General features: G+C 42.5%; 55 protein-coding genes (2 of these 55 running past the window's edge). 24 read left to right on the forward strand and 31 right to left on the reverse strand.

What is annotated here, in order from left to right:
* Positions 1-1,044, reverse strand: partial view of an AarF/UbiB family protein gene (locus ABDW02_RS02795; protein WP_343631883.1) — the 5' portion only. 645 nt of this gene lie to the left of the window's left edge; the window shows 1,044 of its 1,689 coding nt (coding positions 1-1,044); the start codon lies at positions 1,042-1,044; the stop codon falls past the left edge of the window.
* 143 nt (positions 1,045-1,187) lie between these two features.
* Here ABDW02_RS02795 and ABDW02_RS02800 point away from each other — a divergent pair, with 143 nt between their 5' ends.
* The 3 genes from ABDW02_RS02800 (at position 1,188) to dnaK (ending at position 6,361) form a co-directional block, all read left to right on the forward strand.
* Complete coding sequence (locus tag ABDW02_RS02800) at positions 1,188-2,699, forward strand: amino acid permease (protein ID WP_343631885.1); 1,512 nt, start codon at positions 1,188-1,190, stop codon at positions 2,697-2,699.
* 58 nt (positions 2,700-2,757) lie between these two features.
* Positions 2,758-4,227, forward strand: a complete 1,470-nt coding sequence (locus tag ABDW02_RS02805) for an amino acid permease (RefSeq protein WP_343631887.1) — start codon at positions 2,758-2,760, stop codon at positions 4,225-4,227.
* Between the two features lie 229 nt (positions 4,228-4,456).
* Positions 4,457-6,361 (forward strand): molecular chaperone DnaK, encoded by a 1,905-nt coding sequence (gene dnaK, locus ABDW02_RS02810; protein WP_343631889.1) that lies wholly within the window; start codon positions 4,457-4,459, stop codon positions 6,359-6,361.
* 133 nt (positions 6,362-6,494) lie between these two features.
* On the opposite strand, the gene ABDW02_RS02815 is transcribed toward dnaK, so the two are convergent.
* Both ABDW02_RS02815 and menA read right to left on the reverse strand, forming a co-directional pair.
* Positions 6,495-7,529, reverse strand: a complete 1,035-nt coding sequence (locus tag ABDW02_RS02815; protein WP_343631891.1) for an o-succinylbenzoate synthase — start codon at positions 7,527-7,529, stop codon at positions 6,495-6,497.
* Complete coding sequence (menA, locus tag ABDW02_RS02820; RefSeq protein WP_343631893.1) at positions 7,517-8,431, reverse strand: 1,4-dihydroxy-2-naphthoate octaprenyltransferase; 915 nt, start codon at positions 8,429-8,431, stop codon at positions 7,517-7,519. The genes ABDW02_RS02815 and menA overlap by 13 nt, the downstream gene beginning before the upstream one ends.
* Before the next feature lie 102 nt (positions 8,432-8,533).
* On the opposite strand from menA, the gene ABDW02_RS02825 reads away from it, so the two are divergent.
* The 7 genes from ABDW02_RS02825 to ABDW02_RS02855 all read left to right on the forward strand — a co-directional run bounded on the left by ABDW02_RS02825 (position 8,534) and on the right by ABDW02_RS02855 (position 13,346).
* Entirely contained in the window at positions 8,534-9,214 is a 681-nt protein-coding gene (locus tag ABDW02_RS02825; protein WP_343631895.1) for a hypothetical protein, read from the forward strand.
* Positions 9,215-9,428: 214 nt separating this feature from the next.
* Complete coding sequence (locus tag ABDW02_RS02830) at positions 9,429-10,376, forward strand: nitronate monooxygenase (protein WP_343631897.1); 948 nt, start codon at positions 9,429-9,431, stop codon at positions 10,374-10,376.
* A 23-nt stretch (positions 10,377-10,399) separates the two neighbouring features.
* Positions 10,400-10,837, forward strand: a complete 438-nt coding sequence (locus ABDW02_RS02835) for a DUF4442 domain-containing protein (protein ID WP_343631899.1) — start codon at positions 10,400-10,402, stop codon at positions 10,835-10,837.
* A 105-nt stretch (positions 10,838-10,942) separates the two neighbouring features.
* Positions 10,943-11,257 (forward strand): rhodanese-like domain-containing protein, encoded by a 315-nt coding sequence (locus ABDW02_RS02840; RefSeq protein WP_343631901.1) that lies wholly within the window; start codon positions 10,943-10,945, stop codon positions 11,255-11,257.
* 3 nt (positions 11,258-11,260) lie between these two features.
* The gene (locus tag ABDW02_RS02845) at positions 11,261-11,899 is read left to right on the forward strand and encodes a VTT domain-containing protein (protein WP_343631903.1); all 639 of its coding nucleotides are present in this window, start codon (positions 11,261-11,263) and stop codon (positions 11,897-11,899) included.
* Positions 11,892-12,623, forward strand: a complete 732-nt coding sequence (locus ABDW02_RS02850) for a shikimate dehydrogenase (protein WP_343631905.1) — start codon at positions 11,892-11,894, stop codon at positions 12,621-12,623. The genes ABDW02_RS02845 and ABDW02_RS02850 overlap by 8 nt, the downstream gene beginning before the upstream one ends.
* Positions 12,624-12,716: 93 nt before the next feature.
* Positions 12,717-13,346 (forward strand): RNA-binding domain-containing protein, encoded by a 630-nt coding sequence (locus tag ABDW02_RS02855; protein WP_343631907.1) that lies wholly within the window; start codon positions 12,717-12,719, stop codon positions 13,344-13,346.
* A gap of 211 nt (positions 13,347-13,557) precedes the next feature.
* On the opposite strand, the gene ABDW02_RS02860 is transcribed toward ABDW02_RS02855, so the two are convergent.
* Positions 13,558-13,818, reverse strand: a complete 261-nt coding sequence (locus tag ABDW02_RS02860; protein ID WP_343631909.1) for a hypothetical protein — start codon at positions 13,816-13,818, stop codon at positions 13,558-13,560.
* A gap of 150 nt (positions 13,819-13,968) precedes the next feature.
* Here ABDW02_RS02860 and ABDW02_RS02865 point away from each other — a divergent pair, with 150 nt between their 5' ends.
* Complete coding sequence (locus ABDW02_RS02865; protein ID WP_124745017.1) at positions 13,969-14,163, forward strand: hypothetical protein; 195 nt, start codon at positions 13,969-13,971, stop codon at positions 14,161-14,163.
* Positions 14,164-14,339: 176 nt separating this feature from the next.
* Here the strand turns inward: ABDW02_RS02865 and ABDW02_RS02870 are convergent, their stop codons facing one another.
* The 5 genes from ABDW02_RS02870 to mutY form a co-directional block, all read right to left on the reverse strand.
* The gene (locus ABDW02_RS02870; RefSeq protein WP_343631911.1) at positions 14,340-16,703 is read right to left on the reverse strand and encodes a M14 family zinc carboxypeptidase; all 2,364 of its coding nucleotides are present in this window, start codon (positions 16,701-16,703) and stop codon (positions 14,340-14,342) included.
* Between the two features lie 96 nt (positions 16,704-16,799).
* A complete protein-coding gene (locus ABDW02_RS02875; RefSeq protein WP_343631913.1) occupies positions 16,800-17,387 on the reverse strand; it encodes a hypothetical protein in 588 nt (195 codons plus the stop codon).
* Positions 17,380-18,714 (reverse strand): gliding motility-associated protein GldE, encoded by a 1,335-nt coding sequence (gldE, locus tag ABDW02_RS02880; protein WP_343631914.1) that lies wholly within the window; start codon positions 18,712-18,714, stop codon positions 17,380-17,382. Before gldE ends, ABDW02_RS02875 begins: the two co-directional genes overlap by 8 nt.
* A 2-nt stretch (positions 18,715-18,716) precedes the next feature.
* The gene (ssb, locus tag ABDW02_RS02885) at positions 18,717-19,169 is read right to left on the reverse strand and encodes a single-stranded DNA-binding protein (RefSeq protein WP_343631916.1); all 453 of its coding nucleotides are present in this window, start codon (positions 19,167-19,169) and stop codon (positions 18,717-18,719) included.
* A gap of 118 nt (positions 19,170-19,287) precedes the next feature.
* Positions 19,288-20,292, reverse strand: a complete 1,005-nt coding sequence (mutY, locus tag ABDW02_RS02890; protein WP_343631917.1) for an A/G-specific adenine glycosylase — start codon at positions 20,290-20,292, stop codon at positions 19,288-19,290.
* A 108-nt stretch (positions 20,293-20,400) separates the two neighbouring features.
* Between mutY and ABDW02_RS02895 the strand changes: the two genes are divergently transcribed.
* From ABDW02_RS02895 to ABDW02_RS02905, 3 genes are all read left to right on the forward strand, one after another.
* Positions 20,401-20,691, forward strand: coding sequence for an HU family DNA-binding protein (locus ABDW02_RS02895; protein WP_124745023.1), 291 nt, complete (start codon positions 20,401-20,403; stop codon positions 20,689-20,691).
* A gap of 323 nt (positions 20,692-21,014) precedes the next feature.
* Entirely contained in the window at positions 21,015-22,562 is a 1,548-nt protein-coding gene (locus tag ABDW02_RS02900; protein WP_343631919.1) for an Rne/Rng family ribonuclease, read from the forward strand.
* A complete protein-coding gene (locus ABDW02_RS02905; RefSeq protein WP_343631921.1) occupies positions 22,562-23,035 on the forward strand; it encodes a regulatory protein RecX in 474 nt (157 codons plus the stop codon). Before ABDW02_RS02900 ends, ABDW02_RS02905 begins: the two co-directional genes overlap by 1 nt.
* A gap of 152 nt (positions 23,036-23,187) precedes the next feature.
* Here the strand turns inward: ABDW02_RS02905 and ABDW02_RS02910 are convergent, their stop codons facing one another.
* Together ABDW02_RS02910 and ABDW02_RS02915 are read right to left on the reverse strand one after the other, a co-directional pair.
* Positions 23,188-23,808, reverse strand: coding sequence for a hypothetical protein (locus ABDW02_RS02910; protein WP_343631923.1), 621 nt, complete (start codon positions 23,806-23,808; stop codon positions 23,188-23,190).
* Between the two features lie 21 nt (positions 23,809-23,829).
* On the reverse strand, positions 23,830-25,140 hold the full coding sequence (locus ABDW02_RS02915; protein ID WP_343631924.1) for a choice-of-anchor B family protein: 1,311 nt from the start codon (positions 25,138-25,140) through the stop codon (positions 23,830-23,832).
* Positions 25,141-25,429: 289 nt separating this feature from the next.
* Here ABDW02_RS02915 and ABDW02_RS02920 point away from each other — a divergent pair, with 289 nt between their 5' ends.
* From ABDW02_RS02920 to ABDW02_RS02930, 3 genes are read left to right on the forward strand one after another with little or no spacing between them, the layout of a single operon-like run.
* Positions 25,430-26,143, forward strand: coding sequence for a polyprenol monophosphomannose synthase (locus tag ABDW02_RS02920; RefSeq protein ID WP_343631925.1), 714 nt, complete (start codon positions 25,430-25,432; stop codon positions 26,141-26,143).
* On the forward strand, positions 26,143-27,480 hold the full coding sequence (locus ABDW02_RS02925; RefSeq protein ID WP_343631926.1) for a dihydroorotase: 1,338 nt from the start codon (positions 26,143-26,145) through the stop codon (positions 27,478-27,480). The genes ABDW02_RS02920 and ABDW02_RS02925 overlap by 1 nt, the downstream gene beginning before the upstream one ends.
* A complete protein-coding gene (locus ABDW02_RS02930) occupies positions 27,477-27,827 on the forward strand; it encodes a DUF4296 domain-containing protein (RefSeq protein WP_343631927.1) in 351 nt (116 codons plus the stop codon). Before ABDW02_RS02925 ends, ABDW02_RS02930 begins: the two co-directional genes overlap by 4 nt.
* 3 nt (positions 27,828-27,830) lie before the next feature.
* Here ABDW02_RS02930 and ABDW02_RS02935 read toward each other — a convergent pair whose 3' ends face one another.
* Together ABDW02_RS02935 and ruvC are read right to left on the reverse strand one after the other, a co-directional pair.
* Positions 27,831-28,541 (reverse strand): hypothetical protein, encoded by a 711-nt coding sequence (locus ABDW02_RS02935; protein WP_343631928.1) that lies wholly within the window; start codon positions 28,539-28,541, stop codon positions 27,831-27,833.
* Positions 28,538-29,095 carry a crossover junction endodeoxyribonuclease RuvC gene (ruvC, locus tag ABDW02_RS02940; RefSeq protein WP_343631929.1) on the reverse strand — a complete coding sequence of 186 codons (558 nt, stop codon included), beginning with the start codon at positions 29,093-29,095 and terminating at the stop codon, positions 28,538-28,540. Before ruvC ends, ABDW02_RS02935 begins: the two co-directional genes overlap by 4 nt.
* Before the next feature lie 46 nt (positions 29,096-29,141).
* Here ruvC and ABDW02_RS02945 point away from each other — a divergent pair, with 46 nt between their 5' ends.
* The 4 genes from ABDW02_RS02945 to rhuM all read left to right on the forward strand — a co-directional run bounded on the left by ABDW02_RS02945 (position 29,142) and on the right by rhuM (position 34,438).
* The gene (locus ABDW02_RS02945; RefSeq protein WP_343631930.1) at positions 29,142-30,017 is read left to right on the forward strand and encodes a hypothetical protein; all 876 of its coding nucleotides are present in this window, start codon (positions 29,142-29,144) and stop codon (positions 30,015-30,017) included.
* Between the two features lie 3 nt (positions 30,018-30,020).
* Positions 30,021-31,094 carry a glycosyltransferase gene (locus ABDW02_RS02950; protein ID WP_343631931.1) on the forward strand — a complete coding sequence of 358 codons (1,074 nt, stop codon included), beginning with the start codon at positions 30,021-30,023 and terminating at the stop codon, positions 31,092-31,094.
* Between the two features lie 162 nt (positions 31,095-31,256).
* On the forward strand, positions 31,257-33,710 hold the full coding sequence (locus ABDW02_RS02955; RefSeq protein WP_343631933.1) for an ATP-binding protein: 2,454 nt from the start codon (positions 31,257-31,259) through the stop codon (positions 33,708-33,710).
* A gap of 80 nt (positions 33,711-33,790) precedes the next feature.
* On the forward strand, positions 33,791-34,438 hold the full coding sequence (rhuM, locus tag ABDW02_RS02960) for a RhuM family protein (RefSeq protein WP_343631934.1): 648 nt from the start codon (positions 33,791-33,793) through the stop codon (positions 34,436-34,438).
* Positions 34,439-34,594: 156 nt separating this feature from the next.
* On the opposite strand, the gene ABDW02_RS02965 is transcribed toward rhuM, so the two are convergent.
* The 12 genes from ABDW02_RS02965 to ABDW02_RS03020 all read right to left on the reverse strand — a co-directional run bounded on the left by ABDW02_RS02965 (position 34,595) and on the right by ABDW02_RS03020 (position 44,705).
* On the reverse strand, positions 34,595-35,929 hold the full coding sequence (locus ABDW02_RS02965) for a sigma-54 dependent transcriptional regulator (protein WP_343631935.1): 1,335 nt from the start codon (positions 35,927-35,929) through the stop codon (positions 34,595-34,597).
* Positions 35,930-36,008: 79 nt separating this feature from the next.
* Entirely contained in the window at positions 36,009-36,335 is a 327-nt protein-coding gene (locus ABDW02_RS02970; RefSeq protein ID WP_343631937.1) for a hypothetical protein, read from the reverse strand.
* Between the two features lie 230 nt (positions 36,336-36,565).
* Complete coding sequence (locus ABDW02_RS02975; RefSeq protein WP_343631939.1) at positions 36,566-37,027, reverse strand: hypothetical protein; 462 nt, start codon at positions 37,025-37,027, stop codon at positions 36,566-36,568.
* A 48-nt stretch (positions 37,028-37,075) separates the two neighbouring features.
* Positions 37,076-37,471 (reverse strand): DUF3127 domain-containing protein, encoded by a 396-nt coding sequence (locus ABDW02_RS02980; protein WP_343631941.1) that lies wholly within the window; start codon positions 37,469-37,471, stop codon positions 37,076-37,078.
* A gap of 22 nt (positions 37,472-37,493) precedes the next feature.
* Positions 37,494-38,387 (reverse strand): flavin reductase family protein, encoded by an 894-nt coding sequence (locus ABDW02_RS02985; protein WP_343631943.1) that lies wholly within the window; start codon positions 38,385-38,387, stop codon positions 37,494-37,496.
* Between the two features lie 104 nt (positions 38,388-38,491).
* A complete protein-coding gene (locus ABDW02_RS02990; protein ID WP_343631944.1) occupies positions 38,492-39,556 on the reverse strand; it encodes a choice-of-anchor L domain-containing protein in 1,065 nt (354 codons plus the stop codon).
* Positions 39,557-39,573: 17 nt separating this feature from the next.
* Entirely contained in the window at positions 39,574-40,596 is a 1,023-nt protein-coding gene (locus ABDW02_RS02995; RefSeq protein WP_343631946.1) for a choice-of-anchor L domain-containing protein, read from the reverse strand.
* Between the two features lie 40 nt (positions 40,597-40,636).
* Entirely contained in the window at positions 40,637-42,283 is a 1,647-nt protein-coding gene (locus tag ABDW02_RS03000) for a M1 family metallopeptidase (protein ID WP_343631948.1), read from the reverse strand.
* A 95-nt stretch (positions 42,284-42,378) separates the two neighbouring features.
* Positions 42,379-42,747 carry a DUF1801 domain-containing protein gene (locus ABDW02_RS03005; RefSeq protein ID WP_343631949.1) on the reverse strand — a complete coding sequence of 123 codons (369 nt, stop codon included), beginning with the start codon at positions 42,745-42,747 and terminating at the stop codon, positions 42,379-42,381.
* Between the two features lie 155 nt (positions 42,748-42,902).
* Positions 42,903-43,508, reverse strand: a complete 606-nt coding sequence (locus ABDW02_RS03010) for an HPP family protein (RefSeq protein WP_343631950.1) — start codon at positions 43,506-43,508, stop codon at positions 42,903-42,905.
* Positions 43,505-43,975 carry an OsmC family protein gene (locus ABDW02_RS03015; RefSeq protein WP_343631951.1) on the reverse strand — a complete coding sequence of 157 codons (471 nt, stop codon included), beginning with the start codon at positions 43,973-43,975 and terminating at the stop codon, positions 43,505-43,507. The genes ABDW02_RS03010 and ABDW02_RS03015 overlap by 4 nt, the downstream gene beginning before the upstream one ends.
* Positions 43,976-44,045: 70 nt before the next feature.
* Complete coding sequence (locus tag ABDW02_RS03020; protein WP_343631952.1) at positions 44,046-44,705, reverse strand: class I SAM-dependent methyltransferase; 660 nt, start codon at positions 44,703-44,705, stop codon at positions 44,046-44,048.
* Between the two features lie 221 nt (positions 44,706-44,926).
* Here ABDW02_RS03020 and ABDW02_RS03025 point away from each other — a divergent pair, with 221 nt between their 5' ends.
* The gene (locus ABDW02_RS03025) at positions 44,927-45,553 is read left to right on the forward strand and encodes a MarC family NAAT transporter (RefSeq protein WP_343631953.1); all 627 of its coding nucleotides are present in this window, start codon (positions 44,927-44,929) and stop codon (positions 45,551-45,553) included.
* A 48-nt stretch (positions 45,554-45,601) separates the two neighbouring features.
* Here ABDW02_RS03025 and ABDW02_RS03030 read toward each other — a convergent pair whose 3' ends face one another.
* The 4 genes from ABDW02_RS03030 to ABDW02_RS03045 form a co-directional block, all read right to left on the reverse strand.
* Positions 45,602-46,840, reverse strand: a complete 1,239-nt coding sequence (locus ABDW02_RS03030; protein WP_343631954.1) for a sensor histidine kinase — start codon at positions 46,838-46,840, stop codon at positions 45,602-45,604.
* Positions 46,841-47,507: 667 nt separating this feature from the next.
* Entirely contained in the window at positions 47,508-48,776 is a 1,269-nt protein-coding gene (locus ABDW02_RS03035; protein WP_343631955.1) for an aminotransferase class I/II-fold pyridoxal phosphate-dependent enzyme, read from the reverse strand.
* Positions 48,777-48,972: 196 nt separating this feature from the next.
* Positions 48,973-49,515, reverse strand: coding sequence for a DinB family protein (locus tag ABDW02_RS03040; RefSeq protein ID WP_343631956.1), 543 nt, complete (start codon positions 49,513-49,515; stop codon positions 48,973-48,975).
* Between the two features lie 68 nt (positions 49,516-49,583).
* Positions 49,584-50,417 (reverse strand): hypothetical protein, encoded by an 834-nt coding sequence (locus ABDW02_RS03045; protein WP_343631958.1) that lies wholly within the window; start codon positions 50,415-50,417, stop codon positions 49,584-49,586.
* Positions 50,418-50,605: 188 nt separating this feature from the next.
* On the opposite strand from ABDW02_RS03045, the gene ABDW02_RS03050 reads away from it, so the two are divergent.
* Positions 50,606-52,174 (forward strand): hypothetical protein, encoded by a 1,569-nt coding sequence (locus ABDW02_RS03050; protein ID WP_343631959.1) that lies wholly within the window; start codon positions 50,606-50,608, stop codon positions 52,172-52,174.
* Positions 52,175-52,177: 3 nt separating this feature from the next.
* Here the strand turns inward: ABDW02_RS03050 and ABDW02_RS03055 are convergent, their stop codons facing one another.
* Together ABDW02_RS03055 and ABDW02_RS03060 are read right to left on the reverse strand one after the other, a co-directional pair.
* Positions 52,178-53,545 (reverse strand): M20/M25/M40 family metallo-hydrolase, encoded by a 1,368-nt coding sequence (locus tag ABDW02_RS03055; RefSeq protein WP_343631961.1) that lies wholly within the window; start codon positions 53,543-53,545, stop codon positions 52,178-52,180.
* A 175-nt stretch (positions 53,546-53,720) separates the two neighbouring features.
* Positions 53,721-56,675: a T9SS type A sorting domain-containing protein gene (locus tag ABDW02_RS03060; RefSeq protein WP_343631963.1), complete on the reverse strand. Its 2,955-nt coding sequence runs from the start codon at positions 56,673-56,675 to the stop codon at positions 53,721-53,723.
* Positions 56,676-56,781: 106 nt separating this feature from the next.
* Between ABDW02_RS03060 and ychF the strand changes: the two genes are divergently transcribed.
* Positions 56,782-57,671: the 5' portion of a redox-regulated ATPase YchF gene (gene ychF, locus ABDW02_RS03065; protein ID WP_343634248.1), read on the forward strand. It continues 202 nt past the right edge of the window; 890 of the gene's 1,092 nt are visible here — the first part of the coding sequence; the start codon lies at positions 56,782-56,784; its stop codon lies off the right edge, out of view.

Below are 57,671 nucleotides of genomic sequence, written 5' to 3' on the forward strand. Positions count from 1 at the left end.
GATATCCCGGAAGTTTTCCACCTCGGTTAACTTCAAAAGTGCTTTGGCAATTTTATGCGGACTGTTGTCTGCAAAGCCGATCAGGAAGTCAATCAGTCCGTCAATCTGCTTCGGTTTCAGGCTGGCACACATCCCGAAATCGATCAGGACAATCTGGTTATTCCCGCGGATAAACATATTTCCGGAATGCGGGTCAGCATGGAAGAAACCATGTTTAAGGATCATCGTCAGGATCACGTTCATTCCATTTTCTGCAATGACTTTCGGATTGTATCCTTTGTCAATGAGGTTCATGAGATTGTCGGGCGGTTCGCCTTCCACATACTCCATGATCAATAATTTCGACGTAGAATACTTGCTGTAAACTTTAGGCACATACACACGGTCGTCTCCTTTGAACATGTGTTTGAAGCGCATCATGTTTGAAAGCTCATTCATGAAATCGAGCTCTTTGAGCATGATATCCCCAAAATCCTCGATAAAACGGATCAGGTTAAAATTGCTGATCTCCGGGTATTGATTCTGGATTTTTTGGGCAAAGATCTGGAGGAGTTTGATATCCAATCGGATTTTGTTGCGGATATTCGGGCGCTGTACTTTCAGGACCACTTTCTCCCCGGTATGTAGTCTAGCAGTGTAAACCTGTGCAATAGATGCAGATGCAATATGTCTTTCATCGAATTCTGCAAAAACAGTATCAATAGAAGCTCCGATCTCGTTTTCAATGATCTGGATGGCAATATCATCGGGCATTGGCCTTGCGGAAGATTGTAATTTTTTCAGCTCCATCCGCAAACCTTCCGAAGCAATATCGGGTCTGTCTGCAACGATTTGACCGAACTTGATAAATGTCGGCCCAAGGTCTTCAATGATTAAACGCAGTCTTTCGGAACGTGTCTTGCGATTTTTTCCTCTCGGGTCGAAGATTACACGCAACGGACCGGTTGTCAGCCAATTGGCAACGTAATGACCTGCAATGATCCGAATGATCGATAATAGCCTGAAGAAATTTTTGAGGTTTGAACTAAAGCGAAAAATCCACATAAAAGGTCATTATTTATATCAAATGTAATCGAAAGTTTAGTTTAGAGAATAAGGTAAGTTAAATCTCGGGACAAATTTTTAGATTTTAGCATTCATTCACATTTTTTCTATCTTTAGCGACTTGAAAACTAAAAAATCTTAATATGGCAAGTAGTGTATGGCGTAAAAAGCCAATGAGCGCTTTTGAAGCGGACATGAAGAAAAGTCAATTGAAGCGTGTTCTTGGAAAATGGAGCTTAACTGCAATTGGTGTCGGTGCAATTATCGGAGGAGGGATCTTCGTTCTTACGGGAACGGGAGCTTATTATCATGCCGGCCCTGCATTGGCTCTTTCATTTGTAATTGCAGGTATTGCATGTGTTTTTGCTGCTTTATGTTATTCGGAATTTGCTGCAATTTTGCCGGTTGAAGGATCCGCTTATGCATATGCTTACGGAACTATCGGGGAACTTTTGGCGTGGATTATCGGTTGGGGACTCGTCCTGGAGTATGCCATGGGATCGATGACGGTCGCTGTTTCTTGGTCGGGGTACTTTAACAAATTGCTGAAAATGTTCCACATCGTTCTGCCTGAGTGGCTGACGTCCGATCCTGCAAGTTATACGGGAACAGGTTTTTCCATGAATTTACCGGCGTTTCTGATTGTTTTATTGGTAGTAAGTCTTTTGGTAAGAGGAACGAAAGGTGCGGCCAAAGCGAACAATTTCATTGTAGTTCTGAAAGTATCAGCAGTACTTTTCGTAATTATTGCCGGTTTATTCTTTATCAATACAGCCAACTGGTCTCCGTTTATTCCGGAAGTAAAACAAGTGGCGCATGAAGGTGTGAAACACAGTGCTTATGGAATTACCGGGATTATTTCCGGTGCAGCGGCAATCTTCTTTGCTTACGTGGGGTTTGATGCCGTTTCGACCCAGGCAGGGGAAGCTATTAATCCGAAGAAAGACGTACCGTTTGCAATTGTTGCTTCGCTATTGATCTGTACCATTTTATACATCCTTGTTTCTTTGGTATTGACCGGAATGATGAACTACCAGGATTTCGACCCGAAAGGTGCTTACCCGGATGCAATTAAAGCTCCTGTTGCTTACGCCTTTGATATTGCCGGTCAAAAATGGGCAGGCTATATCATTACGATTGCTGCAACGGTTGGTTTGATTTCCGTATTGATGGTAATGATTATGGGGCAATCACGTATTTTCCTTGGAATGGCAAAAGACGGATTGATCCCGAAGGTATTCGCAGAAATCAACCCGGTTTCCGGAACTCCGAAACGCAATTTGTACATTCTTGGAGTTGTTATTGCAACTGTGGCGGCATTTACACCGATCAACAAATTGGCGGATATGACCAGCTTCGGGACGTTATTTGCCTTCTTAATGGTTTGTATCGCGGTTTGGGTACTTCGTGTGAAACAACCGGATTTGCCTCGTACGTTCAAAGTGCCTGCTCTTCCTGTAATCGCGGTTTTAGGTATTCTGATCAATATCTATTTGATGTGGAACCTGAGTATCGACGCTCAGTTGCTGTCTCTTAGCTGGCTTGCGTTAGGGATTATCATTTACTTCCTTTACAGCCGCAGAAAAAGTAATCTGAACCATTACAACCTGGATGCTTCGATTACTCATCACGATGAAGAATTGAACGAAGAATAATTGAACAAACACTTTTAAAGTCCTGCTTCAAAAAGGCAGGACTTTTTTATGACTGCTTATGGAAGAAAACACGACCAAAAAATCGCTGGGATTATTAGATGCTACGTTCCTCGTTGCGGGAAGTATGATCGGTTCCGGGATATTCATCGTTTCATCGGAAATGTCGCGCGATCTGGGAAGTTCAGGCTGGTTGCTTGTGACCTGGCTGCTTACCGGGATCATTACTTTGTTCGGGGCATTGAGTTACGGAGAATTGGCCGCGATGTTCCCGAAAGCCGGCGGACAATTTGTTTACATCCGTGAGGCCTGGGGAAAATTACCTTCGTTTTTATACGGATGGACCACTTTTGCGGTGATTCAAACCGGGGTTATTGCCGCTGTTGGCGTGGCATTCGGGAAATTTGCCGGCGTGTTTTTTCCGGTGCTGGTCGATAAAACATTGCTTGAGTATGGATCCGTTAAGATCAACGGGGCAAACTTTGTCGGAGTAGGAACGATTCTAATATTGACGCTCATCAACGTACGCGGAATCAATTACGGGAAAATCATCCAGGCAATTTTCACCAGTTCCAAGTTGATCGCACTCGCAGTTTTGATTGTAGCGGGAATTATCGTCGGGTTTTATTCCGGATTTTTTGATGAGAACTTCCACGACATGTGGGAAGCAACTTCCACAAAAAAGGAAGATGGCGGTTGGATAACCACCGATCTAACAGCGGTCGGGTTAATGATCGTACTTTCTACCACGATCATCAATTCCCTGTTTTCTTCGGATGCCTGGAATAACGTGACGTTCATTGCCGGAGATATCCGGAACCCCGAACGGAATTTGCCCCGCGCCCTGTTTCTTGGAACGTTTATCGTTACGATCCTCTATATTCTGGCAAACGTGGCTTATCTGGGCTTGCTGCCGCTTCACGGAACTCCTTTTGAGGGTGATTTTGTGTATACGAAAGAAGCAGTTGAATCCACCGGAATCCAGTTTGCCAGTTCGGATAGGGTAGGAACGTCGGCCGCGTTTATGCTGTTCGGGAATATTGCGAACATCCTGATGGCAATCCTGATCATGATCTCAACCTTCGGGTGTAACAACGGACTGATCATGGCCGGTTCGCGCTTGTTCTATGCCATGTCGAAAGACGGATTATTTTTCAATAAAGCCGGTAAATTAAATCGTTTCGGAGTGCCGGCGTGGGCCATGTGGATACAAAACTTATGGGCAATTGCCCTGTGTTTCTCCGGATCCTATGGAATCCTGATCAAGTTCGCCACTTTCGGTTCGATGGTTTTTTACATTGTAACGATTTTAGGATTGTTCAAACTGAGAAGAACAATGCCGGATGCAGACCGTCCTTACAAAGCGGTCGGTTATCCGGTGATTCCCTTTTTGTATCTGGTTTTCGCGGTGATAATCTGTGTTTCACTGACTGTATTTACTTTCTGGGATACATTCGGAAGTATTGTATTGATCCTGGCTGGGATCCCAATTTATTACCTGGCATTTAAGCGAAAAGAACCGATCAGCTAGTCGGTTTAGGGTTCGTTAGTTGACAAACAAGCAAATTCGGAATTTGGCAAAATTGCCGGAAAAGTGACAAAATGACACGGGTTGATGTGTCGATTTACCAGGTTCGTCAGTTGTTTTTCTTATTTCCTCTTCAAAACTGACAAATTTGTCAGTAATTGGTTGCCGATTCCCAATGGCACAACCTTTGACTAAGAGAAGGAAATTTTGATTAAAAACAAAAAACAATAAAATGGGAAAAATAATTGGAATCGATTTAGGAACAACGAACTCATGTGTTTCCGTAATGGAAGGAAATGAGCCGGTTGTAATCGCAAATTCTGAAGGTAAACGTACAACACCCTCTGTGGTAGCATTCGTGGATGGTGGCGAACTGAAAGTTGGTGACCCTGCGAAGCGTCAGGCGATTACCAACCCAACAAAGACAATTTACTCCATCAAGCGTTTCATGGGATCATCTTTTGACGATGTGAAAAATGAGGCTGGACGTGTACCTTATAAAGTTGTAAAAGGCGATAACAACACTCCGCGTGTGGATATTGACGGTCGTTTGTATACACCGCAGGAAATCTCTGCAATGATTCTTCAGAAAATGAAGAAAACTGCTGAAGATTATTTAGGTCAGGAAGTAACTGAAGCAGTTGTAACTGTTCCGGCTTACTTTAATGACTCACAGCGCCAAGCTACAAAAGAAGCCGGTGAAATTGCAGGTTTGACAATCAAACGTATTATCAACGAACCTACAGCTGCAGCGTTGGCTTACGGTTTGGATAAAAAAGGAGTGGATCAAAAAATTGTTGTATTCGACTTCGGTGGTGGTACACATGACGTTTCCGTATTGGAATTGGGAGACGGAGTATTTGAAGTATTGGCAACAGACGGAGATACACACTTAGGTGGTGACGATGTGGATGAGGCAATCATCAACTGGTTGGCTGATGAGTTCAAGGCTGAAGAAGGTTTGGATTTACGTCAGGACCCGATGGCTTTGCAACGTTTGAAAGAAGCTGCTGAAAAAGCGAAGATCGAATTGTCTTCAACAACTTCAACAGAAATCAACTTGCCATACATCATGCCGGTGAACGGAATTCCGAAACACTTGGTAAGAACATTGCAACGTTCAAAATTCGAGCAATTGATCGCTTCTATCGTTGAAAGAACAATCGCTCCTTGTCGTTCTGCCCTTCAAAATGCAGGATTATCTACAAGCGATATCGATGAAGTAATTTTGGTTGGTGGATCAACACGTATTCCTGTAATCCAGGATGCAGTTCAGCGTTTCTTCGGAAAAGCTCCGTCAAAAGGAGTAAACCCGGATGAAGTAGTAGCAGTTGGTGCGGCAATTCAAGGTGGTGTATTGACAGGTGAAGTGAAAGATGTATTGCTTTTGGACGTTATTCCATTGTCTTTGGGAATCGAAACAATGGGAGGTGTATTCACGAAATTGATCGAAGCAAATACAACTATTCCGACTAAAAAATCGGAGACTTTCTCAACAGCGGCAGACAACCAGCCGGCAGTGGATATTCACGTATTGCAGGGTGAGCGTCCGATGGCAGGCGACAACAAAACATTGGGTCGTTTCTCATTGACAGACATTCCACCGGCTCGTCGCGGAGAACCACAAATTGAAGTAACTTTCGATGTGGATGCTAACGGAATCATGCACATTTCTGCAAAAGACAAAGGAACCGGAAAAGAGCAGTCTATCAAGATTGAAGCATCTTCAGGTTTGTCTGATGAAGAAATCAAGCGTATGAAAGCAGAAGCGGAAGCAAATGCAGATGCTGATAAAAAACGCATGCAGGAAGCTGAAACGCTAAATAAAGCGGATTCATTGATCTTCCAGACTGAGCGTCAGTTGAAAGAGTACGGAGATAAAATTCCTGCAGATAAAAAACAACCGATCGAAGATGCTTTAGCAGCATTGAAAACTGAGTTTGAAGCGAAAAACATGGCAAACCTGGATGCGGCAATGGAACGTTTGAATACAGCTTTCCAGGCAGCTTCACAGGAAATGTATAACGCTGCAAATGCAGGTGGTGCAGATCAGGGAGCTCAGGGTGGAAACACCGGAGGAAATCCTGGTGATGAAGTAACAGATGTTGATTTCGAAGAAGTTAACGATAAAAAGTAACGAAGTTACTGAATTATAAATACGAAAGGGTTCTTGCTTGCAAGAGCCCTTTTTTGTTGTGACCTTTTGTAGGCACGCGACGCATCGCGTGCCTACAAAAGGTCACCGCGTGCTTGCAAGATATTTATTTAAATTATCGGGTATAAATCAGGTTTCCCTGTTCAATCTTCAATGGAGCCTCAAAATTCGTTTCATACAATCCGCCCGTTCCCAAACCCTGTGGCAAAACAGGATCGTAACCGGCCGTAAATTGTGCAATCGCATTCAATCCGATATTGCTTTCCAGTGCTGAAGTAATCCACCAGGGAATTTGGCGTTCTTCCGCCAGGTTAATCCATTCGACAGAACCGCTGAATCCGCCGTGTAAGCTTGGTTTCAGGATAATGTATTGTGGTTTGATGGTTTCCAGCAATTCGACCTTTCTATTGGTGTCATTAATGCCGATCAGTTCTTCGTCCAATGCAATAGGCAATGGTGTTTGTTCGCAAAGCGCTTTCATGTCGTTCCACGATCCTGCTTTGATAGGTTGTTCGATGCTGTGTAAGTCCAGTTGGGCCAATTCATCCAGCTTCCAAAGAGCATCCTGCATATTAAATGCGCCGTTCGCGTCTACGCGCAGAACGATTTTCGAAGCGTCAAACCTGGAACGGATTCCTTCCAGTAACCTCAATTCCTGTTTGAAATCAATAGCTCCGACTTTTAATTTAATACAGCTGAAACCGGCAGCGAGTTTTTCTTCGATCTGATCCTGCATGTAAAACGGATCGCCCATCCAGATCAGGCCGTTAATAGGAATACTGAATCCGCCGGGTCTTTTTGCTGCTTCAAAATAGATTTGCTTTCCGCCGTTTAACAGGTCGAAATAAGCGCTTTCCAAACCAAACAGGATGGAAGGATAATCCATTAAAAGCGCTTTGTTCTGAGTGAATAGAAATGGGTTTTCACAAACTTCTCTTAGCTTTTGCTCATAAACATCATCCGAACTGTAATCCGGTGACAAGCCGGGAATGACCGAGCATTCGCCCAATCCGGTAATTCCTTCCCGATTTGTCAATATAAGCTTCCAGCCCTTCTTTTGGGTTAAAACACCGCGACTTGTACCGCTTGGACGTTTAAAATCCAGTGTAAATGCCTCAAAAGAAGCTTTGAGGTGTTTTAAAGAATCCATGCGTTGATTGAAACACTGATAACGTACAACAAACTGATGAAAAACGTACCGAGAGCAACGATCTTTAATTGAGAATCCAATTCCCTTGGAACGGTGTTTTTGGAAACAAATACGAGGTGTTTAATAAACAGGATTGCCGGAAGAAAGGAGATGAATCCAAGCCAGTTTTTAGTCAATACCTGGAAAATTCCCCAGCTTACGAAAGCAGTGATAATTAAAAAGAAGTGATACTTTTTGGCATTTGCAGCTCCCAGTTTGACCACCAAAGTGCGTTTTCCGACCTTTTCATCATTCTCGCGATCACGCATATTGTTCAGGTTCAATACAGCCGTGCTTAAAAAACCGATGGTGATTGCAGGAAAAATAAGGATCCAGGATAAGGTATCCGAAAATAACGGATAAACACCAATTACGCTGACCAATCCGAAAAAGATAAAAACGAATAAATCACCCAAACCATTGTAGCCGTAAGCTTTTTTCCCGATCGTGTAGGTAATTGCCGCGAAAACAGACGCAATTGCCAAAACAATGTAGATGTAAACGCTTGTTGCCGAAAGGTTCTTCGTTCCGAAGTAAATCAATAACCCGGCGCTGATGAAAGACAGGAGTGAAGTGAAAATCACTGCATTTTTCATGGCGTTTTTGGAAATCGATCCGGACTGAACGGCGCGCATCGGTCCGACTCTTCCCGCATTGTCGGCACCCTTGAGAGAATCTCCCAGGTCATTTGCCAGGTTCGACAGGATTTGAAAAAGAAGCGTGGTAGATAAGGCCAAAGTGAAAATAACCGGGTTCCAGTAGCCTTGAAAAACAGCAATGAATGAACCTACGAGTATTCCTGAAATAGATAGTGGAAGTGTTCTTAATCTAAGCGCACTGATCCAGTCTGATGAATTTGCCATGTCCAAATTTCGGTATTTTATCTGTTCATTGTTCCGTCAGGCATTTAAACTTTCGGAATCATTGAAAAAAAATCCCTAATTTGGTGTATCTAAATTAAGTATATGAAAAAACTTCTTGGAATTATTATCCTTACAGCAGTTTCATTCGGAGCCTATTCACAGGAAGAAGAGACAGATCGATCAGAAGGTAAAAACTTCGTACTTAAATTCTGCCCGACCCAATTGGTTGCGGGTGAGTTTAATTTCAGCTATGAGCAGCGTATTGCACGGAAATTCAGTTTGGAACTGGAGGTTGGACCTACCATCTCCCAATTCGGTTTGAATTTCGGGAACCAGCGTTTGTGGCGATCGGATTTCTGGGATTTTGACCCGATCAGTACGGATGCTGAAGCAGCTATTGGTTTTCACGTATCTCTTGCACCAAGATTCTATCCGATGTCTGACGATAACCAATTGAAAGGTCTTTACCTGTCTCCGGTACTTAAATACAGGCAATACAATTACACCACTGAAGACATCAATGGGGTGCTGGATGATGCACGTTCCAGTTTGAGCCAGGCGATTTTCCGTTTCAATATGGGATTGCAGTTTTGGCCCGGTGATGGAAATTTCAGTATTGACATGTACTTCGGAGTAGGTTTGGGAACCTTTACCATCAAAGAGCAATACCTGGATAATTACGTCGATGATCAGGGATATGTTCAAAGCAAATGGTCTTCATCAACAGATACAGGGATCCGTTTAAACGCCGCAACGGGAATCAAATTCGGTTTCGGGATGTAATAAAAAAGCATTAGAAAACACTGAGAGCCTTTCGGAGAAATCCGGGAGGCTTTTTTAATTATCAATTATCAAGGATTCAATTATCAAGGATTCAATTATCAAGGACTCCATTATCAAGAAATTCTTTGACTTGATAATTCCCCGAATTCATAATTGATAATTAACATAGTATGCGTGCATAATTATTTGTATATTTGAATGTAATCTGTTGAAAATGGAAAAATTGGCTTTGAGCAACTTATTGAATATCGAACATCCGATCATTATGGCTCCCATGTTTTTGGTTTCGAATGAGGAAATGATCCTTGCAGGAACTGAAAATGGAATTGCTGCTGCCATTCCCGCATTGAATTACCGGTCTACAGAGCTTTTGCGGGAAGGTTTGAAGCGCATGAAAGCAAAGGCAAAAGGTCCGATAGGGATTAACCTGATTGTGAATGCTTCCAATATTTACATGGAAGAGCAATTGAAAATTTGCGTGGAAGAAGGGGTCGATTTTTTTATCACTTCTTTAGGTTCTCCGAAAAAAGTCATTGATGCCGCTCATGGAAAAGGAATCAAAGTTTTTTGCGATGTTACGGATGTAGCTTATGCACAGAAAGTGGAATCCCTGGGAGCAGATGCGGTGATTGCAGTTAACAACCGGGCAGGAGGACACGCCGGACGAATAGATGCACCGACCTTAATCAAAAGTATCAAAGAAGCAATTTCCATTCCGGTGATCTCTGCAGGAGGTGTCGGTACAAAAAAAGAAATGGACGAATTAATCGCTGCCGGAGCGGATGGATTTTCCATCGGTTCTGTTTTCATTGCTTCGAATGAAGCAGGTGTTTCCCAGGAATACAAGCAGGCATGTGTCGATTACGGAGCAAAAGATATCGTGATGACTTCAAAACTTTCAGGCACTCCCTGCACAGTCATTAATACGCCCTATGTAAAAGAAATCGGAACGGAACAATCCTGGCTGGAGCGCATTTTAAATAAAAACAAGCGTTTGAAAAAATGGGTGAAAGCGCTCACTTTTTACCGGGGAATGAAATCCCTGGAGAAAGCCGCTTTCAGTGCTACTTACAAAACCGTTTGGTGTGCCGGGCCAAGTATTGAACATGTAAAATCAATCCGTCCGGTAAAAGAAATCATCGAATCCCTTACGAAGCCATGAGTCCGAATTTGAAGAAATATTCGATGATGCTCCGTCTGATGGGCATTTTCAAAATCCCGATGATTGGCTACGTGCGTCCCCGCTTAGTGGAAATAAACGATAACGACGTGGTTGTAAGGATCAAGCTGAGAAGACGTACAAAGAACCATTTGAAAAGCATGTATTTCGGAGTATTGGCTGTAGGTGCGGATGTAACCGCCGGATTGCATGCCTTTTATTTTTGCGATGAACTCAATGTCCGTCCGTCCTTTGCGTTTAAGGGAATGAAGGCGGAGTTTTTGAAACGTGCAGAAACGGATGTGCTGTTTACCTGCAATGAAGGAGCGGTTGTGCGTGAACAGGTTTTGAAAGCAATCCAAACCAATGAACGGCAAAATCACTGGGTAAAAGTAACTGCCAAAGACCTGAACGGAGATATCGTAGCGTTTTTCGAGATGGAGATTTCAGTGAAGATCAAGTGAAATAAATTATAAATGGCTGGAATTATCAATCATCAGGTTATTTCACTACTTGATAATTATAGAATTGATAATTTATACTTTCCATTATCTTTGCCCAAAAAAAGCATGAATCGTATTACCTCCGAAGTTTGTAAACAGCTGATCCAGAATAATGAGGCAGAACTGATTGATATCCGCGAACCCTGGGAAGTGGAAATCTGTTCTATCGGGGGAACCAAAATACCCATGCATAAAATTCCTGAAGTAGCAGAATCGATGGATAAGTCCCGCTATTACATCATTGTTTGTAAAACCGGTAGAAGAGCGGAATCTGTGGCAAACTTACTGGAGTGCGCTCATGGATTTAAGCACATTGCTATTTTAGAGGGGGGAATTACGAATTGGTTTGAAACATTCGAACCGAATTATGAAATGTACTAAAGCATGATAGAGTTATTCAAACACTTATTTCACCTGGATTTCAACTGGGTGTTCGATCATTATCGCGACTCCATTTACGTGGTTCTTTTTGTGGTGATCTTCATTGAAACAGGATTGATTATCATGCCTTTTCTTCCGGGAGATTCCCTGTTGTTTATGGCCGGGATGTTTGCCGCTAACGGAAAACTGGATTTGGCATTTATTCTTGGATCGCTTGCTTTTGCAGCTGTTTTGGGTGATAATGTTAATTATTGGATTGGTCGTAAACTCGGATTGGGGGTTTTCGAATGGAAAATCAGAGGCCGTCAGTTCGTTAAGCAATCTTATTTGACCAAAACAGAACAATTCTTTGAAAAAAGAGGAGTAGCGGCGATTATTATGGCACGTTTCGTACCGATTGTCAGAACATTTACCCCATTTGCAGCGGGAATCGGTAAAATGAAATACCGCACGTTCCTGATCTACGATATTATTGGTGGAGTGCTCTGGATTACTTCCATGACCCTTGCCGGATATTTCCTGGGTGAAATCGAATGGGTGAGAGAGAACAACGAAAAAGTAGTTTTATTGATCATCCTGGTTTCTATTCTTCCGATGCTGATCAGCTTCCTGAAATCAAAATTCAGTAAAAAAGATGCCTGAATTCGGACTGGTTGGTAAAACCCTGGGGCATTCTTTTTCAAAAAACTATTTTGAAGAAAAATTCCGGAGAGAAGGATTGAATTATACATTTGAGAATTTTGAATTGCCCGCGATTGAAGAGATTCAACGTGTTTTTAGTATTCCTGACCTAAAAGGTTTTTCGGTTACAATTCCCTACAAAGAACAAATTATTCCCTTCCTGGATTCCTTGAGTGAAGAAGCGAAAGCCATCGGAGCGGTGAACTGTGTGCACTTGTCTGCAGATGGTCAGAAAACCGGATTCAATACTGACGCTTTTGGTTTTCACCAGATGATCAAGCCTTTTCTGACGAACGAACATGAACGCGCACTCATCCTCGGAACAGGCGGTGCTTCGAAAGCTGTTGCTTATGTTTTGAAGAATATCGGGCTGGACGTTCTTTGGATTTCGCGTCATCCGGAAAATGCAAAAGAATTTTCCTACGAAGCAGTCAATGAACACATGCTTCGTGCTTGTAAAGTGATTGTGAATTGCACACCGGTAGGGACTTTCCCGAATGTGGACGAATCGGTTCCATTTCCCTTTGAATTCCTGACACACTCACATTTGTGCATCGATTTAATCTATAATCCGGAAGAAACGAAGTTTTTGAGAGAAGCGCGTTTGAAAGGAGCTGCTACGCTGAACGGTTTTTCGATGCTGAAAGAGCAGGCAAACAAAGCCTGGGAGATCTGGAATAGCTGAATCGCCCGGAAAAGCTTCGGTTTGCCATTTGGCAAACAGGCAAATTAGCAAATTTACCAAATTTCATTTGCGGTTTCTTAGTATTTTTGTGAGATGCAGTCGGTAAAACAGTTGATCAGAGAAGGCGAACACCAGCAACAGGATTTCAAATTCCGTATTGATGATTCCAAAAAGATTGCGAGAACCCTGGTTGCCTTTGCAAACACTGACGGCGGAAGACTTTTGATCGGTGTTAAAGACAACGGAAAAATTGCCGGAGTTGATCCGACGGAAGAAATTCACATGATCGAAGCAGCAGTGGACATGTACTCCAAGCCCAAACTGGAATATCAGTCGCGCGTGTGGCAGGAAGACATGAAGCTGGTTCTGGAAATTTCCATTGAAAAAAGTGCGCAGCGACCTATAATGGCTTTAGACGAAGAAGGAAAATGGAAAGCCTACGTCAGAAGAAAAGATCACACACTTTTAGCGAATAAAATCCTGTTGAATGTCTGGAAACACGAACGTTTTGATCAGAAAAGACCGGAGAAAATAGGAGAGGAGGAAACACAATTGCTGGCAATTATATCCGGGAATCCCGGAATCACATTGAGCAAAATTTACCGCTTGTCGAATTTGGACAAGTCACGTGTTGACCGCTTAATGGTCTTATTCGTCTCCTGGAATTTGATTACTATGGAAATGAATGAGAACGGTACTTTTTACCGGGTAAGTGAGCAATAACCTCCGGCTATTTTTTTGATAATCAGCCTATTTTTTAGGAATCTCAAAATAAAGTCATATATTCGCGGCAAATTTGGAGATTGAATAAAGCGTTTTACATTTCAAGTTTGGTTCTCAGCATACTATTCAGTTTCATTGTACTCTACTACATTGATTTGGTCAGTTATGCAAGATCCTACGATTATTTGGCTTATAGCAACGGCTACTACGATTACAGTTCCGGTTCCGGAAAAACGGAGGAAGGCGCCCTGATAAGCATATTCTTTTTCTTGTTTTTTATCACGACATTCTTACTCGGGTTAATTAAAATTAAACGGGTTACAAATAAAGTTTTGTCAATTATCGGCTTGTCTTTATCGGCATTATTTTTGCTGTGGGATTTAGTCATGCTGAGCTCGCCGTCGAGTATCAGTTTTGATGAAGTTGGGATAGGTTTTTTCTTTTTTACGCCCATGATCGTGGCTTTTTCCATTGTTGGAATTATCCAGTCGAACAGGTTTAAAAGACAAGGAGTCCTATACAAACAAAAAGTGGAATCAGATTTATTGGATTCCTAAAAAAATATAATTTTAAACGAAGCGTTTAATGTATTGCTATATTAGACGAAGAAAAACACAAACAAATGGGTAGACCTCCAACAAAACCAGCAAGATTGCGAGATGGTTTTTACATTGAAGTGAGAAATTCAGGATCACAAGGTATACGAATTAGAAGAGATACTAGAGAGCAAATGCTTCTTGCAGCTGAGGATTATTCACGCACAAAAGACGTTGTAATTCTTGGTGAAATGAAAGATGATAAATGGATTGATCAATAAAAATCATTCATCGCATAAATGTGAAAAAAAGGCCTTCCGGGATGGAAAGCCTTTTTTTATTGTGTATTGTTTGATCGAGCCGCGAATCACTTCATGTTATGATTATTTCAGATTCTGCTCTCATGCTCGTTTTCATTTCGCTACCGCTATAGCTTTAGCAAACGATCTCATTCTGTTCAATGAATGACTACCAATTTCACGGGAGATTTTTGTGCTGCTGATCCCGAGTAACGCACGTAGTAAACACCTACTGACAGTTTATCCGTACGGATTTCAACTTTCGGTCCGTCTACAGAATAAGTGGAAACCGTTTCTCCGTTTGTATTGACAATTTCGATTTTTCCGTTTTGAACCGACTGATCAAACACAATATTTGCATATGAACTCGCCGGATTCGGAACCAAATGGAATAAGTCTTTTTCATTCTCTGCAAGACCGGTATAGTCAATATTGTAAAGCACTTCAAAATCATCGAAGTAGAAACCGTCTGCACGCGTTCCACCGTCCGATTTCAGGATAAAACGCACCTTGATACTGTCGCCGATATAATCACTCAGGTTGATTTCTTCCAATACCCAATTCGCTTCCGTTCCTTCATAAACAGGCTGATTGTTCGGTTGAACCGATCCGTTTGCGCTGGTTCCCGGAACGGTATAATTTCCGCACTGACCGATCCAGGTTGTTCCGCCGTCATTGGAAACCTGGAATTGACAGTAATCGTAATCGGTTTCAATTTCCCATTTTGCGTAGAATTTGATCATTGCTTCCGTCACATGCGTCAGATCAATCGTATTGTTGAACTGGTAAGTTCTTGTGACGTTATTCGCGTAATCTGCTCCCGGTGAATCGGTAAACGAAGTGCTTGGAGAAACATATGTTGCATTGGTTGTAGCCCAACTTCCCGTCCAGTTTACAGCACTGTTTGCCTCGTCAATGAACTGGGAAGTGATACTTCCGAACGTCTTCACGATCGTGTCGTGTTTTGTCCAGCCTGCATATTCGGTATTCAGGGCGTATTTGATCTCATCTCCGAATTGGATAGTTGGATTCAGTACATAGGAAATGCCGCTGTTTTGAGTTCCCATAATAGCCAGGTCGTGAACACTTGGAGAGCCCACGGACTGAATACCGGTAATCGGGGTAATACTGACAGTTACAGGTCCGTTTTCAAGCCCCAGGCGATAAGCGCTGTGATTGAAATTTCCCGTTGTTGCAGCGATCATTCCCGGATCGGTATCTTCCACCACCAAATAACGATGGGTCAGGTGCGACAGGATGAGGTTCGGAAATACCATATCCTGGCAAATTCCGGTAATCTGATTGGCGGCAGGCCAGAATCCGCCGGTGGTATTACTTACTTCCGGAGTCATTGCGAAGATTTTTGGCTTCACGATCGTATCGACTTTGTACATATAATCGTCGGAATCCCCGGATGCAGGATAAAGTGCTGAAGATTTGATATTCGCGTACCCGTTATATTGAACCATGTGATGTGTAAATGCCTGGAAGTAGTTGTGATCTACTGCAAATTCCGCGGTCGTGGTCCCAATCGGGTGAAGGATATCGTTTGCATAGGTATGCGCGTTGAAAGCATATTGAAAATCGCGGTTTTCGCAAAACCATTTCATAGCCTGTGTTTCAGGTTCTGAAAACGCAGCAGTTCCGCAATAAGTCTCGTTTGTTTGAGTGGTTGTTGTGCCGGTTGTTCCCCAACCATAGGAATAATTGCGGTTCAAATCCACACCATAACTTCCGCCGCTATTGTGCCGGCGGTTTTTTCGCCACATACCGCCACCCGCAGGATCTGTTGTTTCGTTGTAAATATATCCGTCCGGGTTGACCATCGGAACGAAATACATTTCCGTATTGTCGACCAAATACTTGATCTCTGCGCTGGTATTGTAATTTTCAAGCAGGTACCACATGTAGAAAATGACTTCAGACAAGGAGTTTGGTTCCCGTGCGTGATGAACAGCTGTGTAAAGCACTTCCGGCTCCGCTTCATCGGAATTCGGGTTGTCACTTAAACGGATCCAGTAAATTGGCCTGCTCTCAATAGTTGTAAACGTGCTGATAGGTGCCCGTGCAGAAATCAGGTTCGGATATTGGGCTGCCATTGCGTCGATCTCATCCAGGAATTCCTGGTAAGTGTAAAATCCGCCCATGGTTCCCAGGTTGAAATTGGATGGAACTGCCGGAGTGAAGGTACCTGGTCCGGAAGTTTGCGGACAAGTAGCATTTTTTTCTGTCGCAGGGGCATTCGGATCATGTCCCGCATTTTGGTTCACGTAATAAGCTTTTACATCCGGAATAAGGATTTCTACCGTAAAGCCGGCATCACGAATGCGCTTTATTTCATCTTTGGAGAAGTCAGAAATAAAGAAAGTTCCACGCTTTACAACGCCGTGATCAATACCGATCCCAAGTTCAGCTAATGTTTGGAGTCCGTCGGAATCTGCGAGAATTTTTGCCCGGGAGTATTCCTGGGAGAATCCCCAGCACGAAACCAGGAATGAAAATAGTAGGAGAGTTCTTTTCATAAAGAGTATAGTTTTCCATAAAAATAAGGATTCTTATAGATTCTACACCAATTAATTAGGCAGTAGGGCTGAAAAATTTTTCGTCCCTACTGCCTGTCATTTCTTCCACTCCAGTGTGTTGATCAAATGCAATAAATCTACTTTCAGATAATTCAGTGACGGACGCAGGGAATCGTAATTCGGCCTGCAATTCATCAAAACTTCCCCGCGGATAAAGTGCGAAGTCGAATCTGTGAGGTAGAACTGGTAATTCGTTGCAACATTTCCTTCAAATTCAAAAAGTGTCCCGTAGACTTTTTTGTCCGGGAAAACAAAGTTCTGATCTTTGATTCCGGTCGCTTTAATCTGGTGTTCGTCGACTTTGTCGTTTGATAAATTGATGTAACGCACCAGGGTATCGCGGTTCGGGATCGGGTAATAATTCAGGTATAAAATCCCGTTCAAAGGTCCCAGGTTAATTTCTTTGTGATTGGTCACTTCTCCTTTGTAAGTAACTGTTTTCGCGAAATAAGACTTTGACAATTCAAAAGAGTAGGTGGAAGCGTCATCCACCTTCACATATTCATGCTTGGGGAAATCGGTTCTTAAATAAGTCGGTGGTTTCGGGATCAACAGATCGTCGTCTCCGCAACTGCTCACTGCAACTGCGAGAATTAAACATACTGAACCAATTATCTTATTCATCTTCCTGGATTGTTTTAATCATTTTTATTCTTCGCTTGTCGGAACTTTCAACTACCAGCTTCACGTTTCCGCAGCGAATGTATTCGTTATTTCGCAGAATTCTGCCTGCCTGCTCGATAATAAATCCACCGATTGTGTCGGATTCACCCTTTATCTGGTCGAAATCTTTTCCGTCGATTTCCAGTACTTTGTAGAAATCAACCAACGATGTTCTTCCTTCGAACAGATAAGTGGAATCGTCGATCTTCGTGTAAATGAGGTCGTCATCGTCAAATTCGTCCGTAATGTCGCCCACAATCTCTTCCAGTACATCTTCCAGCGTTACCAGTCCATTTGCACCACCGTATTCGTCCACAACGATGGCCATATGCATTTTCATATCCTGGAATTCTTTCAGCAAATCATCAATCTTCTTGTTCTCAGGAATGAAATAAGGTTTTCTCAGGAGTGTTTTCCAGTCAAACGATTCGTTGTTGATGAAAGGAAGCAAATCCTTGATATACAATATTCCGGTTACATTGTCGAAGGTACTTTCATGGATCGGAATCCGCGAATATCCGGCATCCAGCACAACATCCAATACTTCCTGAAAACTTGCTTCATTGGAAATGGTTACAATATCCAACCGGGATTTCATGATTTGTTTTACTTCCGTATTCCCGAATTTGATGATTCCTTCCAGGATCCGGTGTTCATCTTCGTTGTCTAAATCTTCTTTTGTCAGGGCCAAAGCATGTTCCAGGTCATCGGTCGATAAATTGATGCCTCTTTTTTTAGCCCGGCGATTGATCAGATTTGTTCCGTTGACCAACAGCCAGCGCAACCAGGAGAAAGGAGGCAAAATGTTGATGAACGTAATGGGATTTGCCATGAAACGGGCTGTGGATAAGGTATTCCGTGAAGCGTAAAGTTTCGGTGCAACTTCTCCTAGTAATAAAAGAAATGTCGTAATTCCAACTACTTCAATCAGGAAACGAAGGGTATTCGGTTCGTCTGAATTGGGGAAAAACTGATCGATCACTTCCGTTGAAAGGATGATGATGCAAACGTTTATAAAGTTGTTTGTAATCAGGATGGTAGCCAGTAAATCCTTCGGTTTTGAAAGCAGTTTTAAAATGGCCTGCGAACTCCTGGACTGATCTTCTTCCAGATCCTTTTTTTCTGCAGGCCCCAAAGCAAAAAAAGCAACTTCTGATGCCGAAATCAATGCAGAACAGGCAATTAAAATGAAAATGATGATCAGTGAGGCAATGTGATCAGAGAAATTAAATCCCGCGTGAATACTGACGGGAATACTATCTGAAGATAATCCGGATATGCTGTCCATGTTTAGAACGGTAAATCATCATTAGGACTGATATCCAAATTCATCGGACTTGGATTTTGAGGCTCTTCCGTAGGATACGGCGGAGTGTTCGATCCCATTGAACGGTTATCCTGCTCATTTCTTGGAGTCAGAATGGTCAATTCGTCAGCCACGACTTCCGTGGTATAACGTGTTGCACCCGTTTGATCTGTCCAGGAACGTGTTTTCAGTTTTCCTTCGATATATACTTTGATGCCTTTGCGCACGTATTTCTCAACGACTTCCGCCAGGCCTCTCCAGACAACAATGTTATGCCAATCGGTATTATCCCTGCGCTCACCGGTTGTTCTGTCAACGTAAGTTTCAGACGTTGCAATGGGGAAACTTGCCACCACCGCTCCGTTTTCCAAACGTCTCACTTCCGGGTCTTTTCCCAGGTTTCCAATTAAAATTACTTTGTTTACGCTGCCTGACATACTTCAAATCTTTGATAAATATAAAAATACGAATTCTTAAATGAATTGAAAATGTAAAATTGAGAATTTAAAAAGATGGATTCAGTTTACTTTTCAATTTTCCATTGTCCATTTTCAATTAGTCGTTAGACTCCAAATATTTCTCCATCAACCGGTGAATCGGATAATCCTCCAGCTGGCTTTTTTCAACGAAATGGAACTCCAATCCATTGATTTCGGATAGTTCTGTTTTATAGAAGAACGCATAAATATGCTGATGGCTCAAAATGTGTTTGGTTTGGTAGCAAAGGTTTGCCGAGTCTTTGAATTCCGTTGGAATGTTTTCGTTGTCGCTTTCAATAAGCGGGAATTCGTATAATTTCTCCCAAACGTCTTTTCCGGTTCGCTGGTCCAGTGCAATTTCACCTTCCTTTTCAATATGCAGGTAATGGAAATAACGTTTTCTCACTTTTGTTTTTCCCTTCTTTACCGGGAGTTTTTTGATGAGTTCCGTATCAAAGGCACTTGCACAGCTTTGGTTCAGTACACAGGAATTACAATCCGGGTTATTGGGCGTACATTGAATAGCCCCGAATTCCATGATTGCCTGGTTGAAAAGAGCCGGATCGGATTCCGGGATCAGCGAATCGGCCAGTTTCTGGAAGGTTTTCTTCCCTTGAGTCGAATCAATCGGCTCATCAATACCGAAATAACGGCTAAGTACCCGGTAAACATTCCCGTCTACAACAGCATGGGGCAAATCGAAAGCAAAAGAAGAAATAGCCGCCGCAGTATACGGACCGATTCCTTTTAATTGAATAATCTCTGCATACGTTTTCGGGAATTCGCCGCCGTATTCATCCCGGACCTGCTGAGCCGTTTTATGTAAATTCCGTGCTCTTGAATAGTACCCCAATCCTTGCCAAAGTTTTAGAACGGATGCTTCATCTGCGTCTGCAAGTTGGTTCAAAACGGGGTAATTTTCGATAAATTTCAGGTAATAATTCATTCCCTGATCAACCCTTGTTTGTTGTAAAATGACCTCCGATAACCAGATAAAATACGGGTTTTTCGTGCTTCTCCATGGGAGTTCGCGAGCATTTAGTCTGTACCAATCGCTTATTAGTAGAACAAAATCAGCCATTTAGGGAAAAAATTGAAGTTTTTTAAAAATAAAGCAAAAATAAACGTTTAAGCTGACTACTTTTGCACCTGAAAATCACATTGTTGAAAAACTTTAATTTATAATAAGATGACAAAGGCAGATATCGTTGCTGAGATTGCAGAGGAAACAGGATTGGAAAGAAATGAAGCACAGAAAGCTGTTGAAGCTTTTATGACTTCTATTAAAACTTCTTTGACTAAAGGTCAGAACGTTTATTTAAGAGGTTTTGGTAGCTTCATTGTGAAAGAGAGAGCAGAGAAGACAGGGCGCAATATTTCAAAAAACACAACGATTATTATCCCGGCTCATAATATCCCTTCATTCAAACCGGCTAAAACGTTTGTTGAAGAGGTGAAGAATAAGGTGATTGTGAAATAATTCCATCTTTTTTGCTGCAACTAGTTGTAGGAAAACTTATTTTAATATCTTTGCACTCCTGTTTGACGCAGGAGTGCTTTTTTTAAAAGCTATTGAAATTGAAATTGAAATAATTGAATTAATAACCATAAAATAATATTGCTATGCCAAGCGGTAAAAAAAGAAAAAGACATAAAATGGCGACGCACAAGCGTAAGAAAAGACTAAGAAAAAATCGTCATAAAAAGAAGAAATAAGAATCTTCTTAAGATAGTTGGAAGAGCTTAGTAAGTGGTTTTGCTTACTAAGTTTTTCTATTTTAGTTACTTTCTAATTATACGTTCGTGAGTTTAGAACTAGTTGTAGACACCCGTGATGGTGGAGTATGGCTTGCTCTCTTGCGCGATGGGAAATTGATTGAACTGCATCAGGAGCAGGGAAGTACCGATTTTGCCGTAGGTGATATTTACCTGGGGAAAGTCAGAAAGGTGGTTCCCAGTCTGAATGCGGCTTTTGTGGATGTCGGATACGAGAAAGATGCGTTTTTGCATTACCTCGATCTGGGGCCACAATTCCAATCTTTGAATAAATTTACCAAAGATACCCTGCAAGGGAAGCAGAATGTTGCTGATTTGCTTTATTTTAAAGCGGAAAAAGACATTCCAAAAGACGGAAAGATTACCGAGATTGTATCCACTTCATCACCCATATTGGTTCAGGTTGCAAAAGAGCCTATATCCAGCAAAGGACCTCGTTTAAGTGCAGAATTGACACTTGCAGGGCGCTATTTGGTGTTAGTGCCGTTTTCGGAAAAAGTTTCCATCTCCCAAAAAATTAAGAGTCAGGAAGAGCGTGACCGTTTGCGTCATTTGATGGACGATATCAAACCGAAGAACTTTGGTGTGATCATCCGTACGGTTGCTGAAAACAAGAAAGTGGAAGCAATCGACCAGGACCTTAGAAACCTGATGGAGAAGTGGAAGAACATGCATGCAAACTTAAAGCAGGCAACTCCACCTCGTCGCGTTTTAGGTGAAATTGACAAAACTTCATCCATTCTTCGTGACTTACTGAATGCTGATTTCTCCAATATCCACGTGAGCGACGAAAAGCTCATGTCGGAATTGAAAGGATACATCAGCGGAATTGCCCCTGGTCGTGAGAAAATCCTGAAATTGTATGACGGAAAACTCAATATTTTTGAGCGTTTCGGTATCAATAAGCAAATTAAGACCATGTTCGGTAAAAAAGTGCCGCTTCCTTCCGGAGGTTACCTGATTATCGAGCACACGGAAGCCATGCACGTGATCGACGTGAACAGCGGAAACCGTAAAGGTGCCGACGGACAGGAATCCAATGCGCTGGCTACAAACATTGAAGCAGCAGAAGAAATTGCCCGTTTACTTCAATTGCGCGATATGGGTGGAATCGTTTGTATCGATTTCATTGATATGCACGATAAGGAAAACAACAAGGATTTGTTCGAGAAACTGAAGGAATTTATGCGTTCCGATAGAGCAAAGCATAACATTCTTCCTCCGTCCAAATTTGGTGTTGTGGAAATTACCCGCCAGCGTGTAAGGCCTGAGACAGATATCAATACGTCTGAAACATGCCCTACCTGCAACGGAACAGGTGAAGTACAGGCATCGATCTTGTTTGCCGAAGAAATTGAAATGAATCTGAATTTCCTGTTGGGAGATAAAAAGGAAAAGAAAGTGACTTTGATGGTTCACCCGTACTTAGAAGCTTATTTCAAGAAAGGATTCATCTCGAAACAATGGAAATGGTTCCTGAAATACAAAAAATGGGTAGATGTGCGCGGAGTAACCGCCTATCACTTACTGGAATACAATTTCCTGGATAAAGATAATAACGAAATTGCTCTCTGATGGGGAGCAATTTTTCGTTTCTGGAAGCTAAGCACAAGATCGAATCCTATTGTGCTTACCAGGACAGGTCTCATTTCGAGGTCAGAAACAAACTCTTTTCCTGGGGACAAAGTGCTGAACAGGTCGATCAGTTAACAGCTTATCTGATTGAAAACAAATACCTGGACGAAGGCCGTTTTGCGGAATCCTACGTTTCCGGGAAGCTTCGTATCAAGCATTGGGGACGGATCAAAATCAAACAGGGATTAAAGCTGAAGCAAATCCCGGAAAAGATTATTCAACTGGCGTTTAAAACCATTGACCCGGACGAATATTTCGAAATCCTGAAACACGAAATCGCCAAAAAACAAAAGGATCTCTCAAATGAGAAAGATCCCTGGAAAAAGAAGGCAAAACTCCTTCGGTATGTGCAATCAAAAGGCTTTGAGAACGATTTGATTTATGAAGCATTAGAAGATTTGAATGAGGATTAACCTGTTTCTCCCCTTGAGGGGAGATCAAGAGGGGTGGTGGATTTGGTTTCATCGAACAATATCTCTTCCCACTTCCTCTGACGGAGTCTGATACTCGTCAGAGTCTTCAGAACTTAGTCCCTCCTCCCCCAAAGAGGGAAAAATCGATACCGTTACTTAAACGTTGACTTCTTAAATAAACCCAGCATTTTTTGCTTGTCTGCTTCGTTGTTATACGAAATCGTAACAGTCATAAACTTTCCTTTCACCAAGGCATTCATTAAAAGCTGTGTAGCGAAAACTTTTGCTTCGCGGTTGTTCAAAGAAACTTCATACGTGTCGAATGTTACGCCGCTAACCGTTAGTTTCCCGGGTATGGTATCCGTATACATGTTGCGTTCCAGGTAGTTGGTGTAAATCCTGACGTGATTCGCAGCAATAATGCGTTTGTATGCAGCTTCATCTCCTGAAAACGCTTCCCAGCTGGATTGGAAATTGTTGTCGAAATTCTTTTGGAAAGCCAGTGTTCGTTTAATTCCCGACATGTTTGAAGTGGTGTCGTTCACCGACTCTTTACTTCGCTCGTCCAGGGATTCCAAACTGGATTTAGTGGTAATGATCCAATTATCCGGGAATTCCATCGTCCAGCCCAATGCCTGGCTCGTGTATTTATTTCCGTCGAAAGTACCTTCGTCTACTTCTTTCGAATAATCTTTTTTTGCCGGGCTTCCGCAAGCGCCTACTACAAAAAGTGCTATGGACAAAGCGGGAATAATTGCGTGTTTTAGATTCATTTTATCGGATTTTGGTTCATACTAAATAACTACTATTTTTCGAATAATCTCTTGCGACCTTCCGGCATCATCATACAGGTGAATTCTCATTTGGTAAGTTCCTGCAGAAAAATTCACCGGAACTTCCGCGTAATTGAAATGTTCGCTGGTGCCGCCTGAGACTTGTTTGCCGTTCAAATCGTATATGCTCCATTCGGTTTTTACGGTTTCAATGGGAATGGTCATGAAAATGGATTCGGAACTGGAAACCGGGTTGGGAAACAAGTCCGTTTCATTGTTCAGAGGAAAGGATTTGAGCATTTTCTCCCGGTCGAAGTGCAACAGGAACAAACCGTATTGCCTGTCGGAAACCAACAATCTTTCGGAGGGAAGATCGGCAAAAATTCCCCAGTTCCCGTTCATTTTGTAGGGATTGTCATCCGGATAGGTGTCGTAATGGGCTACTTCCAGCGGAACAGTATAGCGCAGGTCAAAAACTCGGATTCCTTCGTTGTAATAAGCCACAAAAGCGAACTCATTGGTCGCCTTGATATTGTGCGGAACAGATCCGTTCTCGTAATTCGTCCCGAAATAATTGTTGATCGTCACTAAAGAACCGTTGAAACTGCAGTTTTTCACGCGCTTTCCATTTGTTTCATCCGCGAAAAGATAACGTGTTCCGTCGGGAGTGAGCCAGCCTTGATGATTGTATCCCTGGTCGGTGTAAATGTTTTTCGAATCCAGGTATAAAGGAGCATTGGTGTTCGTGAAATTGTAAACTCTCAGCCCGTCGTACCCGCAATTCATCAGTGCGACTCCGTTTCTGACGTAAATATCATGCACTTCAAGCACATCTCCCGGACCACTCCAAAGTTCCTGTAAGTTCAACGGATCGGTCAATGAAAAGATTTTCAGTGGAGCGTCGATCGCCTGAGTGTTGACGGTGCTTCGGTGAATGCAGGAATAGAATTTTTCCTGGACCGTATCGATGAAAATATTGTGGACGCGCCCGAATTGTACGGTGTCTTCCTTGGCCAGATGAATGGAATCGGGAAGGTATTGGAGATCGATGATTTGCAGACTGCTCACACCTTCGTCGCAAACGGCATAGAGGTAGTTTTTGAATACGGCATATTCCCGGTGCTGGACAAAGGTACTGGAATAGCGTCCTTTGATAAATCCTTTAGGAATAAGCTGGTCCTGGTCGTTTACAAGGAAAACATGGGTTCCTTCCGTAGAGCCGATTACGGCATATTCACCGCCGTTTTGGGTAAAACCGAAGCAATCGGAATAACGGACTTTGGAAGAATTGGAGATCAGGCTGTCCTGGTGCCAGTGATCCAAAAGTGTCATGTTGTGAAATGATTGGGCAAATAATGCGTTAGTGTGACTGAGAAAAATCACGGAAAATGCTATTTGAAGGGTCCATTTCATCTATTCCAAAGATAGTGAATAATCAAAGTCGGCTTTCCCATTTCTCTTAAATGTATCGAATAGGTTGTGAAATGTAAAAGTTATTTAGTCAGCTTCTGATTCGGAATTCGCAATTCGGCATCCGCAATTCTAAATTATGTTAGAAACTGCATAAATGCATTGAAGGAAGCGGAATTTGACTATTTTTATCACCTGAAATTAAACCCACGTGACGCGAGCAGTTGTAATTATCCCAACATATAATGAAAAAGAGAATGTTGAGCGCATGGCTCAGGCGGTAATGAGTTTGCCTGTTGCTATCGATATTCTATTTGTAGATGATAATTCACCCGATGGAACAGCTGCTATTATCCGCGACTTGATGGGGCAATTCCCGAACCGTATTTTCCTGGAAGAAAGACAAGGGAAACTGGGGCTTGGAACGGCTTATATTCACGGGTTTAAATGGTCATTGAACCAGAATTACGAGTACATTTTTGAAATGGACTGCGACTTTTCACACAATCCGCTGGATTTACCGAGATTACTGGAAGCCTGCACCCAAAAAGGAGCGGATGTAAGTATCGGTTCACGTTATACGAAAGGTGGAAAAGTCCAGAACTGGCCTATGGGCCGCATCCTGATGTCGTATTTTGCTTCAGTGTATGTTCGAATGATCCTGTTTATAGGGATTTCAGATACCACTGCCGGTTTCATGTGCTATTCGAGTAAAGTGCTCAGAGCAATTGACCTGGACAACATCCATTTCAAGGGATATGCCTTCCAGATCGAAATGAAATACGCGGCAAAGCGAAAAGGATTTAAAATTATCGAAGTTCCGATCACATTCATAGATCGACAGTTCGGAGAATCCAAAATGTCTTCAAGTATCTTCAAGGAGGCTTTCTTTGGAGTTTGGAAAATGAGAAATTTAAAGGTGTAATGGCAAAGATTTTACTGAAAGGCGCAACGCTTGTAAACGAAGGAAAAGAATTTGTTGCAGATGTTTTAATTGATGGAAAGCGTATTTCTAAAATCGCATCTTCAATTGCTGCTGACGGATCTGTGCAGGAAATCAATTGTGAAGGATTACACCTGCTTCCGGGTTGTATCGATGACCAGGTTCATTTCAGAGAACCGGGATTGACACACAAAGCCAATATCCAATCGGAATCCAGGGCTGCAGTAGCAGGAGGGATCACTTCTTTCATGGAAATGCCGAACACGGTTCCGAATACACTTACACAGGAATTACTGGAAGCAAAATACCAGCGTGCAGGGGAAGTTTCTCCCGCAAATTATTCCTTCTTCATGGGAGCTTCGAATGACAACTACGAAGAAGTAATGAAAACGAACATCCGGAATGTTTGCGGTGTCAAAATCTTCATGGGGTCTTCTACCGGAAATATGCTGGTAGATAACACCAGTACGTTGGAACACTTATTCGCAAATGTGCCGATGTTGATTGCCACACACTGCGAAGACGAGGCGACAATCAGAAAGAACCTGGAAGCATACAAAGAGAAATACGGAGAGGATATCCCGATGTCTGCCCATCCGTTGATCAGGAGTGCAGAGGCTTGTTATTTGTCGTCTTCCAAAGCGATAGAACTGGCTAAAAAGAACAATACGAGATTACACATTCTTCATATTTCTACCGGAATTGAAACGGAATTGTTCCGGAACGATATTCCACTGGAGCAGAAACGCATTACAGCCGAAGCTTGTGTGCATCATTTGTGGTTCTCAGATGCTGATTACGATCAGAAAGGTGCATGGATCAAATGGAATCCGGCGGTGAAAACAGCTGCAGACAGGGATCAGATCTGGCAGGCACTTTTGGATAACCGCATTGATGTGATCGCTACAGATCACGCACCTCATACGATAGAAGAAAAAGAGCAGAAATACCTGCAGGCACCTTCAGGCGGGCCATTGGTCCAACATGCGTTGCTGGCAATGCTGGATGCTTCTGCTAACGGGAAAATTCCGTTGGTTCGCGTGGCTGAAAAAATGGCGCATGCTGTTGCCGTTTGTTTCCGGATCGAAGACCGCGGTTTCCTCCGTGAAGGTTATTTTGCGGATTTGGTACTGGTAGACCTGAATAAAAAATCCACGGTAACCAAAGAATCCATTTTGTACCAATGCGGGTGGTCCCCGTTTGAAGGGACTACTTTCTCTTCGACTATTGAAAAGACTTTTGTGAACGGGGAAATCGTTTATGAAAATGGCCGCTTAACTGAGAATAAGCCGGGAGAACGTCTGTTATTCAACCGATGAAAAAAGTCATTGCCATCCTGCTTTTGGTTGTCCTGCAATCCTGTAACAGCGAGTTGCACGGGTTGAAAAAACCGGATAATTTGATCCCAAAAGATCAAATGGTTGAACTCATGACCAACATGCTGATCCTTGAAGGGCATATTCAAACAACCTATTCAACGGTGAACCGCTATTACAAAGTAATGACAGCTTCGGGGCGACATTATTTAAAGAGTAAGCACGTTACTGAAAAGCAATACGAAGATTCGTTTGTTTACTATAGCAGTACGCACGAAGATTTCAAGCAAATGCTGGATAAAGTGATGGAGAACCTGCAAAAGGAATCAATCGAACTGCAAAAGAAATAAGCCTTAGCGGCATTCGATTTGGATGGATGTCATCAGTTTTCTGAATTCCTTGTTGTACTGATCTTCATTGAACCAGTTTTTCTGGTTTTCCAGGACACAGTTCCACCAACCGTATCTCAATACTTCAATTCTTGCCCAAAATTCTTTGTTCGGAGCATTCCAGTGCTGTTCGAATGCTTTATTTATTGGGTTGGGATCAAGTGCTCCTTCGACCTCCTTTTCATGAATTTCTTTCCAGGCATTCAATAAGGTATTGCCACCTTTTTCCAAAGCAGTGATGTAGTGGGAACATTCTTTACAGTAAGGTGTCCCTTTCAATGCTTTGGGTTGGTTTAATGCGATAACCGCTTTTTCGCGCAGCAGGCATTGTTCCCTGATATTGTCCAGCCTCATTTTTTTGAGATTGGTCCAGTATTCGCCTTTCGGGTATTCCATTTGCTCAAGTTCGGTAACGAATCCGGAACATTCCGACCGGATGTTTTTGACATTAAAATAAGCAGTGTCTTTCGGTTGGTAAGCCAAAAAAGGCTGACTCAATTCGGATGCCTGAATCAACGTGAAATGCACGTTTTGCACTTGTTCGTAATTCGCTTTTGCAGGATCAATTTGCGCTTTGGATATGCAATAACCTTCCTGCCATTCGAAAACTTCCTGAGCACATAGCAAAGAGGAAAATGAAAGCAGAAGGCCAACGGATAGTATGAAGTTTTTCATCTGATTTTACGTTCCGGGTTTTTACTGAGAAAACTGCTCCAGCCTCCGCCTTTGCTTTTGTTGTTCTCACCGATTCCTTTGGAGAAATGATGACAAACTGCCGCTGCAAGCCCATCCGTTGCATCCAGGTATTTGGGAAGTTCTTCAAAACGAAGCAATGTTTGCAGCATGGCGGCAACTTGTTCTTTGGAAGCGTTTCCGTTTCCTGTAATTGCTTGTTTGATGCGTTTCGGAGTGTATTCTTCGTAGGGAATATTTCTTCGCAGGGAAGCTGCAATGGCAACACCCTGTGCTCTTCCCAGTTTCAGCATGGATTGGACATTCTTTCCAAAGAAAGGGGCTTCAATAGCCATTTCATCCGGTTTGTACTCTTCCATAAGCCCGTCAATGCGATCAAAAATGCGTTTTAGCTTATCCGGTTGATTGTCGAGTTTGTTCAACTGGATAATTCCGAAGTTGAGCATTTCAATTTTCGTGCCTTTAATATGGATTAATCCATATCCTAATACAGTTGTTCCGGGGTCAATCCCTAAAATTATTTTATCTTCGGCCATGCAAATGAAACAGGAGGTTAAAGCTACTAAAAAACGGGCTGGTTTAATGACATTGTTCAAATTATTGGTGTTTGTGGCCGTAATTTGGACTCTATATTTCCAGTTGAAAAATGTGGATTGGGAGCATGCCAAAGGATTGGATATCAAAAACTGGTGGGCGCTTGTACTGGCTTTTGTATTGCTGGTTCCCAATTTGTGGATGGAATTCCTGAAATGGAAAGTGATTACCAACTCCTTACAGGTAGAAGAAAAATTGGTCCGAAATGCCTTTTGGGCAGGAGTTGCTTCCGGTTTTATGTCGCCCAACGGATGGGGAAATTTCCTCGGAAGACTGATTTACTTCCAAAAACGCCAAACGATTTACATCATCTTTTCCACGGCACTTGCCAATTTGAGCCAGCTCATTCCCACTTTGCTTTTCGGTTTGTTCGCGGTATTGCTGAAATACGGAAATTCCAATTCACTTTGGATTACCACCGCATTGGGAGCTGTGTTTATCCTGCTGGTTTATTTCTTCGGGGATTATTTGCTTCCGAAAAAGAGAAGCCGGATTTCACTGATCAGAAGGCTGCAAAGTATCCGTGGGCGTTACCAAAACCTGAAATGGCCTTTCCTGGCTTTTTCAGCCATCCGTTTTTTGGTGTTCAGCCTGCAATATGCCCTTTTATTTGTGACTTTCGGTTACGAGGATTTTTGGTTTTTGATAACCCAGATTTGGTTGATTTACCTGTTCACTTCTTTTATTCCGTCTTTGTGGTCGGGAAAAGTATTGATCCGTGAAACAGCGGCTTTATTTGTATTTGCGGGAACGGCTGTTTCCGTCCCGGATGTCATTGTTTCCAGCATTATTATTTACCTGATAAATATCGCTTTGCCGGCATTTATGAGTAGTTTTATCTGGTTACCGAAAAGAAAAAAATAAGTTATGTGGTTGATTGGCTCCTGGGTACTTCTTTACATCCTTTCGATATTAACGCTCCTGTTCGGAGTGAATCGCCTGCGGATGAGCCGGAACTCCAAAAAAATGATGGCGATCGACGAAATTTCGGTGGTTATTCCATTCAGGAATGAAGCTGCGAACCTGGAAACTTTTCTGGAATGCATTTATGCGCAACGTTACCAGCCGGCGCAATGGATTTTTGTCAATGACCATTCTTCGGATTCCTATATCGACCTGTTTAAGGAAATGGATTCCTTCCCGATTCGCTTGCTGCATTTACCGGAAGAACAAAGAGGGAAGAAGCGCGCTATCCGCTTTGGTATGGACCACGTGCGAACGGAATATTGTTTAACAATGGATGCAGATGTTTCCTTCGGAAAAGAGTACATGAAGTCGATGCTATTGCTCCCGGAAGCCGAATTGATCATTCTGCCGGTGGAAATGACCGGAAAGAAGTGGTGGCAGTCTTTTTTTACGCTGGAATACCTGTTTACGACACTTTTGAATAAGGGAATTGCAGGATGGGCAAGGCCTGTTAATTGCAGTGGTGCAAACCTGCTGATCCATGTTTCGAGCTTCGATCAGGTGGATGATATTGACGAGCACGATCATATTTTGAGCGGCGACGATATTTACACGCTGAGGGCTTTTCGTTCATCGGGGAAACGCATAGAGATTGTGGAAAATGAAGCATTGAAAGTAGAAACGGAAACTCCCGGAACGGTTTCTGAAGTGATGGAACAACGTGTTCGCTGGTTGGGAAAGACGAGCCATGTGGCGGATTCACTGAACAACTTTTTGGGAATTTGGGCAGTTGGGCTACATTTATACTATTTCCTCCTGCTGATCATCACTTTCTTTGCCGGAGTTTACTGGCTGACGTTCCTGATCATCGCCTTTAAATACGGAATGGATTTTATGCTGGTTAAAATGGACAAAAAGAAACCCGATTCCTTTGATTTGCTGGGCTTAGGCTTATTCGAACTATTCTATCCGGTTTATCTCTTTGCTTTATTGGCCTACCTGATGGTTTCCCAACCGGAATGGAAAGGAAGGTAAATGCTGCCTTTTTAGGTCTTTTTAATAATTACCGGTTTTAATTCTACCTATTTTTAGGGCAAGTTTAATGTTCAAAGAGTTCAAGCGTTCAATGTCTCAATAGCGACCGGTATCAATTTTGAACTTTTTAAACCATTGACCTTTTGAACGAAAACAAGAAATTTGGAACATCCGAAAAGATTTACGCAAACTACGCGCGGAAAGCTGATCCTGGCTTTCGGATTGGTGCTGTGTATTTCCCTGCTTACCTGGATCGTTAACCGGAGTGCCTTTGACCGGATCAACACGGTGGTAGAAGATCTGACCAAACCGAATCACCGGCTGGAAGCCCTGAACGACCTGCAAATGGAACTGAGCCGTCTGAATGATTTTTACCGGGCTGAAGCTTTACAGAACAAATACAATCCTTCGGAAGAATACGGGATAAGAGTGGGTCAGATTTCAGAACGATTAAAGCAATTGAAAGATTCTTTTGCGGATAACCCGGACCAGGTGCAGCGATTGGTTGAGGTCGATTCAATTTTTACCAAACGGAATAAATTGTTTGAGAAGTATTTGAAGATCCGTTACAATTATATCAACAGCGGATTGGTAGACAGGCAATTTGAGGAACTTGCAGACCAGGTCGACAAGGAAAACCTGAAAGTGGATACCAATGTGGTCACTACTGAAAAACAAACAAAAACGTATACTTATTTCGATCCGGTGGTGAAAGAAGAAGTCCCGGTAAAAAAGCGGCGTTTCCGGCGAAGAAAGGAAGAGGTGGTGATGGAAGCGAAACCATACGTTGTTGTGGAAGAAAAAACGAATGTCCACATTGATACCCTGGCCGTTTCACAGAAAAAAGACAGTATCATCGAAAATATCCGGCTTTCCCTGGATCATGTGGAATCGGAACGGAACACCGGGAGAAAATTCCTTCAGAAACAGGAATTGATCCTCATTAAGAGTAACGAGATTTTGTTTAATCGCCTTGTGGAAGTAATCGGTGAAGTGAAAAACGAAGAAAGTTTGTACACCGAATTGAGTTCGTCCAGGTCCATACAGATTGCCCGTGATACGATTTCCCTGACAAAAATGCTGACACTGGTCTTTGTACTGGTTGCTTTCGTATTGATAGGTTTCATCATCGGGGATGTATCCAAGTTTAATCGTTACCGCAAGCAGTTGGAGGCATCACGGGAAGAGGCGGAGTTCCACAGTCAGGCGAAACAGCGCTTTCTTTCCAATATGAGTCACGAGATCCGTTCTCCGCTGCAAACAATTGTCGGGTACTCGGAATTGATGATGAATGAACCGCAAACCGATAAATCCAAAATCGAAGTGGTTTCGAAAGCATCGGAACATTTGCTGCAGGTTGTCAATGAGATCCTGGACTATTCCCGCATCATTTCTTCGAACTTTAAAATAGATGAGAAACCTTTCCAGTTAACGGAAATGATCGATGAGGTGGCCGGTTTTACGGCTTTTCAGTGTCAGCAGAAGGGAATCCGGTGGAATTTTGACAGGAATGAATTTGAAGCGGAAAAGTCCTGGGTTATTTCAGATGCATTCCGTTTGAAGCAGATCCTGATCAACATCCTGAGCAACGCGGTGAAATTTACCGAAAAAGGTTCCGTTTCCCTGGAAGTTCAATTGAAAGAAACCGAAAAGAACCTGGATGTGAACTTCAAAATCCTGGATACCGGGATCGGAATGAGCGCAAAGGACCTGAAAGTGGTTTTCCAGCAATTCGAACAGGCGCGGAATGCACCTATCCAATCCGGAACGGGTCTGGGATTGAGTATTGTGAAAGAACTGGTGGAAGCGCTTAAAGGCGAAATGAATGTTGGTAGTAGCCTGGGAAAAGGCACGGTCTTTAGTCTGAACTTTTCCTTTGAAAAGGCAGAAAAAGCAGTGCTTCCGGTTGCCGCAGATGAGCAGGAACACATCGAACTGGATGGAGTATTGTGGGTGGTGGATGACGACGCCGCTATTTTGAAACTGTGCGAACAATTATTGAAGCAGAAAAAGCTCCGGTACCGGTGTTTTAATGATCCGAAAGAATTACTGGATGCAACCTGGGATGAAGATGTTAAATTTGTTTACGCCGATGTGCGCATGCCCGGAATGAGTGGGATAGAATTGTGCTCCAGGTTGAAAAAACGCGGACATACGGATGTGAAGATTGTTGCGCTCACCGCCCAGGTTCTCCCGGAAGAAAAAGAGATGTTCCTGCAAAGCGGATTTGACGGAATTGTGTTGAAACCATTCAAAAGCCGCGAGTTCTATGCACCGATCCGTGAAATGGAAAAAAAGGATTCCGAGTTTGATTTTTCATCTTTGCGCCAAATGATCGCGGACGAAAACGACTTCCGTGAGATCAAACTTCAATTCGTGTCTGATTCGAATGCGGATCTGGTAGCTATGAACAAAGCCCTGGAGGAGGAAAATACACGCGATTTATTGTTACTGGTACACCGTTTAGCCGGAAGGTTCGGACAAATGGGGTCGAAAAAGTTAGCACCAAAACTGAGAGAGCTGGAAGTACAATTGAAAAATACCGCAAAAGGGATTGTATTTTACGAGGTCAAAGAAATTATCCCGCAGCTGGAAAAAGCTTTAAACAATCTTTAGTTCGTGGATATTTTTGATGACTTTTTTCTTATATTTATTTAGTAGCGATCTTGAAATTTTTATCCCGAAAATAGCGTTAAATGAATTTAGATAATCCACAAAGCTTTATATTTTATACTACTAGTGAAGGTAAAGATAATGTTCAAGTTTATGTTGATGAAAGCGGACAAACTGTTTGGATGACCCAAAGAGGTATGTCTGAGGTTTTTGGATGTTCCACAGATAATATATCCCTTCACTTAAAGAATATTTTTAATGTAGGAGAATTGAATATTGATGAAGTTACCGAGGAATCCTCGGTAACTGGTGCTGACGGTAAAAATTATAAAACCAAACTGTATAATCTTGATGCTATTATTTCAGTTGGTTATCGGGTAAATTCTCAGAATGCGACAAGATTTCGAATATGGGCTACAGGTATTTTAAAGGAATACCTGGTGAAAGGATTCGCAATGGATGATGAGCGATTAAAGCAAGGTAAATCGTTATTTGACAAAGATTATTTTGATGAGTTATTAGAGCGGATAAAGGAAATTCGCGCTTCTGAAAGAAGGTTCTATCAAAAAATTACAGATATCTATGCCCAATGTAGTGTAGATTACAATCCAAATTCACCTGTTACGCAGCAGTTTTATGCTACAGTACAGAATAAATTAGAATTTGCGATCACTAAGCAAACGGCAGCAGAAAACATTTCAACAACCAGTTTAATGAATATGAACTTTTAATGATGCCGGGGCTGTCAGTAAATTGGTTGCTAAGAAAATTGCAGAAGAAGAATATGAAAAATTCAGAATAGTTCAGGATTCAAATTTCACTTCCGATTTTGACAAATTGATCGAAGGAATCAATTCAGGAAAGAAAAACCAATAAACGATTTAAATTCACTCTAACTCGTACTTCTCCATCTTGCTGTAAAGCGTTTTCCGGTCGATATTTAAAAGCTGAGCGGCCTTGGTTTTATTATACCGGGTTTGAATAAGCGCATTCAAAATCAGTTCCCGTTCGTTGGTTTCCTGTACCAGTTTCAAATCGTTCGGATTGCTGGTCTGAGCACGGGAGATCATTTCTTCCGGCAGTAGTTCGGTACCGATGACATCGTCCTTGGACAACAAAACGGAGCGTTTGATGACATTGCGCAACTCGCGCAGGTTTCCCGGCCAATCGTATTTTTTGAATACCTGGATAATCTCCGGAGTAAGCCTTTTCACCGAGCGATCCAGTTCCTGGTTTGCCTGGTCTACAAAATACTGAATGAATAATTCCAGGTCAACACCTCTTTCGCGCAGTGCTGGCATCTGGATCTTGAATTCATTGATCCGGTGATAAATATCTTCCCGGAAATTTCCCGATCCGATTTCCTGAAGAAGGTTTTCATTCGTTGCACTGATCAACCGGATGTTGATAGGAATACTTCTCCCGCTTCCAACCGGTTCAATGGTCCGTTCCTGGAGTGTGCGCAGTAATTTGATCTGTACGTCGTAACCCAGGTTCCCGATTTCATCCAGGAACAACGTACCTCCGTTTGCTTTTTCCATCAATCCTACCTTGTCCTGCAAAGCACCTGTAAATGCACCTTTGGCATGACCGAATAATTCACTTGCAGCCAGTTCTTTGGAGAGAACCCCGCAATCAACGGCTATAAAAGGACCGCCGGATCGTTTACTTTGGTTGTGGATGGAACGCGCAATGTGTTCTTTCCCTGTTCCGCTTTCCCCGATAATCATCACCGACATTTCTGTAGGAGCAACCAGGTCTACGTATTCATACAATCTCCTGGCAACTTCACTTTCTCCCTTGATGAATGATTGCGCGTTTTTCGGTTTTGATTCCTGTTTTTTAGAAGGTTCTTTTTTGTCAAGTGCCGATTCGATCACCAGGAGTAATTCGTCCGGGTTAATGGGTTTGATAATGTACTCAAACGCACCCGATTGAATGGATTTTACAGCTGTGCGTACATCATCGAAACTGGTAATAATCACAACCGGTAATACGGGAAATTGAGTTCCCATTTTGGCAATGAGTTCCAATCCGATTCCATCCGGTAAGCGGTAATCCAATAGTAACAAATCGAATTTTTCCGAACTCAGTAATTGCTGTCCGGACTGCAGGTTTGATGCAGAACTTACCTGGTATCCTTTCTTTGTGAGAAAAGTAGTTACGATTTTTGCAAACGTCGGATCGTCTTCGATTAACAGGATTTTAGTATCCAAAGCCACATTTTTGAGATTACTAATTAAAAATAAGAAAGGTCACGCAGAAGCATGACCTTTCTTATGATTATTTAAGGAAAAAAGCTTACTTGATCACTGTTCCGTCCTCTTTGAATTTCACAACGTTTAATTCCGCTTTGGTGTTTGATAATTCTACTTCATAATATGGCTTTTCAGCTTTTACGATGTATGCTTGTTTAGCAGTCCATCCCTGAAAAGAGTCTTCTGTTAGTGCTTTGCGAACTGCAGCAGGCAATTCTTCCAATTTGATTTTCACACGGTCAGGATTGTTTGCTTCTGTTGCCGCAACTTCGGTTGCCTGAGTTGTTTTGTTTTCTGTTTGAGCCGGAGCCTGAGCGTTAGCAAATGCCGTTGTTGTAATTGCGATTGCTGCGATGATCAACTTTTTCATGGTATTTATTTTTAAATGATTTCTGCAGAGACACTAAGAAATATGATACCACTTTTTGGATTCAAAATTCAAAAAGTAAAAATTCAAAAGCTGAAGCCCTTTAAAAATAGGCGATTGGGAAAGTTTAGATTGAATTTTCTAACCAATTACGCACCTGTGCCAGAACTGAAAAAGTGTGGAATGTTTCCACAAAACGAGGGGTTGTTCTACAATTGGCCAAAGGTATCGGGTTAGTATGCGATTGGAGCATCCAGTTTTAATTGCTGAATGACTTTGTTTTTGAGCGGAAAAAGGGAAGCAAAATAAAGAACGCCGATTCCTGTGAGCAGGATGAAAAAGGTATTGGTGGTCAATACGTAGCAAACAATGGCAAAGATGAGCGATGCATCTACCAGCCCCATTTGGATAATACGGGTACTCGTATAAGCTTTGATCAGTTTCAGCGGATCGGTTTCGTTGTGCACTTTTGCCAGCATTGCTTTACGCATGAAAATACTGGTTGAAACTGAAATGACCATAAAAATGGGAGCGATCAGTTGGAACAGTTCATTGATTTCTGTTTGCTGACTTCCGGGTTCAACGATAATACTCATAGCTGTCAGAAAGCTAAGAATGCCAAACAGGAATGCTCCGAAGATGATGCGGATCAGGGTGATGCTTCCGGTAAGTCTGCGCAGAATTTCTGGGTTCATAGGTTTTGAATAAAAAAAAGCCCCGGCGAAAAACCGGGGCCGGATTATTTAGAATGGTAAATCGTCATCATCGCTAGGTGCAGTGGAAGCACTTGGAGTAGCAATCGGATCAAGGTTCATTGCTGTTGGTCCTCCTGCCGGAATTCCACCTCCCATGGAGCCGGATCCCACTTTCTCAATTCTCCATGCTTCCAGGGTGTTGAAGTATTTCACTTCTCCCTGCGGGCTTGTCCATTCGCGTCCTCTCAGGTTGAAGGACACTTCAATTTGGTCTTGTGTGTTGAATCCATCAATCAAGCTGCACTTATCCTGTGTCAACTGGAACAAGATGTCCTGAGGATACATACTTGCGTTATCAGTTAAAACAAATTCTCTCTTTGAGAATTTTTCTGATACTTGAACTGTATCATTCTTCACCTTTAAGATTCCGGATATTTTAAACATATTTCTACGGGTATTTACTATTTTAATCGTTAAAAGAGAGCAGGGTCATCCATGCTCCTTCAATATCATTTTTATTAATTAATTCTTTTGCACGTTCGTGTAAAGCGAGTTCCAGTTTTGCCGGTTCGTCTTCTAAAGTTAGGAATAAATCGCTTAATTCCAATAATTTATATTCGTTGACATCCGTTTCATTCGGCAATTCCGTAATGCCTGCCAACTGTGCCAGGTCGTTCCCGGACAGGATGATACTGACGCGAATATCTTCCGGGATTTGGTCAAAACCGACTCCGATGGTTGTAATAGGTTTGGTAACTTCAAACATGGAAGCTTCATTGGCATGACAATACCAGTTTCCGCCCATTCGTGCAACGAGGTTGATCTTCTTTTGATCAATTGTGCCGTCTTCCGCCAGGATTTCCTCGTGGATATGAATTTTGGTTACTTCACAGATTACCAGGTTTCCTGCGCCGCCCTGGTCTCCCAGTTCTTTTACTTCAAGCACTTTGCATTCGAACTGAACAGGAGCTTCCAAAACGCGCATCGGTTTTACCGTATCGGATTTTACCGGCGTAAGGCCTGACTTTACGAATTCATCCACTTCCGGTCCGTAAGGGGAACTGCTCAGGCTCATCTGGTGCAGGATATCCATATTCACAATGTTAATAACCACTTCCGGGATATTTTTGACATTGTTGTAGGTGTCCTTTGTTGTATTCGTTCTTCCGTTTCTTGCCGGAGAGAATATCAGGATTGGCGGAGCAGCCGAAAAAACATTGAAAAAACTAAACGGCGATAAATTATTGACTCCGTTTTCATCGATTGTTGAAGCAAATGCGATGGGACGCGGGCCAATGGCTCCAAGTAAATATCCATGGAGTTTGGGTACGGGAAGTTCTTTCGGGTCGAGCGTTAACATGCTTGCAATTTTCTACAAAAGTACCAAAATCAAAGCGGTCTTTTGAAGTCAGAAGCGAGATTTAATTAACAAAATGACTCGCTAACGATGAAAACAGAAAACGATCAGCGAATCACTTTTTTGCTTACCTGGCCATTACTTCCTTCCACACGGATCAAATACATTCCTGAAGCATAATCGCTTAAATCGATATTGGTTGTTTCGGTGATTTTGGATTGTTGCATGACTTTCCCGGATAAATCTACTACGGTATAGGTCAGGTTTTCGGGGTATTCCGTGATTTGAATAGTTGCCTGCTGGTTGGAGGGATTATAAGCGATACTTACAAAATTCTCCAGTGTGTTTTCGTTAATACCGGCAGTGATACCACCTTCTTCCAGAAAAACTCCTGAATCGAATACCCCGTCTCCGGCATCTGCAATAGCAATAATAACCTGGTACATTTGTCCTGGTGTTACTGCTGATTTGGCAGTTAACGGAACCGTTAAACCATCAAATTGCACGTAAGTATTATTAGAATTATACGGGGCCTGTACTCCGTTTCCATTGTTTACAAAGTACTGTGAGTTGGTAGCCTGACAAGCGCCTATTCCGGAGCCGGTATTACCCGGGTTTCCACCGTTGACAGTATTAATGGTGATTGGAGCACCGTTTGGTAGACGTGCTATGTTTTGACTTCCTCCAGGTATTCCCGGACCGGAAATATAAATGGCAAAACCATCACCACTACCAAAAGATTGAGAACAAACATATTCGGGGTATTCTTCCGAACCAAAAACATACCTGATTTTTAAAGTATCTCCATTGGGAATTACATCAAAAGAAACTATAGCTGCATTAAAGGATGCTGCGGCAAGCATACTTGTTAATGGAGAGTAGCCGGGAAAACCATTATCAACACCTGAATTGTTCTCGTCGTTTGGTCCTACGGTAAAATTAGCTATGCCGGTGGTCATCAATACCCCTGAACTAAAAGGCATATTCTGAACATTTGCAGAGAAATAACAAATGGCTGATAAAGATCCGGAATAACTGACATTTGAGATGGAAACGTTATCGCTTGAAAGTGCGGTTGCAATAAAATCAGCTGGATTGTTCCCGCCGGTAATTAATTGAGATGATGCTAAAAATGACTGACTGAAAAGAATCAGACTAAACAGGTATTTCATAATGAGTTATTAAAGATTTAGCGAACCACTTTTTTGCTGACCTGGCCATTGCTTCCCTCCACGAGGATCAAATACATTCCCGAAGCATAATCACTTAAATCAAGGTTCATTGTTTCGGTGATTTTGGACTGCTCCATGGTCTTTCCGGATAGATCTACAACCGAATAAACCAGTTTTTCCTGGTATTCCGTTACCTGAATGGTCGCTTGCTGATTGGATGAATTATAAGCGATGCTTACAAAGTTATCCAGTGTGTTTTCTGCCGCACCAGCTGTAACTCCGCCTTCTTCCAGAAAAACCCCTGAGTCAAGAAGGGCATCACCACCATCTGCAATAACCAGTATCACGTGGTATGAGGATCCAGGAGACAGATTGGAAATGAAAGCAGTTAATGGTTTGCTTAATCCGTTATATTGCAAATACTGGTCATCGCTGTTATATGGAGGCAGATTTCCGGTTCCATTGTTAACAAAGTACTGGCTATTTGTTGATTGATTCAGGGTTCTTATTGAAATAGGGTTGGTATTCGGTAAACGGGCAATGTTTTGTGTTCCGTTTATTCCCGGACCCGATACGAAAATTCCGAAGCCATCGTTGTATTGATAACTGGATGAGTTGTTTGAGGAGTATTCTTCGGAACCAAATACATAATTTATTTTCAAGGTGCTTCCACTCGGAATAACGTCGAAAGTAATGACAGAAGCGTCGTAGGACTCAACAGCGAATGCACCGTTAAAAAGAGTAAGCCCAGGAGCATTATTTTTAATACCTGCGCCGATTGAGTCATTAGGTCCCTGCGCAAAGTATTTGGAACCGGTGGTCATCAAAAAACCGGAATGGTAAGGTAACCCCACAGTACTGCCGGATGAGAAATAAGCAATGGCATCCAGAACGCCATTATGTTGCACATTGGAGATACTTACTCCCGAACCACTTAGAACGTTGGCAACAAGTTGCTGCGGATCGCTTCCGCCCAAAAGGAGTTGTCCGAAGGAAAATGCCGGTGTTAGGCAAATGATGAGGTGGTAGAGATGTTTCATAAAATAATTTGCGCAAAATTACCGATTTCCGGTAAAAATCCTACTTATATTTTAATCCCTTTTCCTGGACGATCACATACAGGTTCGGATTCAGCTCGAATGAATAATCATGCCCGATTGCATACGATCCCCACTTGGAAGTACATGCCAGTTTCTGCTTTCCATTCATAATCGGCATGTTGAAGCCATCCACACAATTTACCCAGCGGAATTTGACTTTCTTTTTGGAGTATTTCAATTGCAAAGTCGGTGGGTTTTTGGTTCGCAAATATTGGTCGAATACTTTGGACAAATCCATGTTCAGTTCTTTCGAGATGAATTGTTCGATTTGCTGCGTAGTAACCGTTTGATGGTAAAAATCGGCATTCATTTTACGAAGCATCATCCGGAATAAGGAATCGTTTCCGTAAATCGCGCGGATGGTATGCAACATATTCGCTCCTTTGTAGTACATATCGCCGCTTCCTTCTGTATTTACTCCATATGGCCCGATAATCGGCTGGTCGTTCATGATATTTTTCCGGAGTCCCTGGCAATATTTGTCAGCATCTTCTTTCCCGAACCAATAATCGGTAAACAAGGTTTCGCTGTAGCAGGTAAATCCTTCGTGAATCCACATGTCGGCGATGTCTTTGGAAGTGATGTTGTTTCCGTACCATTCGTGACCACTTTCGTGCACGATGATGAAATCCCATTTCAATCCGACACCGGTATTGCTCAGATCAGAACCTAAATACCCGTTCTTAAAACCATTCCCGTAAGCTACTGCGCTTTGGTGCTCCATTCCCAAATAAGGGGCTTCCACGAGTTTGTATCCGTCCTGGTAGAAGGGGTAAGGACCGAACCAATATTCCAAAGCCTTTAAAGTCCGGGGAGCGTCCTGGAATTGTTTTTTCGCTTTCTCTTCGTTTCCTCTCAATACCCAGTAATCGATTTCCAGGTTTCCGTTTTCTCCTGCAAAGTGTTCGTGGATGTTTACATAGTCGCCAATGTAAGGGATCATGCAGTAGTTATTGATCGGATTGGTTACTTTCCAAGAGTAGGTTGATTGACCTAAGTTGTTGATTTCTTTACCGATAAAGCTTCCGTTACTCACACAAACCAACTCGCCCGGACAGGTATAATGCATGGTAACACCTGCGTCCGGTTCGTCGTATTGGGAATCTTTACACGGGAACCAAACGCTTGCTCCCTGTCCCTGGCAGGCGATGGAAACCCACGGTTTGCCATTGTGATCTTTCGTCCAGACAATACCGCCATCCCAGGGTGCACGTTTTGCAATTTTGGGTTTTCCGTGGAAATAAACGGTCAGTTTTGAATCGGTTCCTTCATAATTAGCGTCTTCATAACGGATGAAATAAGCATTGCCGTCTTGTTTGATACTTGCTGCCGGGATGCGATCTCCACGTCCTAAAATGACACTGTCAATGATCATCGGTTGCTGCAGGTCAATCTGTAAAGTACGCTTTTCGTATACTCCTTCAACCGGTTTTGTGGAAAAGGTGATGACATTCTTCCCATGAATTTCCTTGTTGTTGATGTCAAACGTAACGCTCAGGTCATAGTGCTTCAAATCCCACCAATTGCGGGACGAACCGTAGTTACCACGCAGCGAATCTGCATGTGAGAATTGACCGGAGGAAGTGGCTGCAAGCAGCAAGGAGTAAAAGAAGAACAGGTATTTCATAATGACTTGGTCTTTACCGGTTACACGGGTATTTATTGATCAGTCGCGGCTGATCTCTTTTGTGAAATTAATGATTCTTTACAGAAACGACTTGTCTATTTTCCTTTTCCATGTTTAGCCTGGTTCTCAGCCAGGCGAAATAAAACGATTTCTGTAATCAGTTTTGCGGGAAGCGGCTCATTCAACGGGAATTGCACGGAACCTTTTCCCTGTTTGTATTTCGACAATTCTTTCTCAAAAGCTTTGTGGCCGGTTGGTGTGGCATAGAAGCCAATGTGAGATTTGTACCCGGCGAAATAAACCAAAGGTTTTCCGTTCACTTTGTAAGCCGGCATTCCATAGGAAATGGATTCCACAGCTTCCGGGGCCGTGTCGGTAATTAGTTTTCTCAGGGTAACCAAGCGGTCATGAGTTTCTCCATCAAACTCACGGATGTATTCGTCGACGTTGGTGAATGTTTTCATTTTTCCGGGATTTCAGTACTTTAAGATTTAGGATCTTAAGACTTTAATTCGTCTTAGTATTTTGATGTCCTAATATCCCAATGTCCAATTTTCAGATAAATATAATTCAATTGTGTCTTACATGAAAGTTGTCGCGACTTTTGAATAAATGTCTGTTAGCGGTTGTTTCTTTTTTTAGAAACATCTCTCAGGCGGATCCGTTTTGGAACGATGTATTTTGTCAGCCTGCTATTGGTAGGATAGGACCTGTTTTTCGTGAGATTGTTAGCGATAATTGCCACCAGAAGCAGGATTAAAACACCGGAAAGAACGGGCGATAAAACATACATGAATCCCAGTGCTTTGACTTTCGGAGTTCCGATAACAGCAATCAGTGCCGTTGCTCCGCCGGGCGGATGCAATGTTTTGGTCATTTGCATGGCAACGATGGATAGACTTACTGCAAGCGGGGCAGAAATCCAAAGCGGATCAGGAACTAATTTAAACACGCAGACGCCGATGAAAGCAGAAATGACGTGTCCACCCACCAGGTTTCTCGGTTGTGCGAGCGGACTTTGGATTGCTCCGTAAATCAACACGCTGCTTGCCCCGAATGATCCGATCAGGAAAATGTTTTCCAGTTTGTCCAATGATTGCGACTGGGTCCATGCAATTAGCCCGATCCCGAAGAAGGAACCGATAAACGTCCAGAAATGTTCCCTAACATCCACCAGTGTTTCTTTGTAGAGGACATACCGGACTTTTCTTATGGATTTTTTCATGATTCTTTTACGCTGCAGACCGGTTCGTGAGTAACCGGGAAATTACAGGAGTTTGCAATGAAGCATTGTTTGTTGGCCTCGTGATGCAGGCTGTTTGCCAATTCAATTTTGGAAGCATCCGTAATAAGTACTTTCGGACGCAGTATGACAGATGTGAAACGGCCGCCATCCGGATCCTGGATCATGGTTCCGACCGGTTCATCCGTGTATTCGATGACCTGAATTCCTGCATCGGCGCATAAGTGGAAGTACCACAACATGTGACAGCTGGAAAGGGAAGCTAAAAAGAAATCTTCCGGGTTGTGTTTGGTTTTGTCGCCACGGAAAGGCACGTCTGCCGAACAGAGTAAATCGGGTTTATCGGGAATCTGAAGGGTGAATTCTCTTCCATAAGCGGCGTAATCGGATGTTCCGGTTCCTTTGTTGCCTGTCCAGGTGACAGTTGCGTGGTATGTGTGTTCTTTCATAGAAAAAGTTCAAAAGTTCAAAAGTTCAAAAGTTTCAGCCGCGGCTGATTCAAAGTTCAAAAGGTTCGACTTATTTTTCGTTCTCCAATACAAAAGTAGAAAATTGTCTTTCTACCGGATCTCCGGCTTTGGTGTGCACGGTTTCGGTTTGCCGGTCTTCCAGTTTCAGGATGAAGGAGCTTTTTTCCACCAATTTCATTACTTCATCGGGATTATACAGGGTAAAGCCAAAAGGAGTAAAGGGAAGTGTTTCCATAAAACTCCGGTGTGCGAAGGTTAGTGAAAACAGGGCTTTGGGTTTTAATATGCGGGATAGTTCCGTTAGTGTTTCCAGAGGATTTTCCCAGAAATAGAGGGTGTTTACAGTAAACAACTTGTCGAACCGATCGTTTGCAAACGGAGTCTTGTTACCATCGTAGAGCACAAAATCGGCTTGTTTGGCAGCTACAAATGATTGATTGATTTGTTTTGCCTGGCTGTTCATAAGCGTTGAGATTTCTAAACCCGTATAGTGAATGTGGTCGCTTTGGGCGAAGAGGTATTCCAGGTGACCGGCGTTCCCATGACCTAATTCCAACACAACATCTCCGGGAGACAAATTTAAATTCAAAATGGCATTTTTGGTCATCCCGATATTGGTTTCATGCATCATTTGTGCAATCTCGCTGCCTTTCTCTCCTGAAGGATGACTCAATTGGGAAGCCAATTCTATTAATTGTTCTTTCTCCATTTTTGTGTTTTTACGAAAATAAGCATTTGAATCAATTTTCCCTCTTTGAAGGGGGATTAAGGGGATGGTCACCCCTCTCTGTCTCTCCCGCCGACTTCCTGTCGGGACAGGCTCCTCAAAAGGAGAAGTTTAGAAATTCGCCTCTCCATTGTAATCGTAACCAACAATTAATATTCACCTAACGTCAAAACTCCGGAATATGGGGAATTTTGCGGCAAAAAATGGAACTTTTTATCAGTGTTTTCGCCGCTTTATTCTCTGTTTTGAACCCTTTGGGAACGGTTCCCGTTTTTGTTGGACTGACCAGGGACGACACCAAGCACCACCGGGATAAAACCTCTCTCTGGACTTCCGTCAATGTGTGTATAATTTTATTGATCTCTTTTTTTGCGGGGAAGTATGTGTTGAATTTTTTCGGGATCAGTATTAACTCCCTGCGTGTTGCCGGCGGATTGATCATTGCTACTTCGGGTTTTGCCTTGCTTACCGGATCTTTTACCAAGCACAAAGGAATGAAGAAAGCGAGTGTGCAGGAAGATCTGCAAACACGCTCGGAAGTTTCTTTAACGCCGCTGGCAATTCCAATGCTGGCCGGTCCGGGATCTATTTCGTTGCTGATTACTTACAACCAAACGTTTGATAACAAAGAGCAGCACCTGCTTTCGGTTTGTGCGATTATTGCTGTTTGCCTGGTGATTTACCTGATCTTAAGAACGTCACACTTTATTGTGAAGGCACTTGGTGCTTCAGGGATTAATGCCATTTCTCGGATCATCGGGTTTATTGTGATTGCGATAGGTGTGGAGTATGTTTCTTCGGCGGTGCAGGAGATTTTGAAAATTAAATAATTGCGAATTGCGAATAATATTTAATTAGGTATTCGGAATTAGCAATTATTACTGATCTTCTTGCGGGCTGAAGGTAATGTCGAAAATGGTTTCTGGGTAGGTTTTTAATTCCATGGTTCCTTCCAGCTGGTCTGTCAATGATTCGATGAGGTCCAGACCGAAGGAGCCCTGGCGGGAAGGCGCTTTCCAGGTACCGCTGTCTTTGTAGATCAGTTTGCATTTTTTGCCCTGGTAATGCATAAATGAGATCGAGATCAGGCAGTTTTCGTAATCGTCGAAGGCGTATTTCAGGGAATTGGAGATCAATTCATTCAGGATCAACGCAAGCGGAACGATGGAACGTAAGCCAATGGAATCGATGTCGCATTCGATCTTCAGGTTTACCGGGTAGCCGGATTGATAGGAAGAAACGAGGTCGGAGGAAAGATCGTGCAGGTATTCGCGTAAATGCAGCGTGGACAAATGATCACTCTGATACATTTTCTCATGGATCATCGACATGGCGATAACCCGGTGGGTCGCATCCTTGAATTTGGCAATGGCTTCCGGGTTTTCCAATTCACGCGATTGAAGCCTCAGCAAACTGGTAATGATCTGAAGGTTGTTCTTTACACGGTGATGGATTTCCTTCAGCATCACGGTTTTCTCTTCGTTCTGTTTCGAAATGATGTTGTATTGTACCTGCAGAACGTCCTGGGCTTCGTTTAGTTTTTTCCGTCCTACTTCGTTCGTACGAATGTTTTCCCAGCCGAGATACCCGATTATGACGAAACAAATGATGCAATTGATAACTGTTGCGATCAGTTGCTCGTTGGTCAGGTTCCGCATGATTTCCATCTGTTGGTCGAGGAAGTAATAAAAGTATATGGACTGACTGGCTGCGTGGAATATGGCAAATGCGATTCCCCAGCTTGCTCCCAGGACAATAAATGCAAAGAGAATGTTGATGGTCATCCAGAAACCGTTGAGGAAATGCGGCTGATTGTGGATAAAGAACAGAGGAATGGCGCAGCAAACGGCACCGATAATATTGAAAACAATGGTCGGAAGCCTGAATTTTCCGCTGCGGTAGATATAAATCGTGGCAACCATTACCGAAAAGAAGGCAATGAGCGTAATGGACGCAATGGTAAAGCTGAAATAAATAAACAGAACGATACTTAAAACCCCGATTACCAATGTTAAAAACAATGACAAGCGGTAGGCCAGCATGAACTTGGTCTGGTCTTCGAAATTGTTTTCATTGGTGAACTTCGGAACGAACACGCTTTTCAGCAGATTAAGCATAGTCTAGTTTTAGTAGAGTGAATATACAGATTCTTTGACTTAGTTGGGTGTTTATTTGATGAATTGTTCGTAATTCAGTGATATTGTTAGTTGATAATTAAACCACAAAGGAACATAGGACACATAGAATTCTAAAAATGCGACCCAGCAGGCGATTGAAGTTAAAGGTGTTTCAAGCGGATAATTGTTGTTTCGCTCCGCTCACGTTCTTTTATCACCTAAAAAAACAAAGCGCATAGCTTTTTAAGGATTTACATATTTGTGTAGTTGAGAGACGGTTTCTGAGTTTAGAAATCAGACTTTAAAGGGAAGGTTGAGTCAAGTCAAAGCCGTCTTTTCACTTTTTCTCATCTGAAAGGCAGGACCTTCGCTATACCGTAATCCCAGTCCTGGCAGGGTTTTCCGGTGGGCAATTTGAATTGTTAAGAATACGGTGAATTGTTACAGGAATAACGTTTTGATACTATACCCATACTTGACCTATGCTTTACCTATACTTGACCCATACTTGATGGTGAAGAAGTGTTTTTGAGGAATTTCTTTATTGCGACCGAATGTAGCAGTTGTGTGTAATTTGATCCCATTTTATGGGGGCATGACGTTGGGCAATATACACAAAAAAGCCCCGATCAATCCGAACGGGGCTTTGAATTTATATTCGAAAAAATCACTTCTTTCTGTCTACTTCAACTGTTGCCAATTCATCCGCTTTGTAAGCTCCTGAATCCAGCTTCTCTTTCAATTTCTTGAATGTTTCGATCGTGTAATTCACGTCTTCCAACGTATGTGCGGCAGTTGGGATGATACGCAACATGATCACATCTTTCGGTACAACCGGGTAAATGACGATGGAACAGAAAATGTTGTAGTTTTCACGCAGGTCGAAAGTCAAATTCGTTGCTTCTGCCAGGTTTCCTTTCATGAAAACAGGAGTAACCGGAGAGTTTGAAGCACCGATATCGAAACCTGCATTGATGAATCCTGATTGAAGTGCGTTTGCGATTTCCCACAATTTGTCTTTCAATTCCGGGCGTGTACGCAACAATTCCAAACGTTTGCGGGCACCGATCGTGATGGTGATAGGCAATGCTTTTGCAAACATCTGAGAACGCATGTTGTAACGGAAGAATTCGATGATGGATTCTTTTGCACAAATAAATCCTCCGATGGAAGACATGGATTTTGCAAATGTTCCGAACAATACATCGATTTCGTCTTGAACTCCCTGAGCTTCACCGGCACCTTGTCCTGTTTTACCCAATGTTCCGAATCCGTGTGCGTCATCAACGAACAAACGGAAGTTGTATTTACCGGATTTACGGAATTCAACGATTTCTTTCAATTTCCCCTGGTCACCGGCCATTCCGAAAACTCCTTCTGTGATAACCAAAATACCACCACCTGTTTGTTCAGCCAAACGGGTTGCGTTTTTCATTTGCTTATCAAAGCTTTCCATATCGTTGTGCTGGAATACGAAACGCTTACCTGTGTGTAAACGCATTCCGTCCAGGATACAAGCATGTGCTTCCGAGTCATAAACAATGATATCACTGCGGTCAACCAAACAGTCGATTGCAGAAACCATTCCCTGATATCCAAAGTTCAAAAGGATACAATCTTCCATCCCCATGAATTCAGCCAACTCATTTTCCAGCTTTTCGTGCTCACTTGTCTGACCGGTCATCATACGTGCTCCCATCGGGTAAGCCAATCCGTATTGTTCAGCCGCTTTTGCATCAGCTTCGCGAACTTCCGGGTGATTTGCCAATCCCAGGTAGTTGTTCAAAGACCAAACCAAACACTCTTTTCCGCGGAAAATCATTTTGTTACCTAATTCACCTTCTAACTTTGGAAAGGTAAAATAACCGTGAACTCCTTTGGAATACTGCCCGATAGGCCCGCGGTTACGTTCAATTTTATCAAAAATATCTGCCATACTTGTTCATTTTCCATTAATCAATTGCATCTCTGATTAACAGTTGAGTGTGCAAATTTAGAAGTATTCCAGCTATATTACCAATTTGTGATGAAAATTAATTAACCAAGAAATCAACAGCGGAATTATCAATTATGAATTACAGAATTATCAAGAGGGATCATTCTTGATCATTCATAATTGAAAAATTGATAATTCAGAACGCTTCGTCTGTGTCGACCAGGTAGCGTTCTTTGATGATATTACAATGATGGATAACGTGTCCGACCATGATCCAGCCGAGATTCCGCGGGGTGTTCGGGGTGTTGTTTGCCGTTCCTGCAAAATCCAGCATGGAAGCATTCATCCCTTTGAACAGGGAAATGCCTGCTTTTCTTACATCGATGAATTCCTGTCTCAGGTCTTCCAGCGAGCGTTGATCTATGTTGTTGTTTTGGGCATACAAGCCTTCATCGAATCCGTCTACCGGTGTTTTGTCCTTGCGTGAAAAGCGAAGTGCCCGGTATTGGAAAATGCGTTCCGTTTCAATAAAATGCAGGATCACACCTTTGAGTGTCCATTTTTCATCGGCATACTGGAAATCGGCTTTTGCTTCGGGAAGACCGGCTATAAAGTCTGCAGTTTCGGTTAAATTGTTTTCCAGTGCAAGCAACAGATCATCCTGGCCAATGGTGCGGTCAAAATAGTATTTGGCATACGCCGGTGCAACTTCCGGATCGGGCCTTCCGATGAAACTCATATTCGAACATTTTAGGAACTCTAAAGTTAGGAAATGTTTGAAACATAGTTCCTGAAAAGCACTTAAAGTTATTGGATAGACTTTCTTTTTGCCGCTTTCCCGATTTTAAGTACAAACCCGGTATTGATGTAGCCGGTTGTAAAGTACCCGGTCTCCACAAATGCCCCGAAATGTCTCAGGAACATGAAGTTTGACCCGATGCAGACATTGGCAACCGGGATCACATCGCTGCCGATAAAGTCTCCGCTGTAACTATAATTGTTGTAGTGATTTCTCATGGCTGCTCCGGCCATAAACGAGAAATAGGGTTGTATTACTTTCACAGGAATAGGTGCAATGTATTTCACGTTGACCGTATAGGCAAACACTTCTGAGTATACTCCCGAATCGTAAGCAGCATTATCTGTTCCTGCAATACTTACTCTTGCTCCAACGCTGATACCGCGGACAAACACATTTTTGCGCGGGAAGCGTACATCAAATCCGATAACCGGTTTGGAGATCCCGTTACCGCCCAGCCATGCATTGCCCACATAGAATGAAAAACCGGGATCAATACTTTGTATCTGGCGGACTTTCTCAATGTATGATTTCTTTTCACCGGTATTCAGCGGCTTTTCGTCCGTTTCTTTTTTGGGTGCTTCGCTTGTTTTTGGTTCCGTTGATTGCGGCGCGTTGATGACTTCTTTTGTTCCGTTCTCGTATTTAATCATAAAAACATCGGCTTTGGAAACGGAATAAGTGGGTCCTTCCAGGTTTGAAGTTTTTTTATACTTGATTTCACTTGTCCCGATTTCCAGCACTTTTGCAGGGATTTCTTCACCGGTCTTTAAAATGATGTTATCCTGGGAAAACGAGATTCCACCGACAAATAATGTACATACAATCAATAAATATTTCATAGCAGCAATTTGCGGCAAAAGTAGAGAAATAAGTTCCGGAGACAGCCGGTTTAATAACATGTGAGGCAAAAATACTCCAAAAGTAGTAGTGCCGATTTACGGTGATTTCATTCCATTTTTAAGCAATTTTCAGAAACCCTTCACCTGCTTTTTGGAGAATGCGATTAATTTTGCCCCAAAAAAACCGCATGAATCGAATAACCCTCTTTATCTTTCTGGCTGCAGCCCATTTTTCCTCCGGACAAACACTTCAGGCACGGATTGCAGAAGCACAGACGCTGGATGAGTCGCTGAACCACGCATTGCTTGGCAGGTTGAATAACCAGCTTTACAGTATTTCCGAAGATAAGGATGCCATGAACATGGACATTTACGATACGGAGTCTCTGCGTTTACTGTACCACGAACAAATCCAGCTTTTCGAGAAGGATAAATTCGAACTGGGAATAGAAGGTGTTTACCGCGTGCAAAACCAGTTTAAACTGGTAGCCAGCGGATTTTCAACCGGAACGAATCAATTTGCCGTTTTTATCTATACGATCGGGGAAAACGGGAAACTCAGCGAACAATTCCAGCGCATACTTTTTACGGAGAAGTCCAAAACCAGTCATCATGTGTTAACAGATATACAAACGAGTCCTGACCATTCGTCATTGATGGTACATGTGGCTTTTGTAAACCAGTTTGCGGATTATGTGGACCATCATGTGCGTGTTTACAATGAGAAGCTGGTAAACCTGTTCAAAACGGATTATGCCTCTTTTCCGAAATCAGGGTCGAAACAAAGGTACGACCTGGTTTATCACCTGGGAAAAGAACATGTGTATGAATGTCAGCAGGAAGTTATTTACAATAAATCGCTGAAGAAATACCAAGCGGTTTTGAAGTTCCGGAAATTTGATTTCAAAGGCGAAGAAACAATTTATATCCAAAACGTAACACTCAGCGATGGCTATCTGCTTTCTCCCGATATCCGGATGAAGGAAAAGGGTTCTGATCTGCAGGTTTTAGGTTCTTATCTGAGTACATCCAAAAAGGCAGTTATCGGCATCCGGGGTGTATATATTTTGAACCTGAACGGAGATCTGTCAGTTCGCTATGCGAAAACCAAAGCTTTTTCGGCAGCCACCAAATCGAAAAGTTTGAAAGGATATGAAAGCCCGGAGTTGTTGGATGTTCCGTTGCTTTACGGCTTGAATGAGTGTATTACGGACAGTAAGGGAAATACGTATATGCTTTACGAACGTGCATCACAGACATCTTCTACCGGGTTGACGGAGTATTATTACGGATCTGTTATTGCGGTAAAAATTGATCCGGAAGGAAATGCGGAATGGGATACTTTTATTGCAAAATCCCAATTTTTCAAAGAACGGGGAATTCCGCTCCTAGTGGTTGTTCCCGGATTTGTATTGGCAACACCTTTTGCTATCCGTATCTCAAAAGACAGCAGGCAATATTTGTCTTTTAAGTCTATCCTGAAAGACGATGAGCTTTACCTGATTTACAATGACAATCCGGCAAACGAAGGAAGACAGGCCGACCAGGGAAGGGAAAACATGATGAATTCCAAACAGGGAGTTCCTTTTTACATTCATCTTTCACCGTCCGGAAAAGTGGATTACCAGGTCTTGAAAAACCTGAAGATCGGTACGGAGATGCAGCGAATCATTTATTCGGTATCGCAGGGAACAACCTTGTTTACGCTTCGTGATTCGGGGAAAACTGAAACATTGCAGCGTATCGAGTTCGAATAAGCGTTAGAGGTTTTTGTCCAGTAAATAAACGAAAGCGGCCATACTTGCGCAACCCAGTTCCAGTTCGCGCTTGTTGACACTTTCAAACACATCGCTTGCTGCGTGGTGGAAATCGAAATAGCGCTGCGAATCCGGAACAAAACCGAATAAAGGGATTCCTTCGTAATGTAATTTTAAAGGGCTGATGTCCACACCTCCGTAACCCGCTTCGAAATGATGCAAATCATAAGGTTTCAGTAAGGATGCAAATCCTTTGATCAGTTGCACGTAGGATTCTTTTCCGTCGCATTCGAAACCATCCGGGCTAAATCCGCCGCGGTCACTTTCCACGGCTGCAATCTGCTTCTGGTTTTGCTCTTTTGCCCATTTTGCATACGCATGTCCGCCCTTGTTCCCGTTTTCTTCGTTCATGAAGAAAACCACGCGGATCGTATGTTTGGGTTTGATCCCCGAAGCTTTCAGAATGCGTAATGCTTCCAGGCAGTGAACGATTCCCGCTCCGTCATCGTGTGCACCTTCACCTGCATCCCAGGAATCCAAATGTCCGCCGATTGTAATCACTTCATTGGGTTTTTCGCTTCCGGTCAGTTCTCCCATTACGTTAAAGGAAGGCTCATCCGGGAAATCGCGGCAATCCATCTCCATGATCAGGGTTACTTTTCCTTTTTGCAGTGCTTTTGAAAGTTCGTTGGAGGAACTGGTGGAAAGTGCCCCGGCCGGGATTTTGGTGACTCCGTCTTCGTAATACATGGAACCTGTGTGCGGGAAATGATCATCCGGCATTGCCAGTGAACGGATAACGACACCAACAGCTCCCAGTTTTGCCCCTTCCGCAGCACCTTGTCCGCGAATACCATAGCATCCGCCGTAAGCTGTGAAAGTACCGATATCAGCAGGATTCATGGGCTGGTTCAGGAAAACGATTTTTCCCTGTACACTTGCTTTCGATGCTTTTTTCAAATCTTCCAGGGATTTGAACTCGATCACTTCTGCTTTCAGCATTCCGTTTGTACCGATTGAACCTCCCAATGCCAGGATATCTACCGGAACGGCATCACCCGCCCCGCTTTGTATCCAGGCAACTTCCTTGTTTCCTCTTTCCCAGTGCGGAACCATGACAGGCTGCAGGTAAATTTTGTCAAACCCGTAAGTTTCCATTTTCCGTTTTCCCCATTCAACGGCCATTTGGGCTTGTGATGAACCGGAAAGACGAGCTCCTACACCTTTACATAAGGAACGCAAGTCCTCATAAGACTTTCCGCGAACCAGCGCTTCATCGAAGAACTTCCGGATTATGATCGAATCGTTTTGGGAATAAGTGTTGCTTAAACCGAATAGCGCTGAAATAAGGAAGAGTTTTCGAAATAACATACTTTTTTGTTTGGTGCTTCGCGAAAATAGGAAAAGAATTGAGTCTTATTACTTCTGTCTATGATACTTTATCCGGAAATTATGTTTGGCCTTCTATAAGCCAGTTGAAATAATATAATGGCGGGAAGTTCTTATTGAAAGTCCCGCCATTTGAAAGCTTTATGAAATTGGTCTGTTACATGATCACCACTTTTTTGGTATAAGATTTAACTGGAGTCACTACTTTTAAATAGTAGACCCCACTGGTCACTTGACCAAGACTTATTTTCATATCCCGATGAGATTCACGATTATTAAAGTTGCGATTAAACATTTGTTTGCCCTGAACATCTGCAATCGTTATGTTTATAATGTCCTGATCAAAATTTTCAGAAAAAGAAATAGTGAATTCTCCGTTGTTTGGGTTTGGATATAAGGTGATTGCCTCTTCCAATTCCAGATCATGAAGCATTTCAGAATTATTATTGGCCATAATGAGAGTAGTACATGGCCAGGAACTTGCAGGATTGGGTCTGAATGCATACAACCCACTTGTAAAGTTAAAAGCAGAGTTATTTTTAATTGCTAAAAGCTCTTGCTGACTTGCGTTAGGTGTGGTTTTTAAGAATAGGTATTTAGATGTTGCTGAAGTAATGCTCCAATCCGAAATAACCGGATAATTGACGCCATCCCATGAGCTTGAAGCATTAGAACTGGTCCAATTGACAAAATCAAAAATCGCGCAAGCAGATGAATTAATTCCTAGAATTTCATCGCTTTTATCGGAATCAAAATTACCAATCACCAGATTATTTCGATACGCATATAAACCGGAGTAATTGGTTGCATCAATCCAATAGGGAGAAGCACTGGAGTTCACCCATTTCCATGTATTAGTTGCGCTATTCCAGGTCGGTTTGAATAAAGCCATAGCACCATTAGGTAACACACTTCCTAAAACCTCTTTTTTTCCGGTACCATCAAAATCACCTGCGATCAATTGGCTTCTATATGGCGTAAGGTAACTTAATTCATACCCTGCACCCGGATTATTTGTTTGTCCCGAATTGGATTGTACCCAGGTCCAAACATTATTTACCAACTCAAATGTGGTGATCCAACTCCCGGATACTCCCATTATCGCAGCTTTTCCCTGGTTGTAGAAATCTCCTGAAATGACGTTCTGATAATAAGGGGCCATAGCAGCCATCGGATTACCGGTTGTTCCATAATTTGAATCCATCCACACCCATGTTGCATTGACCGGATTTGTATTCGGAGAAAACTTAAACCAGGTTGTCCAACCGGCTGAGGTTGCATTGATACTTATAACATCGTCTTTTTTGTCACCATCAAAATCACCAACTACCAGGTTGTTCCTGTAGGGGTAAATGCCTCCGCCATTCGCCGAATTACTCTGATTATCCCAGATCAATGTCCAGTTTGAAGAGAGATTATGATAATTACCACCGATTGAACTGAATGTTTCTTTGTAGGTGTAGATTGCCATTCTATCATTGTTATTGCTTGTATATCTTACGCAAAGTAAATCTTCTTGCCCGTCACCATTAAAATCTCCTTTATAGAATTTATCATTGGGAGAAGAAATCCAATCATTGTTGAGTACGCTAGTCGTAGAATTGTTCGACCACTCTTTTGCCCAGGAGTTATGATTTACTTTAGTTAATGTATGGTTTAAAATGGAAGCTGATGGATTATTGATTGAAATGTTTGAGTAACCCGGATAGGAAACACTAAGATTAATTAAACCTGATCCGCTTGTGCCAATTCTATAGTATCCGGTTGCATCGGTGAAAGTCATGAAATTTCCATAAGCCCCATCTTTACCTATAACAACTGCATTTTCTATTGGATTACCATTGTTGTCTTTTACATATCCCTGACCCTTAAAGACAGATCCGTTGAAGACCGTATAATAGTTGCTTGGTTTTGAACAATTACCGGTGTTTTGAGATAAGGTGTTATACGCAATAAATGGAGAAGGATTAGGATTTGTAGCCGGGTAAGCCACTTGTTTTGGAGCGCCTTCAGTATTTCCTGAATAGGGATAAAATAATCCAAAATGATCTTGGAGTGGATCTCCCCAGTGAACCTCCTGGTATTGCCACCAGGAATATCCTTTGCAATTACAATCAACTGATTTTTGCAATGTATGTTGAGTATATGCTAATTGATCTGCTTCTGTTCCGACATTAGGGGCTGTTGGATTGGCCATTCCACTATAACCGGTTTCTCCAATAATCCAAGGCATATGAATGGTTTTTCCGAGCCAATAGAGGAAAATATCCATATTATTCTTAGCTGTAGTGAGATTTGTGTTTGTGGTATAGAGATGATAGGAAACAAAATCAACCTTCATTAAAAAAGGATCGTATGCATACAGGTCCCAAGGTGCTTGTAATCCAATGGTCGTTAAATGGTTCGGATCATTTTTTTTAATGCAATCATGCCATTCATTGATCATTTTGGAAAGATTGTATTTGTTATTAGGTCCGCTTGCGATCAACCCATTGTGAGGTTCATTCATTAAGTCATAGGCCATAACAGCAGGGTTTGAAGAAAAATTAGCAGCCACTGAACTTATGAAGTTTTTGTAAGTCGTGTTGTTATTATCCATGTACTCGGCACCCCCTCCGAGCATATAGATAACCCGCAAATTAGCTGTGCTTATTTGAGTGAAAAATGTATTTAACAGATTAAAATAAGTAGCCTGATTTCCTGTAGGATACTGATAAACAGGAGCATCGTTTGTTCCGGTATTAAGTAATCCAACACCAACCAACCTGATTTCAGTGAAACCTAAACTCCTGATGCGATTTAGGTCGGAAATCAACTTGTTTTTGGCAATAACAACCGTGTTGGCAGCATTGTTAGGGTCGAATTCCCAGCTCAAAGTACCCGGATTGGAAGAGTATTGCCTGGTTGGAGATATATACCAATTACCGGACGGATCCTGTACGAATTCAATAGTATAATTACAAACCAGCGGTTTGTAAGCCGAACCATTGACCCTAAACTCATAAGTGCTGGAGGTATTTTGACAATTAGTAATTTGCACGTTCGTTTGGGCAATACTGAAAAAAGTAAAATGCAACAAAACGACCATGATTGACCTGGTGATTGTTTTCATCGGTTGATTCTTTAAGATTTAGACTTCTAATATAAGTTTTTTCTGTAAACGATCCAATTTTACTTTTTAAATTATAAGTATCTTTGCAAAAATTTTTTTTATGGCATTGAAATGCGGAATTGTTGGTTTGCCGAATGTAGGTAAGTCGACTTTGTTTAATTGTTTATCCAACGCTAAAGCGCAATCTGCGAATTTTCCTTTCTGTACGATCGAACCGAATGTGGGAACTATTTCCGTTCCGGACCCGCGTCTGGAGAAATTGGAATCGATGGTAAACCCGGAGCGAGTGGTTCCGACGACTATGGAAATCGTAGATATCGCAGGTTTGGTGAAAGGAGCTTCGAAAGGAGAAGGGTTGGGTAATCAATTTTTGGCAAATATCCGTGAAACCGATGCTATTTTGCACGTGTTGCGTTGTTTTGAGGACGGGAATATTATCCACGTCGACGGGCGTGTTGACCCGGTAAGCGACAAAGAGATCATCGACATCGAATTGCAGTTGAAGGATTTGGAGTCTATTGAAAAAAGAATCCAGTCTTTGGCACGTGTCATTAAATCCGGAGATAAAGAAGCGGTCAAGGAAAATGACCTGGCGTTGGCGATCAAAGAAACTCTTGAAAAAGGAAAATCTGTTCGCTCGATGGATTTTGATGAGAACGAGCGCGAGATCGTGAAAAAGTTCCAATTGATTACTTCCAAGCCGGTGATGTATGTTTGTAACGTGGAAGAGTCTGCTGTTAAGACAGGAAATGCACACGTGGAAGCAGTTCGTGAAGCGGTGAAAGACGAAAATGCACAGATTTTGATCGTCGGAGCAAAGATCGAAGCAGATATTTCCGAATTGGAAACTTACGAAGAGCGCCAGATGTTCCTGGAAGAATTAGGATTGGAAGAACCGGGGGTGAACCGTTTGATCCGTTCGGCTTATGCGTTGCTGAACCTGCAAACGTATTTCACGGCAGGAGTGAAGGAAGTACGCGCATGGACAGTTCCTGT

Origin of the sequence: Fluviicola sp. (assembly GCF_039596395.1) — a bacterium.
In the GTDB taxonomy this organism is placed as follows: Bacteria; Bacteroidota; Bacteroidia; order Flavobacteriales_D; family Crocinitomicaceae; genus Fluviicola.

Excerpts from the sequence above, each read along its gene's own strand:
- ABDW02_RS03050 (WP_343631959.1), top strand. The coding sequence starts at position 50,606 with ATGAATCGAATAACCCTCTTTATCTTTCTGGCTGCAGCCCATTTTTCC.
- ABDW02_RS02910 (WP_343631923.1), bottom strand. The coding sequence starts at position 23,808 with ATGAATCTAAAACACGCAATTATTCCCGCTTTGTCCATAGCACTTTTT.
- ABDW02_RS02995 (WP_343631946.1), bottom strand. The coding sequence starts at position 40,596 with ATGAAACATCTCTACCACCTCATCATTTGCCTAACACCGGCATTTTCC.
- ABDW02_RS03040 (WP_343631956.1), bottom strand. The coding sequence starts at position 49,515 with ATGAGTTTCATCGGAAGGCCCGATCCGGAAGTTGCACCGGCGTATGCC.
- menA (WP_343631893.1), bottom strand. The coding sequence starts at position 8,431 with ATGGCAAATTCATCAGACTGGATCAGTGCGCTTAGATTAAGAACACTT.
- ABDW02_RS02895 (WP_124745023.1), top strand. The coding sequence starts at position 20,401 with ATGACAAAGGCAGATATCGTTGCTGAGATTGCAGAGGAAACAGGATTG.
- ABDW02_RS03030 (WP_343631954.1), bottom strand. The coding sequence starts at position 46,840 with ATGCTTAATCTGCTGAAAAGCGTGTTCGTTCCGAAGTTCACCAATGAA.
- gldE (WP_343631914.1), bottom strand. The coding sequence starts at position 18,714 with ATGGACAGCATATCCGGATTATCTTCAGATAGTATTCCCGTCAGTATT.
- ABDW02_RS02860 (WP_343631909.1), bottom strand. The coding sequence starts at position 13,818 with ATGGAAAAAGCCACGATCATGGGCGTAAAAAAGAAAAAACCTATCCCA.
- ABDW02_RS02850 (WP_343631905.1), top strand. The coding sequence starts at position 11,892 with ATGCCTGAATTCGGACTGGTTGGTAAAACCCTGGGGCATTCTTTTTCA.
- ABDW02_RS02830 (WP_343631897.1), top strand. The coding sequence starts at position 9,429 with ATGGAAAAATTGGCTTTGAGCAACTTATTGAATATCGAACATCCGATC.
- ABDW02_RS03020 (WP_343631952.1), bottom strand. The coding sequence starts at position 44,705 with ATGGAGAAAGAACAATTAATAGAATTGGCTTCCCAATTGAGTCATCCT.
- dnaK (WP_343631889.1), top strand. The coding sequence starts at position 4,457 with ATGGGAAAAATAATTGGAATCGATTTAGGAACAACGAACTCATGTGTT.
- ABDW02_RS02840 (WP_343631901.1), top strand. The coding sequence starts at position 10,943 with ATGAATCGTATTACCTCCGAAGTTTGTAAACAGCTGATCCAGAATAAT.
- ABDW02_RS03045 (WP_343631958.1), bottom strand. The coding sequence starts at position 50,417 with ATGAAATATTTATTGATTGTATGTACATTATTTGTCGGTGGAATCTCG.
- ABDW02_RS03060 (WP_343631963.1), bottom strand. The coding sequence starts at position 56,675 with ATGAAAACAATCACCAGGTCAATCATGGTCGTTTTGTTGCATTTTACT.
- mutY (WP_343631917.1), bottom strand. The coding sequence starts at position 20,292 with ATGGCTGATTTTGTTCTACTAATAAGCGATTGGTACAGACTAAATGCT.
- ABDW02_RS03055 (WP_343631961.1), bottom strand. The coding sequence starts at position 53,545 with ATGTTATTTCGAAAACTCTTCCTTATTTCAGCGCTATTCGGTTTAAGC.
- ABDW02_RS02835 (WP_343631899.1), top strand. The coding sequence starts at position 10,400 with ATGATGCTCCGTCTGATGGGCATTTTCAAAATCCCGATGATTGGCTAC.
- ABDW02_RS02950 (WP_343631931.1), top strand. The coding sequence starts at position 30,021 with ATGTGGTTGATTGGCTCCTGGGTACTTCTTTACATCCTTTCGATATTA.
- ABDW02_RS03000 (WP_343631948.1), bottom strand. The coding sequence starts at position 42,283 with ATGAAATACCTGTTCTTCTTTTACTCCTTGCTGCTTGCAGCCACTTCC.
- ABDW02_RS02975 (WP_343631939.1), bottom strand. The coding sequence starts at position 37,027 with ATGAACCCAGAAATTCTGCGCAGACTTACCGGAAGCATCACCCTGATC.
- ssb (WP_343631916.1), bottom strand. The coding sequence starts at position 19,169 with ATGTCAGGCAGCGTAAACAAAGTAATTTTAATTGGAAACCTGGGAAAA.
- ABDW02_RS02870 (WP_343631911.1), bottom strand. The coding sequence starts at position 16,703 with ATGAAAAGAACTCTCCTACTATTTTCATTCCTGGTTTCGTGCTGGGGA.
- ABDW02_RS02825 (WP_343631895.1), top strand. The coding sequence starts at position 8,534 with ATGAAAAAACTTCTTGGAATTATTATCCTTACAGCAGTTTCATTCGGA.
- ABDW02_RS02980 (WP_343631941.1), bottom strand. The coding sequence starts at position 37,471 with ATGTTTAAAATATCCGGAATCTTAAAGGTGAAGAATGATACAGTTCAA.
- ABDW02_RS02925 (WP_343631926.1), top strand. The coding sequence starts at position 26,143 with ATGGCAAAGATTTTACTGAAAGGCGCAACGCTTGTAAACGAAGGAAAA.
- ABDW02_RS02990 (WP_343631944.1), bottom strand. The coding sequence starts at position 39,556 with ATGAAATACCTGTTTAGTCTGATTCTTTTCAGTCAGTCATTTTTAGCA.
- ABDW02_RS02800 (WP_343631885.1), top strand. The coding sequence starts at position 1,188 with ATGGCAAGTAGTGTATGGCGTAAAAAGCCAATGAGCGCTTTTGAAGCG.
- ABDW02_RS02805 (WP_343631887.1), top strand. The coding sequence starts at position 2,758 with ATGGAAGAAAACACGACCAAAAAATCGCTGGGATTATTAGATGCTACG.
- ABDW02_RS02875 (WP_343631913.1), bottom strand. The coding sequence starts at position 17,387 with ATGAATAAGATAATTGGTTCAGTATGTTTAATTCTCGCAGTTGCAGTG.
- ABDW02_RS02945 (WP_343631930.1), top strand. The coding sequence starts at position 29,142 with ATGACATTGTTCAAATTATTGGTGTTTGTGGCCGTAATTTGGACTCTA.
- ABDW02_RS02845 (WP_343631903.1), top strand. The coding sequence starts at position 11,261 with ATGATAGAGTTATTCAAACACTTATTTCACCTGGATTTCAACTGGGTG.
- ABDW02_RS02970 (WP_343631937.1), bottom strand. The coding sequence starts at position 36,335 with ATGAAAAAGTTGATCATCGCAGCAATCGCAATTACAACAACGGCATTT.
- ABDW02_RS02985 (WP_343631943.1), bottom strand. The coding sequence starts at position 38,387 with ATGTTAACGCTCGACCCGAAAGAACTTCCCGTACCCAAACTCCATGGA.
- ABDW02_RS02865 (WP_124745017.1), top strand. The coding sequence starts at position 13,969 with ATGGGTAGACCTCCAACAAAACCAGCAAGATTGCGAGATGGTTTTTAC.
- ABDW02_RS03010 (WP_343631950.1), bottom strand. The coding sequence starts at position 43,508 with ATGAAAAAATCCATAAGAAAAGTCCGGTATGTCCTCTACAAAGAAACA.
- ABDW02_RS03025 (WP_343631953.1), top strand. The coding sequence starts at position 44,927 with ATGGAACTTTTTATCAGTGTTTTCGCCGCTTTATTCTCTGTTTTGAAC.
- ABDW02_RS03035 (WP_343631955.1), bottom strand. The coding sequence starts at position 48,776 with ATGGCAGATATTTTTGATAAAATTGAACGTAACCGCGGGCCTATCGGG.
- ABDW02_RS03005 (WP_343631949.1), bottom strand. The coding sequence starts at position 42,747 with ATGAAAACATTCACCAACGTCGACGAATACATCCGTGAGTTTGATGGA.
- ABDW02_RS02905 (WP_343631921.1), top strand. The coding sequence starts at position 22,562 with ATGGGGAGCAATTTTTCGTTTCTGGAAGCTAAGCACAAGATCGAATCC.
- ABDW02_RS02930 (WP_343631927.1), top strand. The coding sequence starts at position 27,477 with ATGAAAAAAGTCATTGCCATCCTGCTTTTGGTTGTCCTGCAATCCTGT.
- ruvC (WP_343631929.1), bottom strand. The coding sequence starts at position 29,095 with ATGGCCGAAGATAAAATAATTTTAGGGATTGACCCCGGAACAACTGTA.
- ABDW02_RS02915 (WP_343631924.1), bottom strand. The coding sequence starts at position 25,140 with ATGACACTTTTGGATCACTGGCACCAGGACAGCCTGATCTCCAATTCT.
- ABDW02_RS02815 (WP_343631891.1), bottom strand. The coding sequence starts at position 7,529 with ATGGATTCTTTAAAACACCTCAAAGCTTCTTTTGAGGCATTTACACTG.
- ABDW02_RS03015 (WP_343631951.1), bottom strand. The coding sequence starts at position 43,975 with ATGAAAGAACACACATACCACGCAACTGTCACCTGGACAGGCAACAAA.
- rhuM (WP_343631934.1), top strand. The coding sequence starts at position 33,791 with ATGAATTTAGATAATCCACAAAGCTTTATATTTTATACTACTAGTGAA.
- ABDW02_RS02855 (WP_343631907.1), top strand. The coding sequence starts at position 12,717 with ATGCAGTCGGTAAAACAGTTGATCAGAGAAGGCGAACACCAGCAACAG.
- ABDW02_RS02935 (WP_343631928.1), bottom strand. The coding sequence starts at position 28,541 with ATGAAAAACTTCATACTATCCGTTGGCCTTCTGCTTTCATTTTCCTCT.